Genomic DNA, 57,671 nt, shown 5'->3' with positions numbered 1-57,671 from the left:
AACACCCGATGAAAATTTCGGAGAAAACCGGAGTTGCTTACGATCCGTCTTGCGTGGATCATCAGGTTCGTGTGACACAGAATGTGGCGAAAGGTTTGGTCTTTGGAGTTTTGGATGTAGCCAAAAGAGAAATCGTTTGGTTAGAGATGACTTTCGGAGGTCAGGTTGTACAAGGTTTGGACTTTAAAGGCGTTCAGGCGTTGTTGTCAAAATTAAACAGTAAATTGAATATAGGTAGTTTGTTACAGCTTAAAGCGGAAGCCCAAGGTTTAACAATCACCGAAGATCAAAATGCTGATGAGGTTTATACTGCTCAATGGGCGATGAATCCGGCAGTGGTTACACAATTATTAATTGATTAATGTTTGTAAACCCGACAGGTTTTTGAAACCTGTCGGGTTTGATGGACAATGTTTGGAGGTATAAAGGTGCAGAGAAGCAAAGGAACAAAGGAACAAAGGTTTGTAGAGAGCAATGATTAATCACACTGTTTGTCATCCTGAGGAACGAAGGATCACATAAGAAACTCGACAAAGATTGACGATTCACTTTGAGGAATATTGGATGTGATCCTTCGTTCCTTAGGATGACATAATAAGGAGAAAAATCATTTTAATCCTCATAATCTGTGGCTTAAAAAAAAAATATATCCTTAGCGATTCTGCGACTTTGCGAGAAATAAAAAACTACGCAAAATAACTGCGCAGCAGTGCAAAACCTTTGCACCTATGAACCTCCGGGCCTATGTACCCTTAAAAAAAAGAAAAAATGAAAACACAAATAAACGGTACAGAAATATTAGAATTAGGATTTCCGGAAGGAAAAATAATCGGGATTGCCTTAAAAATAAACAGCAAAAGAAACGGATTTACAAGAGACGAAATGATCACTCATTACAAAAATGTCTTAGAAACTCCGGAGAATTATATAGACGATAAAGTGTTCAGCAAACTGGCGGTTGCTTTAATCGAAAAATCGAACGAGAAACCGGAAGATTTTATTGCTTTAAATCAAAATCCAAATACGTATTCGGCTTACGGACTGGATTATATCGAAGACGGAGCCAGAAAACAAATGGAAGTAGCCATGAAACTGCCTGTTACGGTTGCCGGAGCTTTAATGCCCGACGCGCATCAGGGTTACGGATTACCGATTGGCGGAGTTTTAGCCACAAAAAATGCCATTATTCCGTATGGCGTTGGAGTTGATATTGGGTGTAGAATGGCGTTGTCGGTTTATGATATCCCGGAAGCTTTTTACTTTGAAAACGAAGCCAAGTTCAAAAAAGAATTGATTAAGAATTCTATTTTTGGAGCGGGCCACGGATTTCACGGTCAGTACAAATCAGAGCATGCGGTTTTGGAGAACGAGACTTTTAATATGAATCCGTTTGTGAAAAACTTAAAAGATAAAGCCTGGTCACAATTAGGATCTTCGGGCGGTGGAAATCACTTTGTGGAATTCGGAATAATGGAATTTGCTCAGGACGATGCTGTTTTGAATATCCCAAAAGGAAAATATGTCGCTTTGTTAACGCATTCGGGATCAAGAGGAATGGGAGCTACAATCGCCGGACATTATACCAAAATTGCAAAAGAGGTTTGTAAACTTCCGGAAGTGGCGAAAAACTTAGCCTATTTGGATATGAATACCCAATTGGGACAGGAATATTGGCTGGCGATGAATTTGGCGGGAGATTACGCTTCGGCTTGTCACGAGATCATTCATAACAAAATGGAACGTGCTTTAGGAGCGACGATTTTAGCCAAAGTCGAAAACCATCATAATTTTGCCTGGAAAGAAATCTGGAATGGCGAAGAAGTGATCGTGCATAGAAAAGGAGCAACTCCGGCCGGGAAAGGCGTTATGGGAATCATTCCGGGAAGTATGACCGCACCGGGATTTTTGGTGAGAGGAAAAGGGGAGGAGAACGCGATCAATTCGGCTTCGCATGGAGCGGGAAGACAAATGAGCCGAACTCAGGCGATTAAAAACATTACACAATCTGAGATGAAATCAATCCTGAGCGATCATGGCGTTACGCTTATTGGAGCAGGTCTGGACGAGGCGCCAATGGCCTATAAAGACATTCATCAGGTGATGAAAGCGCAGGAGGATTTAGTAGATGTAGTGGCTAAATTTACACCTAAATTAGTGAGAATGGCGGAGGATGGGAGTAAAGAAGATTAGTTCTTCTTTTAGGTTCAGAGGTTCAGAGGTTCAAAGCGACAAAGGTTTTCTGTAGAGGCGCACTGCAGTGCTTTAATGCTTTGTGGTAATTTTAACCGCAAAGAGCGCTGAGATCTACGCAAGGTTCGCAAAGGTTTTTTCCGCATTTTATGTCATCCTGAGGAACGAAGGATCACACGCGGGATTCGACAAAGATTGGTGATATTTTGTGCGGAGTTTCAAGTGCGATTTGCTTCGCCTGTTCATGATCGCTCGAGTCTCCTCACATCGAAAGGATAAGCTTTGTGGTTATTTAATCGCAAAGTTCACAAAGTTTTTTTTTTGAGCAGATTTAGCAGATTCAGCACATTTTTTAATAATCATTCTAATCCTTTAATCTGTGGCAAAAAAAACTTAGCGACTCCGCGCCTTTGCGAGAGTAAAAACAGACCAAAGATAAAAAGCAAAACAAAATATAATAAAAAGACTCAAAGAGGAAAACCTCTGAACCTTTGCCTCTTTGAGCCTTTGTAACTTTAAAAAAAATAATTTGGTTCCAATGAGGAAGAAACCTTAGCCTCTCAGAACCTTAGCAACTTTAAAAAAAATGACATATATAGACATAGGTATCAACCTAACCAACAAACAATTCCAAAACGACACAGACGATGTCGTACAAAACGCACTTGATGCCGACGTATCGCAAATGATACTCACGGGCACCAGCATACGAAACAGTGAAGAATCCGCGAAGATGGCGAGACAGTACCCGGGCGTGCTGTATGCGACGGCGGGAATTCACCCGCATGATGCGAAGAGTTTCGATGCGCAGAGTATTTCGAAACTTCGAAATTTATTAAAGCAGAAACAAGTCGTTTCAGTTGGCGAGTGCGGACTCGATTTTGATCGTGACTTTTCGCCCAGAAATGTGCAGGAAACCTGTTATAAAGCCCAACTCGAATTAGCGATTGAAATACAGAAACCTTTGTTTTTGCACGAAAGAGCAGCTTTTACCAAGTTTATGAACATTACCAAAGACTATTTACCGCAATTGCCCAAAGCCGTGGTGCATTGTTTTACGGGAACGCTGGAGGAAGCCAAAACCTATCTTGATCACGGATTCTATCTGGGTTTTACGGGAGCGATTTCTGATACCAAACGTTTCGCTCATTTAAAAGAAGTGATTCAATACGTACCGCTCGATCGTCTGATGATCGAAACCGATGCGCCGTTTATGCTTCCTAAAAATGTGCCGAACAGCCTTTTGAAGAAATACCACGAACGCCGTTGCGAACCTGCTTTTCTGCCGTATGTGGCCGGTACCATTGCACAGTTTAAAGGAATTACTTTAGCCAAAGTGGCGGAAGAAACGACTCGAAATTCTAAAAGTTTTTTTGGGATTTAGATAAACTTACGATTTAAAAGGATAGATAAACAATAATGACGTTCCTTTTTTAACAGCTAATGTTGTGAAAGTTCCATTTATGGCTTCCATTCGCAGCGACATATTGTTGATACCATTTCCTTTTTGAATCGTATCAGAAAATCCAACTCCGTTATCATTCACCGTAATTTTAAGATCATTCTCAGTCTGTTCAAATTGAATTTGCAGAGTACTTGCCTCACTGTGTTTGTATACATTGTGAACGGCTTCTTTTACTACCAAAAAGAGGTTTCTTCGGGCTTTTACAGATAAATTGGTTTCTTTTTCAATGATATTCGAATCTAGCTGAAATGTTATAGTCGTTTTATCTAAAAAACGTTTGACATAGAGACTCACATATTCTATAAAATTACCAATAGTATCATTTTGAGAATTCAGACTCCAGAGAATTTCTCTCATGGCTAAATTCATATCTTCTGAAGTAGCTATAATGACTTCCAGATCTTCCGAAAAACTTTCTTCAGGCATTTTATATTTTAAAAATTCTGCCTGAAGTTTTATGGCCGAAATTCCGGCACCCAAATCATCATGCATATCTTGGGAAATTCGTTCTCTTTCCAGTTGAATCGCTTTCTGACGTTCTAATTCTTTCTGCAGCAACTGGTTTTGAAACTCGCTTTCTTTGATTTGGTTTTCCTGCTGCTGAATAAGCTGTTTTTTGTTGTAAACAAACACGACCATAATTATAAAACAAACAAATAACAGCATCACCATGATGGCAATGATGTAAGTAAGTTTTATTTCGTGAGGCAGCTCGCTCATTTAGCTGATGTTTTTGTGATTCGCTCATATTTTATAAGGGCATAATAAAATAGAGCATACATGATAAAATTGACTACAGAGCTAATTTTTCTTAGAATTTCTAAGAAAAAAAGATCTTCTTTTTCGAATAAATACATAGGTGTAAACCTAAAAATGATGTAAGTACTCCAGAAAAGTAAAGCGGTTGAAATCCAGAAATTCTGATCGTCGGTAATCTTACCTTCAACCGGAATTTGAAGTTTTTGATAAAACCACAAAATGGAATTAAAAATGTAGAATAAAGCGACCAATATTCCTAGTTGTGGTAAAAACTTTGTGCTTAGAATATCAATAAAAATGAAACAGTAAGATAAAAGGATGAATGAAACGAATAATCCAATTCGCTTAAAATTTCCGATATAGATTTTTGAAAAATAGATTCCAAAAAATAAAATGCAGAATAGTGCATATATATTATAATAAACGGCAAAGTCAAATTGCTTTAAGTAGGCTTTAATTTCTCCAAAGACTTCTAAACTTAAAGTCCCAATTAGATAAATACCCAAATAGTTTTGAGCCGGAAATGTATATTTCCAGCCCAAAACTATTGCTTTTAGTGTTGTTATGCTTAAACAACTTATGTAAACAATTTGTAATACTTCCATTTAGTTAAGGATAAACTCTTCCAAAGTCGTATGCTTGAGCTCTGCCTTTTGAAACACTTTGTGCACGAACAACGATACTTAATTTATTTTGATTTGTAGGCTCTTCAGCATTTTCTTCAAATTTAATCATTTCAAAAAACAATTCTGAGTAACTAGATTCAGGTTTAGCATTAATTAAAAAGTGCTTTAGAATAAAAAAATAGAGGTCTTTAAGTTTATAACTAACTGCTTCTGTATTTTTGATTTGGAGACCACCTATCCAGGTTTTTGAATTAATTGATTGAAGTAATTTATTTTTATAATTGTTACTATATTTTATAAAGACTTCTTTCTCAATTTTTTCTATTTTTTGAGTATTAATTTTGAAAAAGAAATCTTTATCTCCAATTTTTTCGGTTTCTACAGAAGATATAGAAAAACAAATTGAAAATAGATCATTATCATCTTGTATGAAGTATATTTTAAAGTAATCTAGTACCTTCTTTTCTTCTATGGAGGCATTATCATAAGAATTAAATATTTCAGAAATGAAATTTTCTGAATCGATAGAGAAATCATAAATCATATTATCGATTGCTAGTTCTCTTAAAGCTTCATTTCTTGAATCAACCTCCACATCCGGCATAATTTTAAGAACAATTGGTGCGAATGTTTCATAATTTTTTGAGATTGTTTTTTCAGTAACTTTTTCTTGTAGTTTTAGAGTGTCCATAATTTCTAGTTTTTGGTGTTAAACTTGTTAATTGCTTCAATTTTGTTACTTACCTGTAGTTTTCGGTAGATATTGCCAATGTGTTTTTTAATGGTGTCGATGGTGACATTTTTTTTATCGGCAATTTCTTTGTAGAGAAGTCCCTGCGCCAGCAAGTCAAGAACTTCTTTTTCGGTTACAGTCAGTAACGACAAGGTTTGTACTTGTACTTTTGTTTCCTGAAAATGTTGTAAAACGCGCTTTGCAATCGCAAAACTCATAGGGGCACCGCCTTTGTGAGCTTCCTGAATTGCCTGAATGATCTTGTCCAGCGGATCTCCTTTTACCAGATAACCACTTGCACCTGCACGTAATGCCGAAAATATCTTTTCGTCATTTTCAAAACTGGTGCACATAACAAAGGTTGTGCCTGGCATTACGTCTGTTAATTTAAAAACAAGATCAATACCTGATAAATCCTGCAGCTGAATATCCATTAAAACCACGTCTGGTTCCAGGGCTTCCAGTTTTTGCAAAGCATTTTTACCGTTAAAAAACTGAGCCACACATTCCATATCCTGCTGGAAATCGATGATATTTTTTAAGGCCTGATTGTAATTCTTATCATCCTCTACTATGGCTACTTGTATCTTCATGGCGTTACATTTTCTTTTACAAAGTTGTACAATAAGTTCATTGACCGCAATTACCCTTTTGGGTGATATTAGAAATTAACTCAAAAAAGACAAATGGTATTCATGGAATAAACTTACAAAAAATAAAATGAGAATTGTAAAAAATAAAATATCACCCAAAAGGGTAATTGATTGATATACTGTTATCAGGATACTTTTGAGATGTTAACTAAAAACATAGAAATCATGAAAACAATTATGGTAAAAGTTAGAATTAGTGGTGGATTAGCACCCGATTCAATTAGAGTTGAAATCAAAAACGTGGATACTCGTGAAGAAATCGAGTATGAATCTCCAACTTCTTTTAATCAAGATTTTAATATAGAAAGCGGTCGATATACCATTAAACTATTTGGAATGAACCCTATAAAAGGAAAAACAGAGATTGAGGTAGTGGGTAGTTTTACCAGAGGACCATTTCATAATGCTAAAAGAGTGACAGCGAAGCCATTCATTACTGAATTATTTTATTTCGAAATTTAAATAAACAGATCATGAAAAAATATTTTATAAGCTTGCTACTTTTAATGTCTGTTCATGTTGTGTTAGCGCAAGATGAAAAAGTGCAAAAATTCAGAGAAGCTACGGATAATTCAAAATCAGGAAATTACAAAGAAGTTTTGTCTAATTTATTTCAATTAGGAACTAGTAATTTAACGGGGCCAAACAAAAGTGTCGAATTTAATTCTACCTTATACGGTATTAAATCTATTTTTTGGGATAATATCACAACAGATACAGTTTTTTCTAAACAGAAATTTTCAAGAAATTTTGAGTTCAATACGAAGCTTAATTTCGATGAACAGTTTAATTACAAAGGATTTTCTGGCGGAATTACTTACGCTTTAATTAATCAGAGAGACAAAGACGTTGTCAATTTTGCAAAAACTGCACTTGCACTTGATTATAAATTTTGGACTAATGAATTATCTGAAATATATGATAAACTTGTTGATGAATTAGATAAAACAGGTGACAAGAAGTTTAGTGAAAAAATAGAAGCTATAAACATAGCAAGCTCTATACTGACAAATAAAGAATTTGATAAAATAGATGATTCAAATATTTATTTTAATAAAATCATTACTGAATTTGAAAACCGAAACAAATCGATAAAATTGAAAGATTATATTGCGAAAATTCATGAATTAAGAGACCAAGAATATTCCGATCTTGAAAAAAAGGCATTATGGACGGTTTCTTTAAATGGAACTACTAACGATAAGGGAAATAATAAGAAACTTACTTTCGGGACTGTTTTTTTGCAAGGTTTTAAAAACCTGGAATTAGATATTAGATCAAATTTAGTTTACTCCGACACTTTAATAGAGAAGAGTGTTCAAAGATTAGAATTGAGAAATTCTGCTGGTCTTAACTATAAAATGTTTAAAAGAAATGAACAAAGTGTATTTGAAATAAAATTATATATGGAGTATAATTCGATTTTGAAAAATCAATTGCCTGATGAAAAAAAGAATACTTTTTTAGCGAGTTCCGATTTCAGAATTCGTGTAACTAAAGATATTTGGATTCCTTTAACGATCAAGTATGATATTGAGAAATCTAATTTTCTAGGTTTTTTGAATATTACTTATAATTTTGGAAAAGAGGACAAAGATAAACTCGTCTTAAATGAATAAATTTTATAGTTTTTCATTGAGTAAAACACTGCTGCGCAAAATAATTACGCAGCAGTGTTTTTATTTTGGAACTTGAGAAAAAGCTCTTGTTTAAATCAGGTGTTTCTACTTGGTTTGAGGGCTTTTGGTTTATATATATTAGACTATTCAATTTCCCGATGCGCCGTTTATGCTTCCTAAAAATGTGCCGAACAGCCTTTTGAAGAAATACCACGAACGCCGTTGCGAACCTGCTTTTCTGCCTTTTGTGGCCGGAACAGTTGCATAGTTTAAAGGAGTTTCGGGGATTAGGGTTGCTGAGGAGACAATTAGGAATGCTAAGTTTTTTTTTCGAAATTTAAATTGACCTAATGTGTTTAAAACATATTCATATTAGGTTTTTGCTTAAATGAAGGTTCAACAAGTTTATTCACAGTTCAACGAATTTTACGTATGGTTTACGGATTACCATAATATTAAGAAAATTTTTATAATTAGATTTGAAGATATATTAAAGCAATCTCAGAATTAATCTATGACAGACAAAAAAAATAAAAAAAGTACTGAATTAGTTAAAAAAGTTATTTCAACTAATAAAAGACCTTCTATTTCTCTAAAAACTAAAATCATTTTATGGAGTAAGACAGCTGGTAGGTGTCAGTTTCAAAATTGTCTTGAAGTACTAAATATTGATAAAATTACAAAAACAGATAATAACTCAGCTTATATCGCTCACATTTACGGTTATGCAGCAGGAAGTGAAAGGTATGATAAGATATTTTCACCGAAACTAGAAACAGATATATCTAACTTAATGTTATTATGTGATGTTTGTCATCGTCGAATTGATGAAAAAGGTATAGGTGGAAAAGATTATCCTGCTTCAGTTTTGATTGAGATGAAAAGAGTACATGAAGAAAGAATAGAATTATTAGCATCCATAAAGCCAAATATGGATAGTCATATAGTTATTTATAAAGCAAATATCGGAGAGCATACTCCTGTTATGACCTATGAATCGGTTAGAGAATTTCTTTTGCCCAATAATTATCCTGCTAAGAATAGAGCAATAGATTTGAGTTTTTCAGGAAGTTACTTTAGAGATAAAAATGAAAGCTTTTGGAAGACGGAAGTAGAAAATTTACAGTGTCATTTTGATAGAGATTTATTACCATTGGTAAATGATAAATCAATCCATCATATGTCATTATTTGCTTTTGCACCAATTCCATTACTAATAAAACTTGGAACATTAATTGGGGATAAAGTTTTGACTAGTGTTAAGCAATATGATAGGAACTTGGGGTCGTGGAATTTTTTAAATATTGATACTCAAACTAATTATAAACTAATTAATCATGAGATCAGTAAAACTACAGTTGCTTTAAATATTTCTCTTAGTGGAACAATTAGCAATGATAGAATTACTTCAGTTTTAGGGACAGATTGTAGTATTTACACATTAACAATTGACAAACCTATAAACAGCTTTTTGATAAATAAAAAGCAGTTGGAAGATTTTACACTAAAAATAAGACTTGTGTTTGACTATATTAAATTTAAATATGGTTCAAAAACACCATTGCATATTTTTCCTGCAATGCCAATTTCTACTGCTGTTGAACTTGGAAGATATTGGATGCCTAAAGCTGATATGCCATTAATTATTTATGACGAAAATAAGGTAAATGATGGTTTCTTTAAAACTATAGAAATAAACTAAAAAATGATAAATATGACAGAACAACAAAAACTTGATTTTAGTGAAATACTTGAAACTTTAGGAGAAAATCTTGATATTACAGAAACGCAATATAATGCAGCAATCTCTAGTTATCAAAATGTTGGCAATTGGTTGTCAAAGGAAGATTCAGAACTGAAAACTTACAATCCTTTAATTAGACCGCAAGGCTCATTTATTCTAGGAACTATTATCCAGCCTATTTGTGAAGATGATGACTTAGATATTGATTTGGTTTGTGAATTAAGTAAGAAGAAACATTCTTGGACACAATTTAATTTAAAAGAAATAGTTGGAAATCAATTGAAAGCCCATAAAGGATTGGATGATTTATTAGATGAAGAAGGAAGAAGATGCTGGACTTTAAAATATAGAAAAGATTCAGAAAATATTAAAGAAAGATATCATATGGATATTTTGCCAGCTATTATAAGTGAAGGTTACGAAACTATCTTGAACGAATCATATAAGAGAATGTTTGATGAAAGTGATATTGGTAAACTTTGTTTAAGTATAACCGACAAGGAAAATCAAAATTATTATACGTCAACAGATCCAAAAGAATGGTTAAAAAGCAATCCGTTAGGTTATGCAAAATGGTTTTTTAGTAGAGCAACAATTCAGACTAATAAAATGTTTTCTCTTAATGAAGCTGTTCGTCCAGTACCACGTTTTCAAAAAAATAGATTCCCTTTACAAAGAGTTGTCCAAATATTGAAACGACATAGAGATATAATGTATAGAGATAGGAAAGATAAACTAGACAAGCCTATTTCGGTTATAATTACAACATTAGCATCTAAAGCATACAACAAAGAAACAAATATTATTGAAGCATTAGTTAATGTTATAAATAATATGGAATCTTTCATTAAAGATTATAATCCAATTACTGGAAAGAAAGAGAAATATATTGAAAATCCTGTTAACAAAGAAGAAAATTTTGCAGACAAATGGAATGAGTTTCCAAAAAGAGAAGAAAATTTTTATGAATGGCTAAAAAAAGTTAAGGAAGACGTTGATAATATAACCTCACAATCTGGTTACGGCTTACAAAGGATTAATGAATCAATGCAAATGCCATTTGGAGGTGAATTGGTAAAAAAAACATTCAATAACTATGGTTTAAAAATAAGAAATTTAAGCGAGACAAATAGCTTGAAAGTAGATGTTGCTTCAGGCGCTATAGGTTCTGTTGGCATAAATATGAAAAAAAATAATTTTGAAGGAATAAATGAATAATCAATATCGTAAAAGAGGGCAAACAAAAACTAGAAATGGTTTTAGTTCATCTGCTCAATTATTGAAGATAAAAGAAACGTTTCCTAATATTGAAGTTGTTAAAGAGAAAGGAAATTCTTTTGAGATTAAATTTAAATTACAACCAACTACCCTAAGTCAATTTTATGATATAAAATTGACTTATGATAAATTTATTGGTGTGAAGGTCTATGTTTTATCAGAAAATTTAATTATTGCAAAAAATAGGACTAAATTACCTCATGTATATTCTTCAAAAGATCAAAGACTTTGCCTTTATTCTCCTAGCAAGAATGAGTGGACTAAGGAAAAGCTTATTGTTTCAACAATTATTCCTTGGATAAGTAAATGGCTCTTTTTTTATGAAATATGGTTAATTGATGGAGAGTGGCTTGGCGGCGGACATAATGAGTATGAAATTAAATAGTCGTGATGTATTTATTGGTTTTTTATTTCTGCCACAAAAAGTTGTGGCAAATTTGATTTATATTTTGGTTTTGCCACAACTTCTGTGGCAAAAACATTTTTAATTTTCATTTTGCCACAGAAGTTGCAACAAAATTGATTTTATTTTTGTTTTGTTACAACTTCTGTGACAAAATTTCTGTGACAAATTTTTTATTTTTTATTTTTTTGACACAGGAGTTGTGTCAAAGTTTTTATTTTTTTAAATTTTGACACAACTTTAAAAAAGATATAGTAACAAAAAAAATGCGCAAAATCAAAAGGATGATTTGCGCATTTTGTTATCAGAAGTTCTCTTGGTGAGACTGTTATTTCAATTTCATTAATTTTTCTAAATATTCGACCTTATCTTTTTCTGCCTGAACGAGACGTTCGTACAGCTCGACCACTTTATCAAGAGGATTGAAAGTACAGTGATTATTATTGTTACTTAAATGGCCATTATTAGCACTATTATCGTAAAAATTATTAAAGAAATTAAAAACAGATTCTTCTGTAAAATTTTCGATCGCTTCTACCGTCACGCCAAGTGCTTTTGCAATTAGTACTAGTTTTTCTTTGTCTATATTTTCGCTGGCTTCAATATTCGAAACAGATTGTTGGCTTACTCCAATAGCTTCTGCAAGAATTTCTTGTTTCATTCCGCGAAGTTCTCTGATACGGCTGATATTTCGGCCAATATTTCTGGGTCTGGTTTCTGTGCTCATAATTCAAAGATATTTAATTTTTTTGATAAAAACAGCGATCGGTAAAATACAAGGCTAATTTGGTAATGTACTTTCGGGTGTTTTTTACCCGTTGTAAATATATTCTTTTTCTTACTTTTGTGAAAGCTGTATTTGTCGCATAAATCGTAAAGGAGATTATTTAAAAGTATGAATTACAAAATATCATTTAAGGAAAGAGCGGAGATAAGTATGAAGCAATTAAAAAAGCAGAAACCTGTTACCTTAGAACAGGCCAGAGCGCAAGCAAAATGGCTTAGTGAAATCAGTGTTACAAAAGAAAAAAGGAAAAGAATCTAAAAGAAACTTTACAACCTCATTAACAATCCGGGAAGAATTATATTCTTAAAAAACAAAACTCAAGGCAGATTTTTACTACAAAATCAGGTATTTCTACGGGGTCTCAAAACCGACATTAATTTTAAATTTGAATTGCATTGCTAAAGGTGTTGGCAATGAATGATTTAAGTTGAAAAATGAAAGGATGCCCCAAATCCATAGTGCTCTTTTGCTTTTTACTAAGCAATCTGTTTTTGTTTTCTCAAAACGAACATTTAGTGATCGGGAGAACAACAGGAAAACTGCTGCTTAAAAATAACGTCCCTATTCGGACTTTTGGTTTTACAAACTCTCTTTCGGGACAGGTTACTTTGCCGGGATCTGAGATAAAGGCAAAGGTTGGCGATACTGTTCGGGTTGATTTTTGGAGCATTTCGCAGGGAAATCCGGTCTCTTTATTTTGCAAAGAAATTGATTTTGTTCAATGGGACAAAAACAATAAGGTGATGAAGAAAAAAGAGGCCATTCATCATATGGAGCATGGGTTTTATTCTTTTATAGCCGAAAAACCGGGTACCTATTTGTATTACAGTCCCGAAAATTATCCGTTCAACCTTCAGGCGGGAATGTTTGGCCTCATCATTATTGAACCGAAAGAAAAGGATCTTCTGGCGGCTGAGCCCTTGCGTGAAATTCTTTGGTGCAGCAACGAACTGGATACAAAATGGCACACCGATGCCATCATGGGTACCGAATACGATTCTCGTAATAAACCTATTGTTCTTCCGCCCTACAAACCCAATTATTTTTTGATTAACGGACAAGTTGCTTCTGATAGTAAGGGCTTACAATCGTTAGATCGTAAAAACGAAACGGTGCTGCTTCGATTGGTCAATTCGGGATTGTATTTTCATGAAATTGTATTTCCGCCTAATGCAAAATTAAAGCTGAGGTTTGGGAGTGAGACCGCTCTAACAGAATCGGCTAACGGATGCACAGCGGCACTTCATGCGGGAGAAAGTCTGGAAATACTCGTTTCCCTGGAAAATGTGGGAGATACAGAACAATTGATCTACTATTTTACTGATCCTATTTCAAAAAAGAAAGTTTACGAAACGGCTATTGCTGTTTTCAATTAAAATTTAAATCGACGATTATGAAACAACAGTACTTTTATTGGATACTCCTTTTTTCGGTTTCTATTTCATTTGCGCAAAACAAACCTACATTTTCGGTAGTAGGAACTGCGGTCAATAAAGAAAGCGTGCTAAAAAACAAACGGCTTGACATTTCGAAAATCAAGGTCGAAAATATTTCAAATAAACCTATTTATCTGGTTTGGGAAACCGTATCGAATACATTTCCAAAGGAGTGGGATTGCTCGATGTGTCAGCACGGTGCCTGCCAGATTGGGATTCCAAAAGGATCTTCTTTTAATAAACTTAATCCGGATCAGCAGGGGTTTATTGCCATTCATGTAATTCCTGCCAACAAAATAGGCAACGGGACGGTGAAATTTAAAATCTACGACAAAGCAAACCCCAAGTATGCTCAGATTTTAACTTTTGAAGTCGAAGTGCTTTAATGTTAACTACCAATTTATTAATCACCCAAAAACAAAAAAATGAAAAAAATTACCATTTTAATCTGTATTATTTTGACTATGGGAATGTCCTATGGTCAAAATAGAAATAATGCGAAATACATTCGATGGAACGTTAATACGCCTCAGGGATTAGCGAATCTGGAAGCGATGAATGTGGCTTTTAAGAAAATGCGCGAAGCGGGCTGCGAAAAAGGAATTTCCTGGTACTATCAGGGAGCGATTCACAGTGTTCCGAAAGAAATTACAGGTCCCAATAAGCTCTGTCCGCAATATCAGACCATCAATGATAAGTTATGGGCATGGGCCGATTGTACGCATAACGGAACACCAAATGCGAAACTACATTTCTTATTATGGCACAGATTTTACATTTGGCATTTAGAAAAAATTATTCGCGACCTGTCCGGAAAAGCCGACTTTGCGCTTCCGTACTGGAATTATGGCAGTAAGGCAGTGTCTCAGAATGTGATGGCAGAACCTTTAAGAGTTCAGTCCGGTTCTCTTTATACTGCTGCGCGATACAGCATTTTGAACAATGGAAAACCAATTTTGCCGAGTCAGGTCAATCAGATTCAGCTGGCTTTAGAAGAATTAAAAACCAATCCTTCTTTTACAGGTGACGCGGGATTTAGCAGAAGCCTTGAGGGTGCCCCTCATGGTTATATGCACAATCTTATCGGTGGGGGATATGCCGATCCAAGTGAAACGTATTACAACGAAATCTACCAAAAAGTTACTTCGGGTTTAATGGCCAATGTAGAGTCGGCCGGATTTGATCCTGTTTTCTGGCTGCATCACAGTATGGTCGACCGAATTTGGGATTCCTGGGACGTTTCGATTTACGGACAGCGCCCTACCTTAGAGCAACTAAAAGCAGATCCGTGGCAATATCAGTTTATAAATCCCGACGGAAGTCGTGTGACTTATACGATGGAGGAAGTATACAACACAGTCTACAACTTAGATTATAAATACGATGATTTACTTTACGGATCTAAAACTCCGGTTGTAGCGGCTAATGAAGCAGCAAAAGCTAAAATTTCATTTCAGGATTCAAAAGAAGAAGTGATTTGGGAGCAAAAAGTGAGTAAAGTATTAGGCACTTCGGCTTTTACCCATAAAGTAAGCAATACCTTTGCGAAAAACACCAATAGAGTTTTTAAAACTGCCAATTCTAAAATAATTCTGAATCTTGATGTAGTGGTTTACAAAGAGCCAAAAGATTATTATACGGTTTATTTGCGTTATCCCGGGAAAAAAGATCAGTATGTAGGTACAATGACTTTCTTTGGAGTAGCTCATGATCATGGAACCGGAGACAGCCACGAAATTGGATCAGACGGTGTAAAACTTAACTACTCTTATTACATTTCGGATGACTTAATTAATTCAGATTCCAGTTATGATATTATTATCAAAAAGGTCGGAGGCGGAGATGCTAAAGTTACTCTTGAAAAAATTAGTGTGATAAAAGCAAATTAAGTTTTTTAGATTTTCTGAAAACGACATTCCAACCATAATCCAAACCCTGCAAATACTGATTTGCAGGGTATTTTTTTGAAATTTAATGCTGCTTTTTTTCGTAGGATTTTTTAACATTTAAAAGATGTTCTTTTAAGAAGATCTTGCTATAAAATTCTTATTTTACAGATTGAAAATAAAAGTCGATAAAAGGGAATAGAAGCACGCCAGTTCAGGATTTGGGCTTACAAAAGAGAGCTTCTTCAGTAAAAAAACGACGATTTTCATTACAACAACATTCAATTACTTTACCTATTTATAGTATACATTTAGAAATAACACTTGTTTTATACGATTACTAATGAAAAAAAGTCTCAAATACATTGATGGAAACTCCGATAAATTCTGGGAAATAAACGTGACAGGATTTGAATTTACGGTAACTTACGGTAAAAACGGAACTTCGGGAACTTCACAGACTAAGAGTTTTTCAACAGATGAAGAATGTTTGCGAAATGCTGAAAAATTAGTCAGCGAAAAACTGAAAAAAGGATATTCTGAAAACGGAGAAGTGAGTATAGCTTCAAAACCAAAAACGGGTAAGGCGGCAAATTCTGCTGCTGTTTTAGAGGAATACGATGCCATTATAAAAGCAAAAGATATTCATTTGATGCTTCCTTTTTTAAAAGAAAATGCAAAAGGAAATGTAGAAGCTTTAAAAAAGCACATCAAAAAAAATAAAAAGTACTGGACCCAATACATCGATTTATCCAAAGAACCGGAATTTTTGAAGAAGAATAAAACCGGTAACAATTGGGGATCATCGTGGGGAACAAGAGGAGATCAAAAACAAAAAGAAATGATCACCCTGAGCGCTATCGCATTGTTTGATAAGGCCGACATTAATTCGTGGGATGAAGTACTGCAATTGCTGGATGAAGCCGATCAGAAATCCTATGTTCTGGATACATTGTTATGGGCAAAACCCAATTGGCTGGAAACTTTTATTCTGGATAAAGTAAAAAGACAAGACTGGGTAAGTGTCAATTACCATATTCTGCGAAAGTTTGAAGAGGAAGGTCTGCTGCAATTCAATCCCGAGTTGTACGCTTTAAGTCTCGCTGCAACAAACGAGTGGCGTGCCAAGACAAAAATCAGAAAATTCATTAATACCCTTGTAAATGATACAAAAGGATATCAGAGAGATATTCCGGAATTGTTTAATTACGAAACCATACTTCACAACAGCTTTTTTCGGGATAATGACAACCAAAGTTATGACGAATTCCAGACCTGGAGCATTGTCTACAAAACCTTATTAGACGAGAAAAAAATGGACCGCAGTTTTTTTATTGAAAATGCCATCCAGATTCAAACCAAAGAATGGAACAACAATCTAAAATCTTTTTTCAGAAAAAGAATCGAAGAATTTAATGCGACAGAAGAAGAACTGATTGTTTTTCAGGAAAATATATTTTCGTTTTTGCACAACGCGTATCCGCCTATTACGAGTTACGGAATTGAATTGGTGAAGAAAATTTATGCACATCCGAAATTCAAAGCCAAATCATTTCTGGAATGGCTGGAACCTTTAATGATGCGTGGCGACTGCAAAGCTGCCATAAAAAATGCGCTTCCGATTTTAGAAAAAATAAGTAAAGCTAATCCGAAAGTAAACAATCAAATTGCCTCTATTCTGGCTGATGTTTATGTGATTTCTGATTTGACTTTACAGGAAAAAGTATCTAAAATTATTCTGAAAATCGGTTCCTCAAAAGATAAAGTGCTGAAAGAAAAACTGAGTACCTATGTTACGTTGATGCAGGGAAATATCAAATCAGGCTTAAGTCCGTTTTTAGATGAGGATGCTTTGATGCCGGACGATGTCGGATTTGAAGAATATCAATTCCAACCTCAAAAAGAACTGGTATTGACCGAAGAAGTGCAACTGCCAAAGGACTGGAACGAAATTTTATTTCAGTTTGGAAACTTCATTGCTTCTGAAGAAGTTCTGGATACCGAAATCCTGATGAATACCTATATTCAGCAAAGAGATTTGTTTCCCGCCGATTACAGCGCGCAGTTACAGCCTTATCAAAAACAATTGAACAAATTCTATTTTGAAAGTGTTCATAAGAACTATATGAAATCGTTTTTGTCTCAGAAAATTGAAAACATCAACAATAAGTTAAGTACTAGAGACAGTCATTACTTAAAAATTAATACACTGGTTTTAATCCGACCGTTATTAGAAAAAGTGCAGCAGAAGATTGAATCTAATTCAAAACTGCCATTGCTTTCTTTCCCCAGTCATAAACCGTATTGGGTCGCTCCTAAAGTTTTGTTGGAGCGTGTAATTGCCTATCAAAAAGCAAACGAAGAAATTGATTCTCTTGATTTGGCGATTGCCATTGCGCGAATGCCGAGAGAAAATACCCATGAAGCACTTCCTTTATTGAATGAAATCGAGGGCGAATTAAAAGCCTTGTTGTCCTACTGTTTGGGAGCAGAAGATAAACTGACGATTGATTCGGGGTCATTAGTTTCAAAACTTTTGGCAACATTAGGAAAAACGACTAAAGAAAGCGGAATATTATCTTTATGGGCCGTTGCAGCCAGAACATTTTATCCGGACCATACTTTTAGCGAATTTGAAAACACCTATTTAAAACAAGTTCCATTTGTGGTTTCGCCATTTCAAACCGAATTCTCCTTTAAAGAAAAATGGAACGAGTGGAACAATTATAAAACACACGAAAAAGAAAGATCGCCTTCGTGGTACGAACTTCGTTTCGAACTGCCACAATACATCAAAACGCCCAATTATCTATTGTACAGTCTTGATATTTACAAAAGATCGAACAGTTGGGATTACAATATAAACTATGGCGGAAATACATTTTACTGGCACAGTCTGACGCCACAAAACCCGGATGCTTTAGTGATGACTTTATTGAACAACTGTGTAGTTCCGGACGGTTCAAAACCGGAATTAAAAGGTTTTCTGGACGTTTTAAACCGACCGGAAATGAGGTTCTCGGATAATGTTTTATTGTTATTCGCGCTTTGTTTCTTCCAGGAAAAGAAAGATTTACGCTTACTGGCCTCCGAAACTTTAATGAACCTGATTGAGAAACAAACAATCGATATAGAGAAGTTTGCTGAGAAGGCGGCTTTTGCAGCAACAGGGAAATATGGTGCTTTTTCGAGATTAACCGATGGAATAATTGCCTTAAAAGATATTTCACCTGTACACAACAGCGCATTGCTGCAGTTCTTTAACGCCTTTTTTGCTCGTTTGGAAGTGAGCGAAAAGCTACCGACAAATTTCAAGAAAATGGTAGAAAACTATGTTGATGTTTTAATCAAAACCAATCAGAAACCGTCAGAAAGCGTCATTGCGTTTTTTGAACAGTGGAAAGATAATGCGTCGCTTAAATCCTTGATTAAGCAAATTTTAAAATAAAGAAAATGACAGATTTAGAATATAATTATAAAGGAATTTCGACCTACAGTAAAACAAAGGGAATCAATAATTTGGTTTTGGCCCATCAAACCGAAATTGAGGAAGTCAATAATATTCCGTGCTTTTTCTGGGGAAGTTTAACAGATCCTTATGTTACGGCAAAATGCTGGAGCACGATTGCCAAAGTAGTGCGTTCGAGTTTTGGACCAGTTCCGCCCAGCCTTCGTGACCCAATTGTTTCTGCAGGTTCAGAAAGACTTCGTTTTGAAGGATTTTCGTCCTGTAATGGAGTCTATGTAAGATTAGACATGAAACCCGAAGCCATCGACGGCGAATTTATTGCCAATGGAACGACTAATGTTGATTTTAACGATCCTATGCTGAATGCGCTAAATGCGATTCAGAAGAATGAAAAAGTAACCCTTGCCGTTGGTCAGCAAGACGTTCAGGTGATAACCAGCAAAACAAAAGTGGTCGAGAAAAAAGTGACTTTACCTATGCGCTGGATCAAAGGATTAACTAGTGTGCAGCTTTATTTGGCTGATATGGATCTGAAGTTCGAACTCAATAAAATACAAACGATTCAGCTTTTTCAAAGTCTGCCGAAAGGAAGCGTAAAAGGTGATTTTTTTATCACTAAAAGAGCCGGAAAGTTTATGTTTTCGACTTTGGCAACTTCAGACAGTGTGAGAATAGGGGGCGTTCAAAGACTGCGTTTATTAGAAGGGATTTTAGCTATTGTAGATAAGATTTTTATCTACGAATCAGATGATAAGCAGACTTGTGCAATTGTGTGTGAATTTGGTAAAATGCAATTATTGATGGCTTTTTCTCCGGATTCTTACCGTGGTTTTTCGGGTGAAGGAAATGTTCTGGAAACCATGACGGAAAATTTACCGATGGAATGGGTGTACGGATTAAACAGTTTGTTAAAATCGAATGAGACGTTTGACCCAACCATGCTTTCGATTGAAAATGATATTGATTTTGGCACAATGGATAATCTAACGTCCAATTTATCTTCCATGGGATTATTAGGGTATGATTTAAGCGAAAAGGCTCATTTTTATCGTCGTCTCCCCTTTAAAACAGAACGTATTTTATCTTTAAATCCGAGATTGAAAAATGCGAAAAAGCTAATTGATAAGGAAGAAGTAGAAATCACAGAACGCAGAGCCGATTATATTGAAGCCAAAGTAAAAGGTTCCGGTGTGGTGCATAAAGTAATCATTGATAATATTTCTCAAAAATGTACCTGCGACTGGTTTACGGCTTATCAGGGAAAGAGAGGAATCTGTAAACATATTTTGGCGGTGAAAATGATACTTTCTTAAGCTTGAAAATTAAATGCATGCTCTACAAATCTTAAAATAAAGTTAAATTAATTTCTAAAAATGCTATATTTGTACCTGAAATGGAAATGAAAAATATAAATATTAATCTGTCAGTAGGACTATATAGTGATCGTTTAGCAGGGTTTGCCCCTGTTAAGGGCTCAGGATGTGATCTGTATTTTTATGAAATCGAAGTGTAAATTGAAGTTACAAACTCAACATAAATATAGCAAAGCGTCCTCTTTTTAGGGCGCTTTTTTTGTTTTGGGGATAATTCAGCAGTATAAAAAAGATGGAAAATGATTACAAATTGATCGTAACAAAAAAAATTAAAAAAATCACACATTAAATGTTTAATGAATTTTAAAAACACCAAAATATAGTCTTGAAAAGTAATCTGATGAGTAACAGTCATTTGATTTGATGAAAGAGCTGCTTCGATATGCGGACAGGGATTTCTATGGCTTAACTTAAGGATTTAATAAATTGAAAATCAATAAGTTGAAGTGTTGAAGGATTTGGAAGTATGATTTTTTTGATATTATCTTTGCCGAAGAATATCGGGACACTGAATTTCAAAAAACAATAGAATTTAAAAATAAAACAATATATAAAATGGATTTCATTTTTAATACATATAACGTAAAACCAATAAACGCAAGTTCGGCCCTTGAAGGGATTTACATGCTGGTGCATCATTATAGGCAATATGATAATTATCGTATTTGTTATAAAGCACCTTTAATCGGGTGCTTTTTTTATGGTTCAAAGGATCAGAGGCGCAAAGAGGCAAAGAAACAGAGGTTATAAAAAGGCTTAGTCTCTTAGAATTTTAATAACTCTGAAGAGTTTAAAAGAAAGTTAGCAAAATAATTGCGCAGTACGATGGTAATATTGGTTTATTAAAAGATCGTCGTGAAGTAAAAAGGAGTGACTATCAACAGCAGCTGCTGATAGTTTAAGTTTAACAATAAAAAATTAAGGATGAATCAAGGAACAGGATTTGGGTCGGACCATAGTGCTGGTCAAACAGAAACAACAGAGTTTGATGAGTCGTCATTTGCCTCAATTCAAAAGAGGAATTTGAAACTCATTAAACGTGGGAATGAAAAGGTAAATTTTAGGAATCTTATATATCATTTGGAGATATTTCTCTGGTAGAGCAAGGGCGCTTTTAAACTTTTGTGATATTGGATTTCCCTGAAAACCCTTCGATTTCCTGAGATTCTCAAGAATTACAAAAAAATAAAAAACCATGCAAAACAATACATTAGAAAAATACAAAAGAGCAATTAGAAAAAAATACGAGATAGAAAGAGAAGGAGAATACTTTGATTATTTGTACAAACCTTCTCGTGCAAAACTTCGTGATTTGTGCTGGCTCATTTTCGAAAATAACCCAACAAAAGAGGACTTGAATGTTTTTAGTAATCTATTGGGCTTAGATTTCGATCATACTCAAAAGAATAAGTTTAAGGAGAAGAAAGATAAGTTCAGACCTATTGAAACCTTCTTTAAAGGAGAAACAGATCCGTCCAGTATGGATGTCATCAATATGGCTGCAATTTTGGTTGATTTTCACCCTCGTCCTCTCAAGAAGTTTTACGAAAATTCTAAAAAGGAAGATGCAAAACCAATCAGGAAGATTGAAAAGGCTAAAGAGGTTTTTGAAAAGAAGAGTGCTGCTAAAAAAGAAAAGCCTGAAAAGAAATCTAAGAAAAGAAATTTCTTTAGGGATATTAAAAGTATGTTTTTCTAGAGAGGAGAATTATGAGTTAAAGATTTAAACACCATTATTTTAAAAATTGAAAAAATAAAAATTATGAATACAATTAGTAATATCTCTTTTGAAGAAAAGCATTGGCGACATACAGTTGCTGAAGAACAGGAAAGTACAATTACTGAATATGGATTGGCTGTTTTAAAGGCAAAAAGGGGTGAAGTAACCCAAATGAATGGGTTTTTAATTCGCCCACAAGCCTAAAACGTAAGTCCGCTTTGTATAGCACTCACAACGGTTGTTGACTATTTAAAGTGATGTTTGTACCATTAAAAAACGGCTATCCTTATGAGATAGCCGTTTTTCGTTGGTTAGTATTATGTTGGTTTATTAATTTTGTCCGTATATTTTAGCGTAAAGATCTTTGTAAATTTCTTTAATGATTTTACGTTTTAATTTTAGGGTAGGAGTAAGTTGTCCTCCGTCAATCGACCAAACGTCTGGAGTAAGTTCAAAACGCTTGATTTTTTCCCAGTGTCCGAATTTCTCGTTAATGGTTTCTACTTCTTCATCAATACGTTTGATAACCTGTGCGTTAGAGCTGATGTCTTTGTCGCTGTTTCCTAAAGTTATTTTGTGAATTTTAGCCCATTCTTTTACAAATTCAAAGTTAGGCTGAATGAAGGCTGCCGGCATTTTTTCGCCTTCACCAATCACCATGATCTGCTCGATAAAACGAGATTGTTTCATGGCGTTTTCAATCAACTGAGGAGCAATGTATTTTCCTCCCGAAGTTTTGAACATTTCTTTTTTACGATCTGTAATTTTAAGGAAACCTTCGCTGTCAATTTCTCCAATATCTCCGGTGTGGAAATAACCGTCTTGTAAAGCTTCGGCCGTTTTTTCAGGATCTTTAAAGTAGCCTAACATTACGTTTGGCCCTTTGCAAAGGATTTCACCGTCTTCGGCAATTTTAACTTCTACATTGCGAATTGGTTTTCCAACAGTTCCAATTTTAAAACCTTTGTTTCTTTGGTCGTTTACGGCAATTACCGGTGATGTTTCAGACAAACCGTAACCTTCCATTACCGGAATTTCAGCAGCAGCAAAAACTCTCGCTAAACGCGGTTGTAAAGCAGCACTTCCGGAAACCATTAAATCTAAGTTTCCTCCTAAACCTTCTTTCCATTTACTGAAAATAAGTTTACGGGCAATTTTTAACTGAAATTCGTACCAGGCGCCATTAGCACCGTAAGGCTGGTAGCGTAGTCCTAAATCAATGGCCCAGAAAAATAGTTTTTTCTTAATACCGGTTAATTCTGCACCTTTTGCGTAGATTTTATCGTAAACTTTCTCTAAAAGTCTTGGAACAGCTGTAATTACATTTGGTCGTACTTCTTTTAGGTTATCACTGATTTTATCAATCGATTCACCAAAGTAAACCGAAATACCATAATATTGATAGATGTATAAAATCATTCTTTCAAAAATATGACAAATAGGAAGGAAGCTTAAAGCCGAACTTTTTCCCGGATCAAACGGGATTCTTGGCGCGCTGTCTAAAACATTAGAAACAATGTTATGGTGAGAAAGCATAACTCCTTTTGGTCTTCCTGTTGTTCCGGAAGTATAAATAATAGTAGCTAAATCTTCTGGTTTAATACTGTCTTTTCTGGCTTCAACTTCGCTTTGGTTGCTGTCGTCTTCTCCTAGTGTTAACAATTCAGACCAGTGTTTGCAACCTTCAATTTCATTAAAAGAATAGACTTCTTTTAAAGTAGGAACGTTTGCTTTGATCGCGTTAACTTTGTCAAGTACTTCTGTATCGGATACAAAACAGAAAATACTTCCACTATGATTTAATATATATTCGTAATCTTCTTCGGCAATAGTTGGGTAAATAGGCACATTTTGAGCACCGGTTTGCAGGATACCAATATCCATAATATTCCACTCCGTACGATTGTTAGAAGTGATTAATGCAATTTTATCATCTTTTTGAACACCCATGCGCAATAATGCTCTCGAAATAGCATTTGCTTTTGCAATATATTCCTGGCTAGATGTCTTTTCCCAGACTCCGTTTTTTTTAGTTGCTAAGGCAACCTGAAGGTTATAAGTTTCTTGTTGATAATAGGGAAAATCAAAAAGGCGTGTGATTGAAACCATGTTAGTATATTGAATTTTATCGCAAATTAAATAAAAATTAGGTATAATTTTTATATTTATCGAAATTTATGGGAAAAATTATAAGTACTTTAGAAAATCTACGAAAACGTTTTCTTTTTTGTAGTAAAAGGTATAAAAATCAAGAAAAATTGATTTTTACGTAGTAATTATTGTACGTTATAATCTACATATTCTTTTACTCTTTCCCCCATCAGAAACATTTTTTTCTTGGTAAAATGGATAGAAAATTGTGTGTAATTCCACTCCTCACTGTCATTGGTACGGTACCAGAAAGTATAGGAAGCACTGTTGAAACCTTCTTTAAAAACCGGAATACCTTCTTCGGTACATTCAATTCCCCAGTTGATCTTTTTTTTGCTTAGATCTTCATATTGAATAATTCCTGTTCCGTCCGGATTTAAAATGGTAGAGGGTTCTTTTTTTCCGGCTGGCAAAAAAGTTCCGGGTACCGGATACCCAATAGTGGTGGTAATAAAATGGTCACGGACTTTATAAGTGATTCGGTCTACGTGAATTTGTGAATGTAATTTTACGGCACTAAATAATAAAGTAAAAAGAAATACTTGCAGGGTTTTCATTCTATGTAGGTTTAAGGGTTCTTGGAGCTGCCAAAAAATTCGGGGCACGAATTTTTTGGCGAATATAGTTCAATTTTCACTAGAAAAATGAATCCCGATTACAAGAATGATATTTTTTACTTTAATGTAATGTTACTCTGTCGAAAACTGATTTTCCAGTAATTTTTCTTTAAAATCAGATTTGAAGGTGTAAGCAAAAGTAAGCATCAGAGCGCGTGTGTCTGATTTTGAAGTACGGTTGTTACTGAACAAAGCTGTATTGTTTTTAAAACCGCTTTCAAGTGTGTTGAACATATCAGTTACCACTAAACCTAAACGGGCATTGCCTTTACCCAGTTTTTGCTGAAATCCCATATCAACATTATAGATCGGAATTCTTTTTCCCTGTGCAGTAGCGAGAGCCGAATTGTAATTTCCGATAATTTGCAGTTTTCCACCTTTCCAGGGAACAAAATTATTGATGATCTTTCCGTACCAGCTGAATGCATTGTTGACTACATCCTGAGCCAGATTGGAGGCATTTATATTTTGCTGAAAAGCGGTAATACTGATATTGGCATCATAGAATCCAATTGGCTTCAGACTGAAAATAGTTTCAAGACCGTAAGTAATGGTGCTTCCAATATTTCTGGGCTGTTGCAAAACCACTCCGTTGTCCTGTAATTCGGCATACTGTCTGATTGTATTGGTCGCGTTTCTGTAAAAAGCATTGGTCGAAAGGGAATATTTGGACCATTCTTTAGAATAGCCTGTCTCAATAATATGAATGATTTCCGGTTTTAAGTACGGATTTCCTCCATGCGGATTCAAGGCATCGGTAATATCAATAAATGGATTTAAGTTGTCTAAGTCCGGGCGGTTGATACGTTTGCTGTAGCCCATTTTTAGAAATTCGTCTGATGCTAAATTAAGTTGTAATGAGGCAGAAGGGAAAAGTTTTACATAATGATTGGAGAAGTTATCACTGTTGTTTTGCGTTTTTCCGTTGTTTGAAACCTGCTCGGCACGTAATCCTAAATTGTACTTCCATTTGGGAGTTTCTTTAGTGCCAATATAAGAGTTTAACATTCCGTAAACCGCGTTGATTTGCTCGTTGAATTTAAAGCCGTTGCTTGCTAAAGGATTTACAACGTATTCTCCATTTTTTTGATCTGCACTTTGAAAATCGGAGTCGAAGAATCGGAAGGTTCCTTTGTAGCCCGTCTCTAAAATGGTTCTTTCAGAAACCGGAAGCGCATAATTTACAATAGCGTTCGAGATATTTTCGTGTTCGTAATTGTGTGTTCTTTGCCATGCGGCATCACCAATCAGGTTGTAGTACTGATCGAATTGATAGGTATCGATATCAGTGTTTTCTCTGTGTTTATTGAAAGATGAGGTAATACTGGCGTTTAGGCTTTTTCGGTCATCGGCAAATTTTCGGTCGTAGCTAAAAGCAAGTTCGCCTACCTTAGAACGCTCGAGTTCCAAAGAATGTCTTTTATTGCTCGAGAAAAACTGATTAGCACTGTTGTTTACCTGCGTGTATAAAGTTTCGTCATTGTCCTGACTTTCCATATTTCCCAAAGCTTCAAAAGAAAAGTTGTTGTTTTCATTTGGTGAAAAATCAATGTTGAATTTCAAATTCTGCAAACCTTCTGTACGCTGGTCGCTTCTGTTTTGATTGATATAATGTTCGTCATCGATCAGGTAATTGATTCTCTCCCCTTTGATCTTTTTAGTTCTTCCGGCAAAGCGATTGTCGTACCCCAGTCCGAAATTCCATTTATCTGTTTTCTGATTTAAGAGCACAGAGCTGTTTAGTCTGCCTTTGGCACCAAAACCGCCTCCTAAAACCACCGCGCCATTCATGCCGCTTTGGTTGTTTTTTTTAAGTCTGATATTGATAATACCGCTTTCTGCATTCGCATCGTATTTAGCTGTAGGATTACTGATAACCTCAATACTTTCAATACTGCTCGCTGCAATTTGGTCCATATTGGTAATGGCAGAGTTTTTTCCGTTAATTAGAATCATAGGTGATTTTCCTCTTAAAGTAATTCCTCCGTCTGCATCCACAGCAACGGTAGGGATGTTTTTGAGCATATCGGTAGCAGTTCCGCCTGTTTGTGTAAGATTCGAAACGGCATTAAAAATGAAGCCTTCGTTGGTTTTTTGAATTTGCTTTTTATGAGAATTTACGACAACAGTGTTTAACAGATTAGTGTCCGTTTTTAAAGTTATGGTTCCAATAGAAATTGGAGATCCTGTAAATTTTACTTTTTGCGTAACGGTTTTAAAACCGATTAATTTGAACTGAATTTTATATTCACCTGAAGTAACATGGTCTAAAGAAAAATTTCCGGAAGCATCTGTAACGGCATATCCGGCAACTTTTGTTGAATCGGCAGTGTTTTTTAAAACCACATCGACAAATTCGATGGCCAGTTTTCCGTCAGAAACAGTTCCTTTTACAGAAGAATTTTGGGCAAACGTGACTTGGCTTATAATAAGTAAGAGGAGTAAAAGCGATAATTTTAATGTCCATTTTTTCATGAAACAAAGATATCTATCACATTAAAAATGTGGGAAAAAGTAGCCTTAAGATAGAATTAAATTAGTCTTAGAGTCTTTTTAAATGGAGGTTTTTTTGAAAAGGTGAGATGTGAGATGTGAAAAGTGAATGGTGAAAATCTGTGAAGTCTTTGGCAAAAAATGCAGCCGATAAATTCGGATGTTCTTAATTGAAATATATTTTTTAGCTTTTCTCAATTCTTTTTCCGGCATTTATAAAAGCGTGAAACGTTGTTGTTTCTGTCTTTTGTATTTCTGATTCTCATCGGGAGGTGTTTTCCTATGAATTTTATTCAGAAGTTTTGTGAATAATACTGTTTGTTACAGGAATAATACCATTTGATACAAGTATAAAATGCACAAAAAACAGGTGTTATAACTTTGGTTTGAATTTAAAGAGGAAGAACACTTCTTAAGAGGTATTGTAAATCATTAAATGATGACTAAAAAATGAATTACTATTATATAATTAAAATAAATTTAATGAAACACATTTCTCAAAACAAAATTTACGTCTTATTAGTTGTTGCCTTATTGTCGTTAGGAGCATGTAGTAAAAATGTAGAGGATCCGGTAGTTGATAATACAGGAGGTACGGGTGATAAAGAAGACAGTGATGTTGGTAAGGGGCTCGAATATTCCTCTTTTGAAGTAAATCTGCCTGAAAATCTTCGGCCACTAACTAATGATGCTTATGCTATTTATGCCGTAAAGCCAAGCATCCGCTTTTCTGTTAACGAAGATGGTAATCTGGATACTTATTGGGAAGGAGAATTAGCACCAACTGCTGACGGACACCGTCATTTAAGCAGAATTTCCCTTACTAGTAAATCTATTGTTTCTGAAATTTCTTTTCCTCAAGTACTAAATTTAGGTAATACCACTTTCCTGGGTTACGAGTATTTTGGTAATAATCGTTACATGATGGGAGCATCGGAAGTAAACACAGATGACATTGCACGAAAGAGGCCTGTGTACTATTGTTTTGATGGCTCAGGTAACGTAAAGTACTCCATAGATTTGTGGCAGGCTCCTCCTGACCCCTCAGATACTCATGCGGCAGGAAGATCCGGACAGGGTATTGTCGTTTACAATAAAAAACTGGATAATTTTGGTATTTATTTAGCTCGCAGAGGAATGGGTGAGCATCAGGCAGCCTGGCTTAGCTTTCACGAGGCAGCGACAGGCAAGCAAACATTTGTGCGCCCTTGGTATATATCCCATAACTTCGACCAGAGGTTATTACCCCTAAATGATGGACGTTATCTTGCGTCTGCCCATGCAGATGCGTTGCCCTCAAGAGGTCTTTTAATAGAAGCCTGGAAATTTAATGATGACCCGTTTAATCGTACATGGTCAAATGTTTTTCCGCTTCCCAATTCTGCAACTGGAAATGATAATATTACCAATACAGCTACCGGTGATATATTAGAATTGCCCAATGGAAATATTGCCGTTCTTTATACTACACAACATGAGTTTACTGCTAATGATTTACGTCGTGATCTTCGCTTGTCTATATTTTCGGGCGTAGGTGCTGCAAAGGGAAGCGCAGTCAAAGTTAAGGATGTTTGGTTAACCAGTTATAAGGCTACAGAAACTGCCGGCTGGGGAGCGCAGATGGCTCATTATTCAGAGGGAAAAATATTTATAGCCTGGAATGTCTTTGATATGTCTAAAAATGATAAAGTTTTAAAAACCTCGCTTGCGACCGTGGATTATGATGCGAATGTGCTTACTACTAAAGATGTTTCTTTGTCTAATGGGAAGGACGATAATTCCCGACTGGTACAGCCTAGTCAAATTATTAGAAAGACAAATGACGGAAAGTATTTGGTTTTTATGTCTGAAGGCTCTGCTCCAAACAAGCTTCGCGTTAATTTGGTAGCGATTAATTAATACAGATAAAAATTGTTTTAAGAGTTTTGAAAAAGCTTGATGATCAGTTAATTTGAGTTGTACTCTTTTTTTTAAATAAAAAAAAAACGCCCGATAAATTCGGGCGTTTTTAATAAAAATATACTTTTAGTTTTTCTCAATCCATTTTCTGGCATTAACAAAAGCTTCGTGCCAAGGTGAAACCTCGTCGTTTCTGTCTTTTGGATAATGTGCCCAGTTCCATTGGAAGGTTGAACGCTCGATGTGAGGCATCATTACCAAATGTCTCCCGGTTTTGTCACATAACATTGCTGTGTTGTAATCAGATCCGTTAGGGTTGGCAGGATAACCTTCGTAAGCATATTTAGAAACAATGTTGTAATTTTCTTCGGCTAAAGGCAATTTGAATTTACCTTCTCCGTGAGAAACCCATACTCCTAAAGTACTGCCGGCCAACGTCGATAGCATTACCGAGTTGTTTTCCTGTACTTTTACAGAAGTAAAGATACTTTCGTGTTTCTGACTTTCGTTGTGAAGCATTTTTCCGTGAACTTCATGCTCCGGATTGATCACTTCTAATTCCATGAACAATTGACATCCGTTACAAATCCCGACAGATAGCGTATCTTCTCTTTTAAAGAAATTATCGAGAGCGGTTTTTGCTTTTTCGTTGTATAAGAAAGCTCCGGCCCATCCTTTGGCAGAACCTAAAACATCTGAATTAGAGAAACCTCCAACAGCTCCAATAAACTGAATGTCTTCCAGTGTTTCACGTCCTGAAATCAAATCGGTCATGTGAACGTCTTTTACATCAAAACCGGCTAAGTACATAGCATTTGCCATTTCACGCTCAGAATTACTTCCTTTTTCACGGATAATAGCCGCTTTTGGTCTCTCGACTCCGCTCGAGATGACTGGCGCCTTTCCTGTGAAATGTGCAGGGAAAGTATAGTTTAAAGCCTGATTTTTATAGTTTTCAAAACGTGCCTGTGCTCTTCCGTTTTTAGATTGTTTTTGATCTAATAAATAAGAAGTCTCGAACCAGATGTCTCTGTATTTCGCAACATCCAGATTATAAGTTCCAAATTCCAAACTTGGTGTACTTTGAACGGAACCAATTTTGAAGAATTCGATGTTGTTGGCATTTAACTTAGCTTCAACAGCAGCATCTGATTTTGCCTGAAAAACAATACCAATGTTTTCTGCAAAAAGGATTTTCAATAAGTCTTTTTCTGCGAAAGCGCTGAAGTCAATTTTTGCCCCAAGGTTTACATCTGCAAAACACAATTCTAATAAAGTTGTGATCAAACCACCGCTTCCGATATCATGTCCGGCTAAAATTTGGTTGTCACCAATTAATTCCTGAATGGTATTAAAGGCATTTTTGAAGAAAGAAGCATCTTTAATAGTAGAAGTTTCTTTTCCGATTGTATTTCTGATTTGTGCAAAAGAAGAACCTCCTAATTTGAAATCATCCTGAGACAAATTGATATAATAGATTGAATCTCCGTTTCTTTGTAAAACAGGTTCTACTACTTTTCTGATATCGGTACAATTTCCTGCTGCCGAAATAATAACCGTTCCCGGTGCAATTACTTCGTCGTTTGGATATTTTTGTTTCATCGAAAGGGAATCTTTTCCGGTTGGAATATTGATTCCTAATTCGATTGCAAATTCAGAACAGCCTTCTACAGCAGCGTACAAACGAGCGTCTTCACCTTCGTTTTTACAAGCCCACATCCAGTTGGCAGATAATGAAATACCTTTTAACTGATCTTTAATTGGTGCCCAGATAATATTTGATAACGATTCTGCAATAGCATTTCTGGATCCCGCAACCGGGTCAATCAAAGCAGCGATAGGAGCATGCCCGATCGAAGTAGCGATTCCTTCTTTACCTAAATAATCCAGAGCCATAACTCCAACATTATTCAAAGGCAATTGTAATGGTCCTGCATTTTGCTGTTTGGCTACTTTTCCACCCACACAACGGTCTACTTTATTGGTTAACCAGTCTTTTGATGCAACCGCTTCTAAACGCAAAACGTCTTGTAAATAACTTTCGAAATCTGCTGTGTTGTAAGCAACATCAGCATATTTTCTATCAATTGTTTTATCGGTCATAACCGTTTTTGGAGAACTTCCGAAGAAATCTTCCAAAGCATAATCCATCGGTTTTGAACCGTTTGTTTTAGATTCGAATGTAAAACGGTGATCGCCCGTTACGTCTCCAACCTGATACATTGGCGAACGCTCTCTGTCGGCAATTCTTTGTAAAGTATCGATATCTTTTTGACCAATAACCAATCCCATTCTTTCCTGAGATTCGTTACCGATAATTTCTTTTGCAGAAAGCGTAGGGTCTCCAACAGGTAATTTGTCTAAGTCGATTAATCCTCCGGTTTCTTCCACCAATTCAGAAAGACAGTTTAAGTGTCCTCCAGCTCCGTGATCGTGAATTGAAACAATAGGGTTATTATCGCTTTCTACTAAACCACGAATCGCATTGGCAGCACGTTTTTGCATTTCAGGATTCGAACGCTGAATCGCGTTTAACTCAATTCCTGAGCCAAAAGCTCCGGTATCTGCAGATGATACTGCAGCACCACCCATTCCGATTCTATAATTTTCTCCTCCAAGAATTACGATTTTATCACCTTCTTGTGGTTTCTTTTTGATTGATTGATCCAGTTTTCCGTAACCGATTCCACCCGCCTGCATGATTACTTTATCGTAACCAATTTTACGGTCGTTTTCTTCGTGTTCGAATGTTAAAACAGAACCTGTAATTAACGGCTGGCCAAATTTATTTCCAAAATCAGAAGCTCCGTTTGAAGCTTTGATCAAGATATCCATTGGAGTTTGGTACAACCATTTTCTTTCTTCAACAGCATTTTCCCATTTTCGGTCACCCTGAGCGGAGTCGAAGGACTTTAAACGTGAATAGGATGTCATGTAAACCGCAGTTCCTGCTAATGGCAATGAACCTTGTCCTCCGGCTAAACGGTCACGAATTTCTCCTCCTGATCCCGTTGCTGCTCCGTTGAAAGGTTCTACAGTGGTTGGGAAATTGTGTGTTTCGGCTTTTAGCGAAATAACAGAATCGAATTCTTTAATTTCGTAAAAATCTGGTTTGTCAGCTGTTTTTGGTGCAAATTGCTGCACTTTTGGTCCTTTTACAAAAGCAACGTTGTCTTTGTAAGCAGAAACAATATCGTTAGGATTTTCCTGTGATGTTTTTTTAATTAATTTGAATAAAGAAGTTTCTTTTTCTTCTCCGTCAATCACAAATGTTCCGTTGAAGATTTTGTGACGACAGTGCTCTGAGTTTGCCTGTGAGAAAGCAAAAATCTCTGAGTCAGTAAGTTTTCTTCCTAATTTAGTAGAAAGATTGTTTAAGTAATCAACTTCTTCTTCGCTTAAAGCTAATCCTTCTGTTGTATTGTAAGCGGCAATATCATCAATTTCCAGAATAGGTTCTGGTTGCACATTGATCGTGAAAATTTCCTGATCTAATTGGCTGAATTTCTGTAATAACATTGGGTCAAAATCTGAAAAATCAGCTGTTGCCGGATGAAATTCTTCAATTCTGATAATGCCTGTAATACCCATGTTTTGAGTAATTTCTACAGCATTTGTACTCCATGGAGTGATCATAGTGGCACGAGGACCAACAAAAAAATCCGTCAGTGCGGATTTTTCGATCTTATTGGAGTCGGCAAAAAGCCAGTTTAGTTTTGAAATGTCTTGAGCCGAAATTTCGTTTTGCGTCTGTACTGCAAAAACAGTTTTGCTTTGGTTTTCAAAGAAATGGATCATTGTGATGTGTAGTTTGTTGTATTGAAGTGCAAATTTAGTTTAAATATCTAGCAAGCGCAAATTTGAAAACAAACTCTTTTAAAAAATATGATACCGTTCTGAAATTGGGATATTGTCGTGCAAAGTTTTTATTTTCACGCAGATTCAGCAGATTCTAGAATGCTGGAACTATTTATAAGTAGTTCCAAAAAAAATCTGCTAAATCTGAGTGAAAAGTATTTTTAGTTAATGATTATTTTCCTGATGCTAGTTTTCGAATCTTTAACAATTTTTAAAATATAAATACCACTTGGTAAATGACTTACTGAAATGGTGTTTTCTGTAGTGTTCTGTTTTTCAAAAACTTTCTGTCCTGAGAAGGAAACGATTTCTACAGCATAAGAAGAGCCAGATTCGCTTAAATTTATATTGAAATTCCCGTTAGAAGGATTCGGATAAACGATAATTCCGTTATAATCTGCAATGTTTTCTTCTCCTCCAGCTACAGTAGACTGTACTTTTTTGCTGCCTAAATTAGCACAGGTATCTTGTGAAAATGAATCCCATTGTGCACTCAGATTAAAAGTGGTACTTGGTGAAGTTACAGTTGATTTTCTTCTTAAAGTAACGTCAGCTCCAAAATTAGCAGTTCCGCCATTGAAAGTTCCGATGATGTCGATTAAAACGCCATTTTTGAATAAACCAATAGGATCATTTCCGTTAAAGGCCATTTCAGTTGCTGTTGTCGAAATATTAGCCGCACTGGTTGAATAACAGCTTGAAGATATGGAGCTGTTTACAATGACAAATTTACTTCCCGTGGCTAAGGTTCCGCTCAAAGCCAAACCGGTACTCCAGGAACCGGAACCGTTTGTTTGTTTTTTTATCGTATACGAAGCTAAACTCACAGAACTTCCGGTGTTATTGGCAATTTCAATTGCTTTATTGTTTCCGGAACCTTCGACGTATTCAGAGAAAAGAAGATCCGTTGTAGATCCTGTTCCGCCGCTGTCGGTTGTAACTGAAATGGTATTGCTTGAAGCGGAAACATTTCCTGCGGCATCTTTTGCTTTTACATAAATAGAATAAGCTGTTGCCGCGGTTAAACCTGTTATTGTTGTAGTTACACCAGAAACAGTGGTTTTTAAAGCGCTGTTTGCATAAACATCATAAGCTGTAACGGCTACATTATCGGTAGAAGCAGTCCAGGATAGTGTAATAGAAGTTGCTGTTTTTGCAGTCGAAGCTAAGCTTGTCGGCGCAGTTGGAGCCTGAGTGTCTGAAGAAGGTGTTCCTCCCCAAATTTGATTGACATATTCCGGATGATCAATATAAGGGTTTCTATTGTTCTGACGGGCATAAATCGCATTGTTTCGGGCAATTTCCCTTGCGCTTACAGGATCTTGTGTGTGCCAGGTTATTAGAAGATTTAAGAATGCCGTAGTAAAAACTTTATTGCCGGAACCGTCAAACATAGGGAAAGAGTAACCCGCAACGGTATTTTCATAACGAGTAGCAAAATAAAAATACATTCTGGCAATATCGCCTTTGAATTCGTTTATAGGTTCGAAAACAGTTCCTGAGTATCCGGATACCGAACTGGAGCCTAATTTACCTCCGTTTTGAGAAGTGTAAGTAGCAGAACTAACAGTTCCGTGAGGATAATTGGATCGGATTCCGTTTACTTTTCCATCTGTCGGAGTGATAAAATGAGCGTCGGATACCATTGGAGATTGTTCGTTAAAAACCGATTGCGGAATGATATGCTCTCTGTTGTAGCAGTCACCTTCTGCAACGTAGTTCCCACAACGCTGTGTTGATCCTGTGGTATAATTGTATGGGTCAGTTCCGGATGGGTTTTCGGAATACATGTCTAAAACAGTTCCGTCGTTTTCAAAAAAATTATCGACATCGGAGGTTTGATAAGTGGTGTACAATCCCGCATATCCGTTATCGGTATGACCTTTAATAATGTTGTACAATTGTGTTTTTAACGTATAACCTGTTCCTGTTGCGGTGTTGTAATAGCCGGTGGGAATTTGCGCAAATGCCGTTGCGGCAAACATCAATAACAGTAAAAAGTAGTTTTTTTTCATAGTTAATAGTCTTTAAGATTTGGTTGTTTTTCTGTTTTTAAAATACTGAATTTTAGAATGTTGAAAATCAGTTTTAGCAAATCTACTATTTTTATGAATTATATAAGTTAAGTGATGTTTAATTTTGGATATATTTTCTTACGAGTGTTTTTTTGGGGTAGAAAATGTTTAACGTGTGAAGTTTTTTGCCATGAATTGAACGCAGTTTGTCATTTCGACCGAAGGGAGAAATCGCACGCGAAACTCCATCCCAATTGTCGCCAATCTTTGTCGAATTCTGCGTGCGATTTGCTTCGCCTGTTCACTGTCGCTCGAGTCTCCCTTCGGTCGAAATGACATGAAAGGAAATCTGTCGAAGTTAAATTTTAGAGGGCATAAAACTACTTAGGAAAAGCGGCGCTCTGATAAGCTCCTAAATCCGGAGGAGAAGTTCTCGTTTTTCCAATAATGTCTAAAGGAATATTGTAGGCCTGGTTTCCTTTCGCGAAAGCGGAGGAAGTATTGTTAATGTTGAATAGGTTTTTAGCAACATTAAAGAACTTGGGATTTTCATTCAGAATGATCTGGTTGTAGTGTGCCGGGTCCGTTTTGAACTGGTAATCCGGATTGGTGGAAGAACTGCTGAATTTTAGCAAACAATTATTGAGTTGGTACACAAAGGCGGCAGTGGTTTTTTTGTTTAAATTGAACTCGTTGGTTCCCGATCCGTAAATGATACAGTTGTTAAAAGTTGCCTGTGTCAGCGGATTTGTTTCCGGAACAGCATTGGCCAGACTGTTGCTGAGGCTAACTGCAAATTGAGAATTATTTGACCAGCTGTTGTTGAAGGTACAATGGGTGAATTTGTAATCTCCCCCGTATACACAAGACAAACTGGCGAGACCGGCATAATTGATAACAATGTTTTCTCCATTTATACGGGCATTTTGTGCCAGTATTCCATATTCTACACTGTTGTAAATCTGAGTGTTTTTGATTTCAATAGTCGAAGCAGGATCCGGATTCTTGAAATTTAAACCAATGACCGCATTTTTCAGGGTAAGATGATTGATAGCATGATTGGTGCTTCCGTTAGCAAAAATAACAGAGTTCCACTGCCCGGGAATATTGTCGTAAAGGGATTCTAATCGATCGCCTTCAAAAACAACTTCATTTTCTAATTTTGGAGTTGAAGAAGTGGTTCCTTTAATTTGTAAAGAAGCTTTATCGTCGACAAAAAGACCTGAATTGGCATGGAAGTATACGCGTGCACCTGCTTCAAAAGTCACCGTTTTGTTTTTAGGAACACCGGCAAATCCGTAGATAACATAAGGTTTTTGTTTGGTGAAAAGCAATTCGTTTCCGTTGACAGGATCGTTATCATTCAGGTAAAAACCATCTACATCTTTGCCATCAATTTTAATTTTCTCTTTGGTTCCATCAGGATTTTGTTGTGGATAAAGAAAAACAGCATCCTGAATCAGTGTGACCAAAGCGACTTGTTGTAGATTAGCGCCGCTGTCAAACTGAATCTGATCGGTATATAAAAAATCGGTTGGATTTGCATCTGTAATATCTGCGGTGGTTTCTACAAAAATGTACAAACTGTCTTTAGCTAAAAGTGTGACGTCTTTGAAAATTTTACCATTGTTTCCACTCATGCCGTCAACCGTCATTCTGTATTTTGAATTTAAACCGTTTTTGAGCTGAATAATAGGAATGGAGATGTCGTTTTTACTTCGGTTGTATACTTTAAGTTGGTAAGTAGCAGAGCCAATATTCTTGAAAACAGTGTCCAAATAAACGGTGTCTTTTGAAAACTTTAAATCTCCGGAACTGGCAACGGTATCAAAATCAGTTCGACAAGAACTAAAAGCTAGAATTATTCCGAAAATGAAGAGTACAAAGTATTGACGCATTTGAATGATTTTTTTGCCACGGATTAAAAGGATTAGAATGATTTTGCACGCAGCAAAAATATAATCTGTAATAATCTGTGCAATCTGTGGCATAAAAAAAAGTCTCAGCAACAGATTAACAATTAATGTTTTTGTAAAAATAACAAAAAACTTACACGTTTGAAGTGGATTTTTAATTTTAGAATGGGATTTTCAAATTTGTATCTCATCTTTTCTTTAATTTTACGTTTTTAAAGACTATTTTAATGAATTATACAAAAGAGCAGATTTTAGCGCGCTGTAATGAGTTCTCAAAAAACACATTGATGGAAACGCTAAAAATAGAATATATCGATGCAGGGCCTGATTTTTTAACTGCAAAAATGCCTGTAAATCCTTCTGTTCATCAGCCAATGGGCTTGTTACACGGTGGAGCTTCAGTAGCTCTGGCAGAAAGTGTTGGTAGTGCAGCATCCTTCTTTTTTATCGATATGAAAGAACAGGAAGTACGTGGCATAGAAATTTCGGCAAATCATTTGAAAAGTATTCGGGAAGGCTGGGTTTTTGGAACGGCAAGAATCATTCACAAAGGAAGAAGTATTCACTTGTGGGAAATCAAGATTACGGATGAAGAAGGAAATCTGATTTCGCTTTGCAAACTGACCAATATGGTTTTGGAAAAAAAGAAAACAGTATAGGAAGTATGAATGATTTTTTTTCTAAAATTAAAGTACAGTACGAAAAGTGTTTACCTTTTGTAATGTACTCTAAACCGAATTCTACTACCATTTTTGCGCTTTTGCAGCAAAATGACACGTTACATAAAATCTCCGATTACAAGGAAAAAGGTTTTGTTTTTGCTTCTTTTGGTGAAAAACAACTGATATTGATTCCGGAGAATGAATCCGAAATTTTAACAGCAGAACAGCTGGAAATTGCTTTTGAGGCTGCTGAAATTGAAGATTCAGGGATTGATAACGAGGCCAGGTTACACTATGAAGTATTGGTTTCAAAAGGAATTCAGGCGATTCAAAACGATGAGTTCAAAAAAGTAGTGCTGTCCAGAAGCGAAAAAGTAACTTTAAGCGAGTTCGATTTTGTGTCTACTTTTCAGCACCTGATTCAATTGTATCCCACGACTTTTTCATATGTTTTTTTTCATCCAAAAATTGGTTTGTGGATGGGAGCCACACCGGAACGATTGCTGAAAGCCAATGGAAATGTTTTTGAAACAGTGGCTTTGGCCGGAACACAAAAAGCAACCCTGGAAACGGATATTTTATGGCAGCAAAAGGAGAAAGACGAGCAGCAATATGTTACGGATTTTATTGTAAAAAGATTACGTGAAGTAGCTTCTTCTGTAGATGTGTCTGAACCTTACAGTGTAAAAGCTGGATCGATCTGGCATATCAAAACAGATATTTCGGGAGTTTTAAATGATAATTCGACGCTTGAGGAAGTAATCGATACATTACATCCAACACCAGCAGTTTGCGGTCTGCCAAAGAAAAAGGCGAAGGCATTTATTATTGAGAATGAAAATTACGACAGGACTTTTTACACGGGATTTCTAGGGGAGTTGAACAGCAGTTTTGCTCATGATGAGATCAGTTCTGATTTCTACGTAAATTTACGAAGCATGCAAATTCAGGAGAATAAGGCGATTCTTTACATGGGTTGCGGTATTACAAAAGAAAGCGTTCCGGAAAAGGAATGGGAGGAAAGCGTGAACAAGTCGATGACAATGAAAAGAGTTTTGAAGATAAAATAAGTTGGAAAAAAGTTTCAAGTTTTGTTGTTAACCTGAAACCTGAAACAAAGAAAACCTGAAACCTGAAACAAAAAAAAGAAAAAGAGTAAAGAGAATAGACAAAACATCAATTTTGATTTTTGACATTGATATTAAAAATTATGAAACTAGACATATTAGCATTTGGTGCACATCCTGATGATGTAGAATTGGGTTGCGCAGGAACAATTTTAAAAGAAGTATCACTGGGTAAAAAAGTGGGTATTGTCGATTTGACACGTGGAGAGTTAGGAACGCGTGGTACGGCGGAAATCAGAGATGAAGAAGCAAAAGAGGCAGCGAAGATATTAGGAGTTTTGGTTCGTGAAAATCTGGGCATGCGTGATGGCTTTTTTACGAATGATGAAAAACACCAGCTGGAGGTTATTAAAATGATTCGAAAGTACAAACCAGAGATTGTATTGTGTAATGCAATTGATGACCGCCATATCGATCACGGGAAAGGGAGTAAATTAGTTTCGGATGCCTGTTTTTTGTCTGGATTGGCAAAAATCGAAACCTCGATCGATGGAGAGCGTCAGGAAGCCTGGCGACCAAAGGTGGTGTACCATTATATACAGTGGAAAAACATAGTGCCTGACTTTGTAGTGGACATCACAGGTTTTGAAAAGAAAAAGGTTGAAGCAGTTTCGGCATATAAAACTCAGTTTTATGATCCGAATTCGAAAGAACCTGCTACGCCAATTACGAGTAAAAACTTCTTTGAGAGTTTAGATTATCGTGCGAAGGATCTAGGAAGGCTTGTTGGGAAAGATTTTGCTGAAGGTTTTACTGTTGAAAGGTGTTTGGCTGTCAATAGTTTAGAAAATTTACTGTAAATTTTTCATTTTTTTCTTTGTAGAACTCAACATTAGTTATATATTTGCACTCGCTAAGCAGAAATGCACAAGCAGAAAAATGGTGGTTGTAGCTCAGTTGGTTAGAGTAGCGGTTTGTGGTGCCGCGGGTCGCCGGTTCGAACCCGGTCAGCCACCCAGAAATTTAAAGCCTTGAAGAAATTCAAGGCTTTTTTTGTTTTTATACAAAAACGAATCTTGAGAGTTTTAAAATTTCAGGTTTCAGGTTTCAGGTTTCAAGTTCCAAGTTCCAAGTTTCAGGCTTCCGTTTCGAGCTTTGTGGGTAATATAGTAAGCTGTTGCTCTAAAAGAGTCTTAGCGACAGCATAGTGCAAAGCACTATGATCTGAGTTAGGTAGTGTCGTCCAGAAAAGGAAAGAGCAGATCAGCTACAGAATTTCATTATCAAATAAAAAAAATAATTTTCTATGATTTTAATCATGTAATGGGTTGAAGTTCAGTACTACCTTTACAATGTAAAAGATAAGTTCTTAACCTATAAGATATGGTCTAATAAATTAAAAATGGTAGCACTGTAAGGTAGATCCTAGCATTTCTCCTGAATCGAATTTAAAATTTGGAATCTGAATAATTTGTAATAAACCCCAATAATTACAAAAAAATCTAAAGGACAATTTCGATTCAGGAGTTTTTAATTAAAAAGGGGTGGTTGTGAAATAATAAGTAATGAAACTTACAGCGTTTATGAAGATTCTTAAAGCTTTTTTAGTGGATTTGGTGAGCTGGTGAGAGAAATAAATAAAAAAGCATGATTCTAAAAAAAATCATGCTTTTTTGTTTATTGTAATTTAGTTTGTGAACTATCTTATTTCATCAAAGGTATTCCCTTGTTTAATGTCTCCGGTTTGGAAACCTTTTTTGAACCAGAACATTCTTTGTGCGGATGTACCATGAGTAAAGGAATCCGGAACCACTTGTCCCTGCATTTTGCTCTGAATGGCGTCGTCTCCAACAGCGTTGGCTGCACTTAAGGCTTCTTCAATATCGCCGGCTTCTATATATTGTTGGTTGTCATGAGCCCATACTCCGGCATAAAAGTCGGCTTGTAATTCCAGTGCTACAGACAGTTTATTGGCTTCGGCCTCACTTTTTCCTTCCTGTGCTTCTCGCATTTTTGCCGAGGTCCCCAGTAGTGTTTGTATGTGGTGGCCAATTTCGTGCGCTATAACGTACGCAATAGCAAAATCGCCACCTTGGGCACCAAATTTAGTTTTTAGTTCTTCAAAGAAGCCTAAATCCATATATACCTTTTGGTCTCCCGGGCAATAAAATGGCCCGGATGCAGATGATGCACCTCCACAGGCTGTGTTTACGGATCCTCTGAAAAGTACCAATTTAGGTTTTTTATAAGTAAGTCCTTCTGCTGCGAATTTTTTCTCCCAGGTGTCTTCGGTTTTAGCTAAAACAGATCTTACGAAATGTCCCATTTCTTCATCTTCTTTACTCAATGGGGCAGCAGTCTCAGTGGCTTGTTGTCCGCCTTGCATTTGCTCCAATACATTACCTACCGTTTGGCCGGTTTCACCACCAAAAACATTTAATAATAGAATAATAATTCCGATAACGCCACCGCCAATGGCAACTTTTCCACCAGAAATTGATCTTCGGTCTTCAACATTATCGCTTTCTCGCGTTCCTTTCCATTTCATAGTAATTTGGATTTTAGTTCGTAAAGGTTTGTGTTGTACGAATTTATATTTTTTTTAGGAATAATGACGTAATAGCCGAATTTAGTTTTGCATTATTTTAGCCATTTTACTAAAGCTTCTTCGACACTGCCTTTCATTATGGGCTTAGAGATGTAGTCATTCATTCCGGCAGAAAGGCATTTGTTGCGTTCCTCTTTTTCGGCGCCGGCTGTTACGGCAATGATTGGAATGTCTTTTCCTATAATGGTATTTCTGATGGCTCTTGTGGTTTCATAACCGTTCATAATAGGCATCTGAATGTCCATAAAAACCAAATCAGGATTGATGTTTTCAAACTGACTTACGGCCTCGTAACCATTTTCGCATTCGTGTATGTAGGCACCGCTATATAAATTTTTGATGATGGTTTTTAAAAGCAGCATGTTGACCTTATTGTCTTCGACAATCAAAAAGGTAATGCTTTTTTGATCTGAAACCGGGTCGTCGGAATTTAGTTCGAGACTGGTATTTTGAAGTTCGGTATTGTATTTCTCGCTAATGCTTTGATTGCTTGTTTTTAAGTTCAGGTCAAAATAAAAATTACTTCCTCTGTCGATTTTACTTTCCAGCTGTAAGCGGCTTTCCATTAAAGCAAGCAATTGATTTGAAATTGTCAGTCCTAATCCTGTACCTCCAAATTTTCTCGTCGTAGAGCTATCCTCCTGAGAAAAGGCTTTGAAGATTTTCTTCTGATTTTTTTCGAGAATTCCAATTCCGGTATCCACCACCGAAAATCGGATAATGCAATCGTTGTTGCTGCTTTTTTCTAAAACGGAAACATTAAGCTTGATAGAGCCTTTGTTGGTAAACTTAACAGCATTTGAAAGCAGATTGATTAAGATTTGTTTGATACGCACAATATCTGTCCAGATGTATTTGGGAACATCGGGTGCGACATTTAATTCTAACTGCAGATTTTTTTGATTGGATTCGTATACAATTAAATCAAAAACTTGTCCGAGTACTTTTTTGATGTCGTATAAATCGATAAAAAGTTCCAGTTTGCCCGCTTCGATTTTAGAAAAATCAAGAATGTCATTGATGATATCCAGTAGCGAATGCGCTGACTGGTTAATCGTAGTCATGTATTTTTCCTGAATTTCTTCAAGGCCGGTATTCATCAGTAAATGTGTGAAACCAATAATGCCATTCAAAGGAGTTCTGATTTCATGCGACATATTGGCCAGGAAATCAGATTTAGATTTATTGGCTGCCTCAGCAAGCTGTTTGGCTTTTATGGCATCTTCACTTTCTTTTTTGTTGGTGATGTCGAAATAAATTCCACCCACAAATTCAATTTCATCCCCTTTTTTAATCACGTCTCCAAATTCTTCTACCCAGATAAACTCGCCGGTTTTCCGCCGGATGCGATAGATATTGTGCAGCGGCATTCCACTTTGTAAATTATCGATTTGGTTGTTGATCACTTCGTCTTTGTCATCAGGATGAATAAGAGATAAAAAGGATAAATTATTTTCAATAAACTCTGATTTGGAATAACCGGTAAGATTTAAAATTTCATCGTTGAGAAATATCTTAGTAGAGAAAGCATCAAATTTTGACAAGTATACCGTGCCGGGAATGTTGTTGGCGATTAATTTGAATTTTTCCTCACTTTCGAGAATTTTGGTTTCGTTTCGGTTTCTTTCCAGTGCCGATGAGATGTTATTTGCCAGAACCTGAAAGATGTAAATTTCTTCTTCAGACCATTTTCGCTCTTTGGTGCAATCGTCGAAGCCTATGAATCCGGTAAAGATATCGTTGATGTACAGCGGTAATATCAGAATCGATTTGATTTCATTGGCAATCAGTAGTTGTTTGAAAAAAGTATTGTCTAGTTTGCGGGTAAGTGTATTGACGATTTTTTTGTTCTGAGCAGCGTCGTAGATTTCTTGTAATTGATCTTTTGTTAATCGCTGTAATTTTGTGATCTGATGCTCAATACCCTGTCTGGACCATTTGTATTTCTGACTTACGGTATTTGTTGTAAAATCTTTTTCGTAGTAGTACATATGGTCTACTTTAGCTGCTTTTCCAATTAAATTGTAGGTCTCCTGAAACATTTCCTGAGTAGATTTACTCATTAGAAATTTTTCGGTACACAGCGAAAGTGCAGACAATAGCTGACTTTTGAATTCTAATTTTTTTTCGGCCTCCAAACGCATTTGTGAGGAGATTGCCAATGAGATTACATCCGAAATGGTGCGGGCGTAATTGATATCCTCGTTGTCCCAGTTTCTTTTTTCTTCGGTACTTTCAAAGCAAACAACTCCAACAAGCTGTCCGTTTAAAAATATAGGGACATCCAACATCGATTTGATGTGGTTTTTAGTAAAGTATAATTTTTGAAATTCGGATGTTTCGAGCTTATTGAAAACGTCCGGAGCATTTATGATTGCTTTGCTTTTAAGCGTTTCAAAGTAAATTGGATAGGATTGTTTGTCCAGTATATTTTTGTCATTAAGATGCTGTTTGTCAATGCTGAAAAGATTCTTGCAGCTGATTAAGTCTTTATGACATTTCCAAAAGCTCACCCGATTGGTTTTGGTTACTATTGCGGCTTCTTTTATGATAAAATCAATAACCGTATTTAAATTGTCGTATTGGCTAAAATCTGTAGTCGAGAGTTTATTAATCGAATTGTTATACGATTCGATTTTCTTCAGACGTTTTCTTTTGTCGTTCTCAATATTTCTAATTTCAGTAATGTCACGGGCTATTCCGGCAAAGCCAATTGTTTGTCCGAGGTCATTTTTTCGAACAATAATCTTTTGCGAAATCCAAAGCTTTTTCCCGTTTTTCTTCAGAATAGGAATCTCTATAGTGGGGAAATTATTTTCATTCATTTCCAGGTTTTCGTAGAAATCTACGGCATTACGCTGGTAGTTTTCATGGATGAAATTAGAATAATGCTGAGAGATAATTTCGTTCTCAGAATACCCCAATATCGAAAATCCAAAGTCATTGATAAAGGTAAAATAACCATCAGAATCAATTTCAAAAATGATATCCGTAGCGGTTTGAATCAGGTTTTTGTATTGATCGCGAACGGTAATTTGTTCTGTAACATCCTGACCGATACTGATAATTAAACCCTGAGAAAATCTTTTATCTTTCCACTGTATGTATTTGTATTCCCCGTTTTTGCTTCTTAATTTCCGGATATAAAGTTTGTCTTCTTCATGGTTTATATTGCTGAGGTTTTCAGGATAGTCTGTTTCATTTGTTAATTTCCAAAATTTAGCCCCCATAACTTCGTCCGGTAAATATCCCAGAATAGAAGTGATAGTTTCACTGCAAAATAAGACTTCGTTTTTTTCGTTTGTGGCAATAGTCAGGGAATTCCCTTTGTGTACAATTTCATTGGTGAATCTGAAATTATCACTGTTGTTTAGTAAAACGGCATATTTAACCTGATTAAGAATGAAAATCAGAACACAGTAGTTGATTAAGATAATGGATGATTTTACGGGAATTAATTGGTAAACAACCGTTGTAATCAGAAAGGTAAAAACTAATCCAACAAAGAACCAGTATAGTTTTATGGGTTTTAAGATGCTGTAGGAGAAGTAGAAGAAAATTAAAAAAGCAATTATAGGAATAATATCGTTGGTGCGATAGATGATGTTGTATCCGATATAAAAGAGATAAACAAAGAAGGATAAAATAAATATCGACTGAACCCGCTCTTTTAAAAATTTAATTTTACCAATGATGAAATAAAATAAAAGCATCGAGAAGCCTATGCTTACATTTACTAAAAGTAAACTCTTTGGCCTGATTTTAAAAATTTCGTTGATGATTTCGATTACAATCAATGCAATACCAAAGAACAAAATATAGAGATGATACTCTCTGTTTACTGTTTCTGTTTCCGGTTTTCTTTCGATGAAGTAGCCAATTCTGGTCTTGATCCGGAAGAATTGATATACGAGAAGGGTCAGAAAGGCAATCATCGACAATCCTAACATAATGAGTTTAGGATTGTTGTAAAATATGATATCTGAATTGATAACATACCACTTCGTAATAATTGATTTCAGGGCATTACCAAGTATGGCAACTCCTGGGATCAACGAATTGAAAAGACTATAGTTTGCTACCATAGAATTCGGGGGTATGTTTGGTTTAGTAAATCTTTTATTTTGAAAATTTCAACAGAGCAGGTTAGACTCTTTTTTAGCTGAAATTTTATATTTTTTAAAAATCAGACTGACCGATAGAGTCAATAGGATCTTCTTTATCTGTTTTTACAATAGCACAATATATGGCATAAGTCATGGAATAGCTAAAAGGGATCGTAAAAAGTACTCCAATACAAAACGCACAAAGACCAACTAGTATAGCGCCAACTATAGTAATTATAAGTCCTAATAATATCAAAGGCTGTTTGCTTATCAAGATGAGACTTGATTTAATGGCATCAACGGCTTTTAAGTTTCCAAATACGATAAGTGGAATGGTTAAGAAGGTAAAAAAAGATAATGTCAGTGAGAAAACTAATCCTACGGCATTTAATTTTTGAACTTCTAAAAAGGTCGTAACGATAACGCTAAACAATGAAATCAAAAAGGTCGCCGCAAAAATTTGTGCGAAATGGCGGCTTTTGTAATAGGAAAATATTGTAGAGACATTAAATTCCTGATCTTTTTCTGCACAATCGGCCATTTTTAAAAACCCTGCCGTAAAAGGACTCATAATTGCCGATACGAAGGCTGTTCCAATAATATAAAGGACTAGATAAATTTGAGACAGATTTTGAGGCTGTATGTTCAGGAAGTTTGCATTCGTTAATTTGTCGATGCCAAAAAATGCAACTAGTATGAGATAAACAATAGCACCAAAGAATACCGAAAAAACCAATAGCATTAATCCGGCATAGACGGCTATTTTCTTGTAATTTTCAAAAGCATGATTGAAAACAGTTGAAAAATCTAAGGTATATCCATGATTTTTAATGTCTTTGATCTGATCGAATGTAGATTTCATTTTTATTGGAGTAGAATTATTTTATATCGACGAAATTTTAAATAATTAATGCGCCGTAAATATAATATTTTTAATCAATTTGATATGAAAATCTGGAAAACATTGCGAAATTGTTTTTTTACAGATTACAACCAGTTCAGTAAACGTTTCAGGGATATCAGTTTGTCTTTGTAAGGAGCATAACGCATAGGTAAATCAAGCCAGTTTCCTTTTTTTACCACAGCTTTGTGGTGTGAGAAAATATCAAAGCTCAATTGACCGTGATAAGCGCCAATACCGCTATGACCAACTCCTCCGAATGGTAATCTTTTGTTTGAGAAATGAACGACAGTATCATTAATACAACCTCCTCCAAAAGAATGGGAAGTAATTAGTTTTTTAGCAAAATTTTTATTTTCACTGAAAACATAAAAGGCAAGAGGTTTTTCATAACGACTGATCACGTTGTGTATGTCAGCCTCTGTTTCGTAAGTCAGAATAGGAAGGATAGGACCAAATATTTCTTCCTTCATGACCGGACTGTCCAAAGCAGGTTCTTCAATTAAAGTAGGAGAGATGTAGTTTTTTTCAGCATCCGTTTCTCCTCCAAAAATAACCTTTTCGCGTTCGATCATACTGTCTAGTCGGACCCAGTTTTTGGTGTTGATGATGCGGGCAAAATCAGGAGATTTGTCTATTTTTTTGCCGTAAGCTTTTAGAATTTCTTCTATCAGAAAAGAAATAAAATTGACTTTCATGTTTTTCTGAACCAGGATATAGTCCGGTGCAATACAGGTTTGTCCGGCATTGATGAATTTTCCCCATACGATTCGTTTTGCCGCCAGCTTTAAATTCGCGGTTTCGTCAATGATACATGGGTTTTTTCCGCCTAGTTCTAAAGTTACGGGAGTTAAATTTTCGGCAGCAGCTTTGGCTACAATTTTTCCAACAGCAACACTTCCGGTAAAGAAAATATAATCCCAGCGCTGTGCCAGTAATTGGTTCGAAACTTCAACACCTCCTTCAATAACTTCAACATGTTTGATGTGAAAGGTCTTCTCAATAATTTTAGCAATCACTGCTGAGGTGTGAGGTGTTAGTTCTGAAGGTTTTAAAACCACTCTGTTTCCGGCAGCTACAGCTGAAATTAAAGGACATAAAGCCAATTGAAACGGATAATTCCAGGGAGCAATTACCAAAACATTTCCGTAAGGTTCTTTAAAAATGTAATCGGTAGAAGGGAAATTGAGCAGAGAAGGCAAAACGCGTTTTGGTTTCGCCCATTTATTAATGTTTCGAATAGTATCCTTTAGATCCGAAATTACATAGTTGGTTTCGGTTAAAACAGCTTCAAATTCAGGCTTTTTAAAATCATCGTACAAAGCTTTTACAATCAAATCCTCGCTTTTCTGAATGTTGTACAACAATTTCTTTAACGTTTCTTTCCTGTAGGCAATGTTGTTTTTATAGTCCATAGTGTATAATCCGATTGATTTTTTGCTTCTGCAAGTTAATCGATAAAACTTGATATTTTAACAATTAAATCATAAAATCATAGCGCATTCCAAATAGTCTCGTCGGGAGTAGGAGCGATTATCGTGATGTTTTCTTTAGAAACCGGATGTACAAAAACTAATTTTCGGGCATGAAGATGTATTCCGCCATCAGGATTACTTCGGTCAAAACCATATTTTAAATCTCCTTTTATAGGAGAGCCAATCGCTGCCAGCTGAGCACGAATCTGATGATGACGACCGGTATGTAAATTGATTTCGAGTGCCACATAATTTTGAAGCTCTTTGAAAACAGTATAATCCAGACTGGCCAGTTTACTGTCTGGAACTTCCTTTAAATGTGCTTTTGAAGTATTGTTTTTCTCGTTTCTTTTGAGGTAATGAACGAGCTTCGCAGTGTTTTGTTGCGGTTTATTTTTAACAACAGCCCAATACGTCTTTTGAGTTTCACGATTACTGAACATTTCGTTCATACGTGACAATGCTTTACTGGTTCTGGCAAAAACAACAATTCCTGTCGTAGGTCTGTCCAGACGATGAATAACGCCCAGAAAAACATCTCCGGGTTTATTGAATTTGTCTTTGATATATTCTTTTACAATATCAGATAAAGGTTTATCACCGGTTTTATCTCCTTGTACAATATCACCCACACGCTTGTTGACCACAATGATGTGATTGTCTTCGTGAAGAATTTGGAGGTTGTTTTTGTTGGAAAGTACTTTCAAAATCGATTTTTAGATTTTTAGATTGTTTGATTGTTCGAATTTTTTAGATTGAGATTGTCTAAATTAAAAGAGATCAATTGTTGTGTTTTAATAGTTTTAAATCTTGTAATCTGTTTGTTACCAGCGTTACTTAATTTAATTTCAGTTGAACAATTCAATAATCTTAAGATCGAAAGATCCAAGTTAGTGTCGTTCAACTGAAATTATATTAGAGTAGATTTAAACTTTGAGGTCATTTTTACAATTCTATCGAGATTAAAGCACAACTCATCCAGTTTTTCCTGATCGAGATAGCCTAAATCAAAAGAGATTAATAATTGAGTTTCAATTTCGAAAATAGAACCGATTGCAATTTCGAGAAATCTTGAAAAATCTTTGCTGCTGCTTCGTGAGCATCCTTCAGCAATATTTGAAGGCACAGACACAGAGGCACGACGAAGTTGATTTGTTAAACCAAATTTTTCTGATTCAGGGAAATTAGATGTAATGACGTAAATTTCGGAGCAGAATTTTCTGCTTGATTTCCAAATTTCTAAATCTTTAAATCTATGCATTACAGGTTTTTCTTAAATTGAGTTAATTGCGATCTAACAATCCAATAATCGAACTATCGAAAAATCTAAATTAATACTGTTCCCCCGAATTCGGGAAATCTGCAGATTTAACGTCGGCAGCATATTGGCTGATAGCCTGAGTCATTTCTTCGTATAAATTTAAGTAACGGCGTAAGAAACGAGGACTGAATTCGTTGTTCATTCCCAACATATCATGAATTACAAGAACTTGTCCGTCTACACCGCCGCCGGCTCCGATTCCGATTACCGGAATTGAAATGCTTTTAGCAACCTGCTCGGCTAAATGAGCCGGGATTTTTTCTAAAACAATACCAAAACAGCCAATTTTTTCGAGAAGTTTAGCATCTTCAATTAATTTTTCGGCTTCTTCATCTTCTTTTGCACGAACGCTGTAGGTTCCGAATTTATAGATGGATTGAGGTGTTAAGCCCAAATGTCCCATAACCGGAATTCCTGCGTTTAATATTTTTTTGATAGATTCTTTAATTTCTTTTCCTCCTTCAAGTTTTACCGCATGTCCGCCGCTTTCTTTCATGATTCTGATCGCAGAGCGCAAAGCTTCTTTTGGATCTGACTGGTAACTTCCGAAAGGTAAATCTACCACTACTAAAGCTCTGTCTACAGCGCGAACTACAGACGAGGCATGGTAAATCATTTGATCTAAAGTAATAGGCAATGTCGTTTCATGACCTGCCATAACGTTTGATGCAGAGTCGCCTACCAGAATAACATCGATTCCTGCGGTATCAACAATTTTTGCCATTGTAAAATCGTAAGCGGTAAGCATTGAGATTTTTTCTCCATTGCTTTTCATTTCGATTAATGACTTTGTGGTGATCTTTTTATAATCTTTTTTTGCTACTGACATTTTTGAGTTTTTTTGAATGTGTAAAAGTATTGAATAATTATAGATTGAAATCAGCAATAGAAGATTATTTCAATCGTAAATAATTTTCCCTCTCTGAATTCTATTCTAAATTCGCTGTCTTCCAGTTGAATAGCATACAGATGCGGATTTTTCATGGAAGCACCGATATAAGTCCCGTATTTTTCAATAAATGCTTTTTCGGTCAGATTGTGATCGAGAGAAGCCGTTGGACTGAAAACAAGTTTGTTGTTTTCGTTGATAAAAACCTTCGTTATTTCAGCCTGATTTTGTTTTTCATCTACTGAAACTTCAAAATCCGGATAGTAGTAAAAAAGCTCACTGAGGTAAATACCGCATTCGTCGCTTACGGTTCCTTTTTTAGTAGGTTTTCCAAAGTTTTTGACTAAATCTTTTTGCGAAAAAAAGAGTGATTTTGTTTTTACACCTTTTAAAAGAAATTCGGCTTTTTTACTGAAAGCGGTAATTTCTTCCGGTTTTTTGGTTTTCGCTAATCCTTTGGCAATAGCGATATTCAGTTCAGTATCGGCCAGAAGTTTTGGATCGTTTAATTGTTTTACAACTTCATAATATCTTTGATAAGCGGGTGCCAGTTTTGCATTTTCACTGTTCCAGGCCAATTCTACAATTCGTTCGCCAATCGTTTTGCGTTCTGCAACCGCATTGACATTCAGCTTATCAAAATCTTTGAGTAACGAATTAAAATCGGGTCTTTTTCCAAGGAATTTTCCAAGTGTAAATTGTGCATACTCAGGATCACTATGACCTTGTATGTTTACCCATTCGTCCGGGTTTTTTGGAAGATAATTAACCGCTACAGGATCACCGGTGAACAGAATGGCTCTTATTTTTGAGTTTTTATCCGGTAGTGCTCTTGCTTTTAAACCGGCGACTAAAACAAAAAGATGGCTGCTGCCATAGTAATTGTCGTTACCTTCAATAATTGGATTTTCGGGATCTTTTGTTTGAACATCTTTTGCGTTTAACCTTTTTGCAATAAATTGCTCAGGAACATAACCTTCTGAGAAATTATCGGATCTTACTTTATACCAGCCATTTTTACTTTCCGAAAGAAGCTGAACTTCTGCTCCATATTTAAAATAGCCAAGAAAGTCGCCTGCAGTAGTAGTTGAAGTATAGAGACGAGTATCAGAATTAAGAAAGTAACGTTCTTGCGAATGAATCAGAGCAGAGCAAAACAGTATCGCTATAAGTAAGAAGTGCTTTTTCATGAAGTAGTTTTTTCGCCACAGATTAAAAGGATTGAAAAAGAGCTGTAATAAACTTAATTCAAACGTATTTAATCTGTGGCAAATGTTCTTTAGCAATCCGCCATGTTTACGGCAATGGCCAATCCGCCTTCAGAGGTTTCTTTGTATTTGGAATTCATGTCTTTGGCAGTTTGCCACATGGTATTGATCACTTTGTCTAAAGGCACTTTTGCATTTTTAGAATCGGTTTCAAGCGCCAGTTCAGCCGCATTGATAGCTTTTATGGCTCCCATTGTATTTCTTTCGATACACGGAATCTGAACCAAACCGCCAATTGGGTCACAGGTAAGACCTAAGTGATGTTCCATGGCAATTTCGGCAGCCATTAAAACCTGAGCAGGAGATCCGCCCATTAATTCGCAAAGTGCTGCTGCAGCCATTGATGATGATACACCAATTTCGGCCTGACAGCCTCCCATTGCGGCAGAAATGGTTGATCCTTTCTTGAAGATACTACCAATCTCTCCGGCAACCATTAGGAATTGTTTGATTTCTTTTTCGCCTGCATTATGGTTTTCAATTACCAGATAATACATTAAAACAGCCGGGATTACACCTGCACTTCCGTTTGTAGGAGCAGTAACTACACGACCTAAAGAAGCATTTACCTCATTCACGGCAAGTGCAAAACAGCTTACCCATTTCAGGATTTGACGAAATTTAACCTCTGTTTTTCTGATTTCTTCCAGCCAGCTTTGTGGATCTGAATAGTTAGATAAACCGATTAAATTCTGATGCATGTCAAAAGCACGTCTGCGAACATTCAGACCGCCCGGCAGAATTCCTTCTGAATGGCAGCCAATGTACATGCATTCTAACATGGTATGCCAAACGCGCATTAATTCGGAGTGAATTTCAGCTTCCGGACGCATCGATTTTTCGTTTTCATAAACAATTTCAGAAATCGATTTGTTTTCGGTCACTGTATAATTTAAAAGCTCAACAGCATTTTGAATCGGGAAAGGGAAGGCACATTTGATCTCTTCTTTGATTTTAGCATTGGTGCGTTCTTCTTTAACGACAAATCCTCCTCCAATCGAATAAAAAGTAGATTCATATTCAGAATCGTCAGCTTTATAGGCTGTAAATTTTAATCCATTAGCATGAAAAGGAAGGAAATCTTTATTGAAAACAATGTCCTGAAGAAAGTAAAACGGAATTTTATATTCGTTAGCCAGAATAATTTCGTGCTGTTCTTCAATGTTTTTAATAATTCCGGCAATGTTTTCAACCGGAATATACTCGGGATCTTGCCCGCTTAAACCCAGCATTACCGACAAATCGGTAGCATGACCTTTTCCGGTTAAGGAAAGAGATCCGTATAAATCGACTTTTACACGTTTAGTCTGGTCTAAAATTGATTCGTCTTTCAGCTCCTCCAAAAAACGTTCAGCGGCTCTCCATGGCCCTAAAGTATGTGAACTTGAGGGACCAACGCCAATTTTAAGCATATCAAAAACAGAGATACATTCTTCCATTGTGCAATTTTTATTAAGACAAAGATAATTGAATAATGCAATCCCGCTCAATTTTCTATTGTTAATGTTGCAGTTTTGTTAAAATAAATATTAAATATTAATAATTTGGCAACGAAACAAAATTAATTGCTTAATATGCCATTTTCGTAGAAAGTTCGCAATTTTTTTAGGTATTTTTGTAATGAAACAATCACTAAAGAAGCCGTTTTTTCTGCTTTTCGAAGAAACGACAAATAATAACTTCTGAGATTTTATTTTGCTTTTGGCGCTTTTTTCTGCGGAAAACTAAAATATTGTTAAGAAGATAAAATTACATTATGATAGAATTTTTCAGGCATTTTTTACAAGAATTCGAATTACCACTCAGTAATCCGGTATTGATTTTTTCTTTGATCCTTTTCATCATCCTCTTGTCACCGATTTTACTAAAAAAAATTAATATCCCGGGAATTATCGGGCTTATAATTTCAGGAGTCATCATTGGGCCTCACGGATTGAATATTCTGGCCAAGAACTCTGCTGTTGATTTGTTTTCGACAATCGGACTTTTGTATATCATGTTTATTGCGGGTCTGGAATTGGATATGAATGAGTTTAAAGCCAATAGGAATAAGAGTTTATTGTTCGGTTTTTTTACCTTTATTTTTCCGTTAACGATTGGTTTTCCGGTTTGTTTTTATCTGCTGAAATATGATTTTAATGCTAGTTTTTTAACAGCCAGTATGTTTGCCACCCACACATTGGTCGCGTACCCGATTGTGAGTAAACTCGGAATCGCAAAAAATCAGGCAGTGGCTATTACAGTTGGAGGAACTATATTAACGGATACTGCCGTTTTGATTATTTTGGCGGTGATTATGGGAAGCAGTCAGGGAAGTTTGAATCAGGCTTTCTGGATTAAATTGACGGTTTCACTGGCCATTTTTTCGGCCATCATGTTTTTGGTTATTCCAAGGATAGCGAAGTGGTTCTTTAAAAAATTGGAAAGCGAGAAACACGCCCACTATATATTTGTACTTTCAGTGGTATTTTTTGCTGCGTTTTTAGCAGAGGTAGCGGGAGTAGAGCCTATTATCGGTGCATTCGTTGCCGGTTTAGCATTAAACCCTTTAATTCCGCATTCATCGGCTTTGATGAACAGAATTGAGTTTATCGGGAATTCACTATTCATTCCTTTTTTCCTGATTTCGGTGGGAATGCTGGTAGACATCAGCGTGATCCTGAGCGGACCAACCGCTTTAATTGTAGCAGGAACTTTGAGTGTGGTGGCTATTTTTGGAAAATGGATCGCGGCCTTTTTTACGCAGATTGTATTTAGATATACCAAAACCGAAAGACAGCTTATTTTTGGATTGAGCAGTGCACATGCAGCTGCGACTTTAGCCGTTATTTTGGTAGGATTTAAAGCAAAAATTTTAGACGAAAATATCCTGAACGGAACAATTATTTTAATTCTGATTACTTGTATTGTGGCTTCTTTCGCGACAGAAAAAGCAGCTAAAAAGATTGCGATTTGCGAAGAAGAAGTTTCAAATGAAGATGCCAATGGTGATCAGATTCTGGACGAACATATCCTGATTCCGTTAGCCAAAACGTCGGCTACGGAAAGTTTGCTGGATTTTGCACTTTTGATAAAAGATAAAAAATCATCTAATCCGGTGACACTATTAACGATTGTACCGAATAACGATCAGGCGGAAATTAATATCTTAAAATACCGAAAAGCTGTTGATAAATTTGTTATTCAGGGGTCAGCTTCAGAAGTAAAAATCAATACGATTGCCAGAATCGACCATAATCCGGCAAGTGGAATTGCGAGAACGTCCAAAGAGATCATGTCCGATATTGTGATCGTGGGATGGCCCAGAAAAACTGGTTTTTTGGATAAAATTTTCGGTGAAAATGTAGACTCGATCATCAATAATGTAGACAAATGTTTGTTCATCTGCAGGTTTCAAAAAACATTTATTGAGGAAAAAAGACTGGTTTTTATCTGTCCGCCTTTCTCTGAAAGAGGTGTTGGATTTCACCTGCTGCTGCAAAAGATCTCTCGATTATCTCAGGAATTAAGTATTCCGATCGTCGTTTATGCCGAATACAAAACACATGAGGCAATTGTGCAGATTGCCACTAAATTGAAATTAAATGCCAAACTAGCTTTTAAAAGTATTTTGAACTGGGATGATTTTGAATCGATCTCAGATGAAATTAAAGCTACAGATCTGATTGTTTTTAACTTCTCCAGAAAAGGATCCGTTTCGTACCAATCGATTTTTGACAGATTGCCACAGAAATTTGAAAAATCATTTAGTGATAACAATCTGATTTTGGTTTATGGACAGGAAGACCGTAAAGAGACTGCAATGGATGCCTACGATGATTTCACTGCAACACCATTGACAAAAGGTCTGGAAGCAATAGAACAAATTGGTCGAGGTTTGGGTAATATTTTGAAAAAAGGCTAGAATAAATAATTTGTAATTTTCTAAGATGGTACTAAAATTTCCTTTAATTGTATTGACCTTTTTAACTCTTACAGCAACTGCGCAAAATAAAATGAAAAAAGCCGAAGAACTTATAGACAAAGCCGACCCAGGATGGACTCAGGTCGAAGAATGGATTAAGACAGCAAAAAATAAAGTAGAAATTTTGCCAGTTGACGCCTTAAAAGCAAAAGAGGTTTTGTACAAAATTCAGGTTACCACCCGCTCGCCAATGGGAGCTATTGTGTACCATACAGGAGGTCTTTTGATCGACGATGGCTGGATTAGAATTCTGGGTTCAGGAAATGCAAAATTCAATCGTACGCTTCCGGATTGGAACAAAGGGAAATCGTTTAATGATTTTGGCGAAACAGCGCCTTTTTTATTAGTTGCCGACGATGCTATTGGAGGTTTCTACCTTCTAAATGGAGGAGGATTGGGAAGTGATGTTGGAAAAATGTATTATTTCTCTCCTGATAATCTGGAGTACGAACAGCTGGATATTACGTATTCTGAATTTTTAGGATTCTGTTTTGATAATGATCTGGATAAGTTCTATCAAGGCAACAGATGGAATGGATGGAGAGCCGAAGTATCAAAATTGAAAGGCGATGAAGTCTTTAACTTTTATCCTTTTTTATGGACGGCGGAAGGAAACGATATTAATAAAAATTCACGAAAAATAATTTCGGTCCAGGAACAATACGGACTGAATTTAGATTTGCGAAAACAACTGGGTTTTGATAAATAGAAATTTGACTTTTTAACTTCTAAAACGAGCAATTATGAAGCATAAAGCAATATCGATCCGACCTTTTATAGGAGCCAAAGATTTTGAGATTTCCAGAAGTTTCTATCAGGATTTAGGTTTTGAAGAAGGAGTTTTAGATCCAAAATTTTCTGTTTTTGAAGCGGGAGATTTGTCCTTTTATCTTCAGGATTATTACGATAAAAGCTGGAATGAAAACACCATGATTTTTTTAGAAGTAGAAGATGTCGATTACTATTACAAGCAGCTTTTGGCGCTTAACTTAACGGAAAAATACGGAGTAAAATTAACACCTATCGTTCATCAGGATTGGGGAAGTGAATGTTTTTTACACGATCCTTCGGGTGTTTTGTGGCATTTTGGGAAGTTTAATAAGTAGTATATAAGTTGTCAGATTTGTGCCTCCTTATTTCTTTTTTATTTTCTCCAGATTTTCTTTTACTCTGAATTTTACAATTTCGGTAATTAAATCATAGGGCATAGGCTGATTTAAAGGAAATTGTACAGAGCCTTTTCCTGATTTGTATTTTGACAGTTCTTCTTTAAAAGCATTATGCCCACTAGGTAAAGCATAAAGCCCAATATGATTTTTGAAAGCTGCAAAATACACTACGATTCCGTTTTGCTCAAAAGCTGGCATAGAATAACTGATTTTTTCTTTAGCATCAGGAGCTGCATTTTGAATGGTCATTCGAATCCTCTCTAAAATTTCCTGAACATCATTTGGAAAACTACCAATATATTCATCAATGTTTTCCGGTTTCTTTGTTTCCATACAATGGTCTTAAATTGCTTAAAGTTTCAGGTTTCAGGTTCTAGGTTGTTTATTCCAATCCTTTAGGGAATCGATCCAAAACTAAATTGAGTTGAATGTTGTGTTCTAAATAAGCTTTGGCTCCGGCCAGTACCAAAGTAAAACCTTCGGTAGAATTTCGAACCTGATCGATGATTTTATCGGGATCTCCTTTTAAACCTGAATTGGTGATGCTCACAAAGGTGTCATTTTCGTTTAACGGACTAAAGATCCATTCGACTATGGTGGTTTCATTAGGATGTCCCCATTCGATTACAATTTTTTTATTTTCCTCTAAATTATGAGTAGTCACCGTTAACGAGAACCCATACATTTCCCAGGTCCATTCGGTTGTTGTTCCGGCGATTAGTTTTCCTGAACTTTTTGTAAACCAAAATTTACTGGTGATTTCCGGATCTGTAAACGCCTGAAAAACTTCTGAGACAGGTTTTCTGATCAGCATTTCGGCTTTTGCGAAGTGGTTGTTTTCTGTTTTCATTTTTTTTGTGAAATGTTAGATGTAAAATGTAAAATGAATTTTGTGAAAGCTGAAATTTAGAACTTTCAATTTCATTTTTCCCCGACTTCTAATTTATAAAATTTATGGTTTCGTTTTTAGTAAACAGCTAATGATCAAAAGTAAAAAAGAAATTATAGAAGCCACGATTCGGAAAAGGTGGAGATTGTTCCATTTTGCTTCAAACTTACTTCGTAAAAGGGCAGCCTCCTGAATTGAGGTATGAACCAGATCTGTTTTATCAAGCATTTCGTTAAGCGGAATGTTTCCCAAAATAGTAACC

Annotated in this window: 46 protein-coding genes and 1 tRNA gene (2 of these 47 cut by a window edge); 24 read left to right on the top strand and 23 right to left on the bottom strand. The window is 35.9% G+C overall.

From position 1 onward, the window contains the following. The 3 genes from C245_RS0108150 to C245_RS0108140 all read left to right on the top strand — a co-directional run. Nucleotides 1-362: the end of a prokaryotic RING finger family 4 gene (locus C245_RS0108150; protein WP_017496098.1), read on the top strand. The gene continues 1,879 nt to the left of window position 1, outside the view; 362 of the gene's 2,241 nt are visible here — the last part of the coding sequence; its start codon lies beyond the left edge, outside the window; the stop codon is at nucleotides 360-362. Nucleotides 363-768: 406 nt separating this feature from the next. Continuing rightward, a complete protein-coding gene (locus C245_RS0108145; protein WP_017496097.1) occupies nucleotides 769-2,190 on the top strand; it encodes an RtcB family protein in 1,422 nt (473 codons plus the stop codon). A gap of 586 nt (nucleotides 2,191-2,776) precedes the next feature. Next, nucleotides 2,777-3,574 carry a TatD family hydrolase gene (locus tag C245_RS0108140; protein ID WP_017496096.1) on the top strand — a complete coding sequence of 266 codons (798 nt, stop codon included), beginning with the start codon at nucleotides 2,777-2,779 and terminating at the stop codon, nucleotides 3,572-3,574. A 6-nt stretch (nucleotides 3,575-3,580) separates the two neighbouring features. Here the strand turns inward: C245_RS0108140 and C245_RS0108135 are convergent, their stop codons facing one another. From C245_RS0108135 to C245_RS0108120, 4 genes are read right to left on the bottom strand one after another with little or no spacing between them, the layout of a single operon-like run. Continuing rightward, nucleotides 3,581-4,375 (bottom strand): sensor histidine kinase, encoded by a 795-nt coding sequence (locus C245_RS0108135; RefSeq protein ID WP_017496095.1) that lies wholly within the window; start codon nucleotides 4,373-4,375, stop codon nucleotides 3,581-3,583. Continuing rightward, nucleotides 4,372-5,019, bottom strand: a complete 648-nt coding sequence (locus C245_RS0108130) for a hypothetical protein (protein ID WP_017496094.1) — start codon at nucleotides 5,017-5,019, stop codon at nucleotides 4,372-4,374. Before C245_RS0108130 ends, C245_RS0108135 begins: the two co-directional genes overlap by 4 nt. A gap of 4 nt (nucleotides 5,020-5,023) precedes the next feature. Next, nucleotides 5,024-5,731, bottom strand: coding sequence for a hypothetical protein (locus tag C245_RS0108125; RefSeq protein WP_017496093.1), 708 nt, complete (start codon nucleotides 5,729-5,731; stop codon nucleotides 5,024-5,026). 5 nt (nucleotides 5,732-5,736) lie between these two features. Next, nucleotides 5,737-6,366: a response regulator transcription factor gene (locus tag C245_RS0108120; RefSeq protein ID WP_017496092.1), complete on the bottom strand. Its 630-nt coding sequence runs from the start codon at nucleotides 6,364-6,366 to the stop codon at nucleotides 5,737-5,739. Between the two features lie 225 nt (nucleotides 6,367-6,591). Here C245_RS0108120 and C245_RS0108115 point away from each other — a divergent pair, with 225 nt between their 5' ends. From C245_RS0108115 to C245_RS0108095, 5 genes are all read left to right on the top strand, one after another. Next, nucleotides 6,592-6,888 carry a hypothetical protein gene (locus tag C245_RS0108115; RefSeq protein WP_157495799.1) on the top strand — a complete coding sequence of 99 codons (297 nt, stop codon included), beginning with the start codon at nucleotides 6,592-6,594 and terminating at the stop codon, nucleotides 6,886-6,888. Nucleotides 6,889-6,899: 11 nt separating this feature from the next. After that, nucleotides 6,900-8,045, top strand: coding sequence for a hypothetical protein (locus C245_RS0108110; protein ID WP_157495798.1), 1,146 nt, complete (start codon nucleotides 6,900-6,902; stop codon nucleotides 8,043-8,045). Nucleotides 8,046-8,559: 514 nt separating this feature from the next. Next, a complete protein-coding gene (locus tag C245_RS0108105) occupies nucleotides 8,560-9,747 on the top strand; it encodes an SAVED domain-containing protein (RefSeq protein ID WP_017496089.1) in 1,188 nt (395 codons plus the stop codon). A 12-nt stretch (nucleotides 9,748-9,759) separates the two neighbouring features. Beyond that, a complete protein-coding gene (locus C245_RS0108100) occupies nucleotides 9,760-11,007 on the top strand; it encodes a nucleotidyltransferase (protein ID WP_017496088.1) in 1,248 nt (415 codons plus the stop codon). Then, complete coding sequence (locus tag C245_RS0108095) at nucleotides 11,000-11,452, top strand: hypothetical protein (RefSeq protein ID WP_017496087.1); 453 nt, start codon at nucleotides 11,000-11,002, stop codon at nucleotides 11,450-11,452. The genes C245_RS0108100 and C245_RS0108095 overlap by 8 nt, the downstream gene beginning before the upstream one ends. Nucleotides 11,453-11,798: 346 nt before the next feature. On the opposite strand, the gene C245_RS0108085 is transcribed toward C245_RS0108095, so the two are convergent. Next, nucleotides 11,799-12,197 carry a helix-turn-helix domain-containing protein gene (locus tag C245_RS0108085; protein ID WP_017496085.1) on the bottom strand — a complete coding sequence of 133 codons (399 nt, stop codon included), beginning with the start codon at nucleotides 12,195-12,197 and terminating at the stop codon, nucleotides 11,799-11,801. Between the two features lie 168 nt (nucleotides 12,198-12,365). On the opposite strand from C245_RS0108085, the gene C245_RS24365 reads away from it, so the two are divergent. The 8 genes from C245_RS24365 (at nucleotide 12,366) to C245_RS24230 (ending at nucleotide 22,345) form a co-directional block, all read left to right on the top strand. Further along, complete coding sequence (locus C245_RS24365; protein WP_017496084.1) at nucleotides 12,366-12,515, top strand: hypothetical protein; 150 nt, start codon at nucleotides 12,366-12,368, stop codon at nucleotides 12,513-12,515. 257 nt (nucleotides 12,516-12,772) lie between these two features. Next, complete coding sequence (locus C245_RS0108075) at nucleotides 12,773-13,633, top strand: multicopper oxidase domain-containing protein (RefSeq protein ID WP_232424342.1); 861 nt, start codon at nucleotides 12,773-12,775, stop codon at nucleotides 13,631-13,633. Between the two features lie 17 nt (nucleotides 13,634-13,650). Next, nucleotides 13,651-14,079 carry a hypothetical protein gene (locus C245_RS0108070; protein ID WP_017496082.1) on the top strand — a complete coding sequence of 143 codons (429 nt, stop codon included), beginning with the start codon at nucleotides 13,651-13,653 and terminating at the stop codon, nucleotides 14,077-14,079. A 39-nt stretch (nucleotides 14,080-14,118) separates the two neighbouring features. Beyond that, nucleotides 14,119-15,582, top strand: a complete 1,464-nt coding sequence (locus tag C245_RS0108065) for a tyrosinase family protein (protein ID WP_017496081.1) — start codon at nucleotides 14,119-14,121, stop codon at nucleotides 15,580-15,582. A gap of 340 nt (nucleotides 15,583-15,922) precedes the next feature. After that, on the top strand, nucleotides 15,923-19,027 hold the full coding sequence (locus tag C245_RS0108060; RefSeq protein ID WP_017496080.1) for a DUF6493 family protein: 3,105 nt from the start codon (nucleotides 15,923-15,925) through the stop codon (nucleotides 19,025-19,027). 5 nt (nucleotides 19,028-19,032) lie between these two features. Further along, nucleotides 19,033-20,361, top strand: a complete 1,329-nt coding sequence (locus tag C245_RS0108055; protein WP_017496079.1) for an SWIM zinc finger family protein — start codon at nucleotides 19,033-19,035, stop codon at nucleotides 20,359-20,361. A gap of 1,255 nt (nucleotides 20,362-21,616) precedes the next feature. After that, the gene (locus C245_RS0108040; RefSeq protein WP_017496076.1) at nucleotides 21,617-22,120 is read left to right on the top strand and encodes a hypothetical protein; all 504 of its coding nucleotides are present in this window, start codon (nucleotides 21,617-21,619) and stop codon (nucleotides 22,118-22,120) included. Nucleotides 22,121-22,183: 63 nt separating this feature from the next. Then, on the top strand, nucleotides 22,184-22,345 hold the full coding sequence (locus C245_RS24230) for a hypothetical protein (protein WP_017496075.1): 162 nt from the start codon (nucleotides 22,184-22,186) through the stop codon (nucleotides 22,343-22,345). Nucleotides 22,346-22,471: 126 nt separating this feature from the next. On the opposite strand, the gene C245_RS0108030 is transcribed toward C245_RS24230, so the two are convergent. From C245_RS0108030 to C245_RS0108020, 3 genes are all read right to left on the bottom strand, one after another. After that, on the bottom strand, nucleotides 22,472-24,250 hold the full coding sequence (locus C245_RS0108030) for a long-chain fatty acid--CoA ligase (protein WP_017496074.1): 1,779 nt from the start codon (nucleotides 24,248-24,250) through the stop codon (nucleotides 22,472-22,474). A gap of 167 nt (nucleotides 24,251-24,417) precedes the next feature. Continuing rightward, on the bottom strand, nucleotides 24,418-24,849 hold the full coding sequence (locus C245_RS0108025; RefSeq protein WP_017496073.1) for a hypothetical protein: 432 nt from the start codon (nucleotides 24,847-24,849) through the stop codon (nucleotides 24,418-24,420). A gap of 132 nt (nucleotides 24,850-24,981) precedes the next feature. Further along, nucleotides 24,982-27,384, bottom strand: coding sequence for a TonB-dependent receptor domain-containing protein (locus tag C245_RS0108020; RefSeq protein WP_017496072.1), 2,403 nt, complete (start codon nucleotides 27,382-27,384; stop codon nucleotides 24,982-24,984). Between the two features lie 501 nt (nucleotides 27,385-27,885). Between C245_RS0108020 and C245_RS0108015 the strand changes: the two genes are divergently transcribed. Continuing rightward, nucleotides 27,886-29,301: a hypothetical protein gene (locus C245_RS0108015; protein WP_157495796.1), complete on the top strand. Its 1,416-nt coding sequence runs from the start codon at nucleotides 27,886-27,888 to the stop codon at nucleotides 29,299-29,301. Between the two features lie 126 nt (nucleotides 29,302-29,427). Here the strand turns inward: C245_RS0108015 and purL are convergent, their stop codons facing one another. The 3 genes from purL to C245_RS0108000 form a co-directional block, all read right to left on the bottom strand. Further along, nucleotides 29,428-33,099 (bottom strand): phosphoribosylformylglycinamidine synthase, encoded by a 3,672-nt coding sequence (gene purL, locus C245_RS0108010; protein ID WP_017496070.1) that lies wholly within the window; start codon nucleotides 33,097-33,099, stop codon nucleotides 29,428-29,430. Nucleotides 33,100-33,320: 221 nt separating this feature from the next. Continuing rightward, nucleotides 33,321-35,174 carry an endonuclease gene (locus C245_RS0108005; protein ID WP_017496069.1) on the bottom strand — a complete coding sequence of 618 codons (1,854 nt, stop codon included), beginning with the start codon at nucleotides 35,172-35,174 and terminating at the stop codon, nucleotides 33,321-33,323. Between the two features lie 380 nt (nucleotides 35,175-35,554). Further along, nucleotides 35,555-37,072, bottom strand: a complete 1,518-nt coding sequence (locus tag C245_RS0108000; RefSeq protein ID WP_026109944.1) for a hypothetical protein — start codon at nucleotides 37,070-37,072, stop codon at nucleotides 35,555-35,557. Nucleotides 37,073-37,317: 245 nt separating this feature from the next. Here C245_RS0108000 and C245_RS0107995 point away from each other — a divergent pair, with 245 nt between their 5' ends. The 4 genes from C245_RS0107995 to C245_RS0107980 all read left to right on the top strand — a co-directional run bounded on the left by C245_RS0107995 (nucleotide 37,318) and on the right by C245_RS0107980 (nucleotide 39,835). Beyond that, nucleotides 37,318-37,749, top strand: a complete 432-nt coding sequence (locus C245_RS0107995; protein WP_017496067.1) for a PaaI family thioesterase — start codon at nucleotides 37,318-37,320, stop codon at nucleotides 37,747-37,749. A gap of 5 nt (nucleotides 37,750-37,754) precedes the next feature. Beyond that, a complete protein-coding gene (locus C245_RS0107990; protein WP_017496066.1) occupies nucleotides 37,755-38,822 on the top strand; it encodes a chorismate-binding protein in 1,068 nt (355 codons plus the stop codon). 140 nt (nucleotides 38,823-38,962) lie between these two features. After that, a complete protein-coding gene (bshB1, locus tag C245_RS0107985; RefSeq protein WP_017496065.1) occupies nucleotides 38,963-39,679 on the top strand; it encodes a bacillithiol biosynthesis deacetylase BshB1 in 717 nt (238 codons plus the stop codon). An 82-nt stretch (nucleotides 39,680-39,761) separates the two neighbouring features. Beyond that, nucleotides 39,762-39,835 (top strand) — tRNA-His (locus C245_RS0107980). A 683-nt stretch (nucleotides 39,836-40,518) separates the two neighbouring features. Here C245_RS0107980 and C245_RS0107975 read toward each other — a convergent pair. The 9 genes from C245_RS0107975 to C245_RS0107935 all read right to left on the bottom strand — a co-directional run bounded on the left by C245_RS0107975 (nucleotide 40,519) and on the right by C245_RS0107935 (nucleotide 52,826). Next, nucleotides 40,519-41,367 carry a neutral zinc metallopeptidase gene (locus C245_RS0107975; RefSeq protein WP_017496064.1) on the bottom strand — a complete coding sequence of 283 codons (849 nt, stop codon included), beginning with the start codon at nucleotides 41,365-41,367 and terminating at the stop codon, nucleotides 40,519-40,521. Nucleotides 41,368-41,459: 92 nt separating this feature from the next. Then, nucleotides 41,460-45,512, bottom strand: a complete 4,053-nt coding sequence (locus tag C245_RS0107970; protein WP_017496063.1) for a PAS domain S-box protein — start codon at nucleotides 45,510-45,512, stop codon at nucleotides 41,460-41,462. Nucleotides 45,513-45,606: 94 nt separating this feature from the next. After that, nucleotides 45,607-46,395, bottom strand: a complete 789-nt coding sequence (locus tag C245_RS0107965) for a hypothetical protein (RefSeq protein WP_017496062.1) — start codon at nucleotides 46,393-46,395, stop codon at nucleotides 45,607-45,609. Nucleotides 46,396-46,520: 125 nt separating this feature from the next. Then, the gene (locus C245_RS0107960) at nucleotides 46,521-47,849 is read right to left on the bottom strand and encodes an aldehyde dehydrogenase (protein ID WP_017496061.1); all 1,329 of its coding nucleotides are present in this window, start codon (nucleotides 47,847-47,849) and stop codon (nucleotides 46,521-46,523) included. Between the two features lie 77 nt (nucleotides 47,850-47,926). After that, nucleotides 47,927-48,616 carry an RluA family pseudouridine synthase gene (locus C245_RS0107955; RefSeq protein ID WP_017496060.1) on the bottom strand — a complete coding sequence of 230 codons (690 nt, stop codon included), beginning with the start codon at nucleotides 48,614-48,616 and terminating at the stop codon, nucleotides 47,927-47,929. Nucleotides 48,617-48,819: 203 nt separating this feature from the next. Further along, nucleotides 48,820-49,170 (bottom strand): four helix bundle protein, encoded by a 351-nt coding sequence (locus C245_RS0107950; RefSeq protein ID WP_017496059.1) that lies wholly within the window; start codon nucleotides 49,168-49,170, stop codon nucleotides 48,820-48,822. 70 nt (nucleotides 49,171-49,240) lie between these two features. Continuing rightward, complete coding sequence (gene panB / locus C245_RS0107945; protein ID WP_017496058.1) at nucleotides 49,241-50,059, bottom strand: 3-methyl-2-oxobutanoate hydroxymethyltransferase; 819 nt, start codon at nucleotides 50,057-50,059, stop codon at nucleotides 49,241-49,243. Between the two features lie 50 nt (nucleotides 50,060-50,109). Then, nucleotides 50,110-51,309, bottom strand: a complete 1,200-nt coding sequence (locus C245_RS0107940) for an SH3 domain-containing protein (protein WP_017496057.1) — start codon at nucleotides 51,307-51,309, stop codon at nucleotides 50,110-50,112. Nucleotides 51,310-51,398: 89 nt separating this feature from the next. Continuing rightward, complete coding sequence (locus tag C245_RS0107935) at nucleotides 51,399-52,826, bottom strand: L-serine ammonia-lyase (protein ID WP_017496056.1); 1,428 nt, start codon at nucleotides 52,824-52,826, stop codon at nucleotides 51,399-51,401. A gap of 317 nt (nucleotides 52,827-53,143) precedes the next feature. Between C245_RS0107935 and C245_RS0107930 the strand changes: the two genes are divergently transcribed. The 3 genes from C245_RS0107930 to C245_RS0107920 are packed head-to-tail and all read left to right on the top strand — an operon-like array spanning nucleotide 53,144 to nucleotide 56,457. After that, entirely contained in the window at nucleotides 53,144-55,291 is a 2,148-nt protein-coding gene (locus tag C245_RS0107930; RefSeq protein WP_017496055.1) for a cation:proton antiporter, read from the top strand. A gap of 25 nt (nucleotides 55,292-55,316) precedes the next feature. Continuing rightward, a complete protein-coding gene (locus C245_RS0107925; protein ID WP_017496054.1) occupies nucleotides 55,317-56,060 on the top strand; it encodes a DUF2625 family protein in 744 nt (247 codons plus the stop codon). A 34-nt stretch (nucleotides 56,061-56,094) separates the two neighbouring features. After that, entirely contained in the window at nucleotides 56,095-56,457 is a 363-nt protein-coding gene (locus C245_RS0107920; protein ID WP_017496053.1) for a glyoxalase, read from the top strand. Between the two features lie 27 nt (nucleotides 56,458-56,484). On the opposite strand, the gene C245_RS0107915 is transcribed toward C245_RS0107920, so the two are convergent. The 3 genes from C245_RS0107915 to C245_RS0107905 form a co-directional block, all read right to left on the bottom strand. Beyond that, nucleotides 56,485-56,853: an iron chaperone gene (locus C245_RS0107915; protein WP_017496052.1), complete on the bottom strand. Its 369-nt coding sequence runs from the start codon at nucleotides 56,851-56,853 to the stop codon at nucleotides 56,485-56,487. 49 nt (nucleotides 56,854-56,902) lie between these two features. Then, nucleotides 56,903-57,370, bottom strand: a complete 468-nt coding sequence (locus C245_RS0107910) for an SRPBCC family protein (protein WP_017496051.1) — start codon at nucleotides 57,368-57,370, stop codon at nucleotides 56,903-56,905. Nucleotides 57,371-57,472: 102 nt separating this feature from the next. After that, nucleotides 57,473-57,671 carry the 3' end of a DUF1772 domain-containing protein gene (locus C245_RS0107905; protein ID WP_017496050.1) on the bottom strand. Its footprint extends 308 nt past the window's final position, so 199 of the gene's 507 nt are visible here — the last part of the coding sequence; its start codon lies beyond the right edge, outside the window; the stop codon is at nucleotides 57,473-57,475.

Source organism: Flavobacterium sp. WG21 (assembly GCF_000335775.1).
In the GTDB taxonomy this organism is placed as follows: domain Bacteria; phylum Bacteroidota; class Bacteroidia; order Flavobacteriales; family Flavobacteriaceae; genus Flavobacterium; species Flavobacterium tructae.
This window is presented reverse-complemented; position numbering and strand designations above follow the sequence as displayed.

Bases quoted from the DNA above. Each gene is read 5' to 3' on its own strand.
- C245_RS0108145 (WP_017496097.1), top strand. From the start codon at position 769: ATGAAAACACAAATAAACGGTACAGAAATATTAGAATTAGGATTTCCG.
- C245_RS0108140 (WP_017496096.1), top strand. From the start codon at position 2,777: ATGACATATATAGACATAGGTATCAACCTAACCAACAAACAATTCCAA.
- C245_RS0108135 (WP_017496095.1), bottom strand. From the start codon at position 4,375: ATGAGCGAGCTGCCTCACGAAATAAAACTTACTTACATCATTGCCATC.
- C245_RS0108130 (WP_017496094.1), bottom strand. From the start codon at position 5,019: ATGGAAGTATTACAAATTGTTTACATAAGTTGTTTAAGCATAACAACA.
- C245_RS0108125 (WP_017496093.1), bottom strand. From the start codon at position 5,731: ATGGACACTCTAAAACTACAAGAAAAAGTTACTGAAAAAACAATCTCA.
- C245_RS0108120 (WP_017496092.1), bottom strand. From the start codon at position 6,366: ATGAAGATACAAGTAGCCATAGTAGAGGATGATAAGAATTACAATCAG.
- C245_RS0108115 (WP_157495799.1), top strand. From the start codon at position 6,592: ATGAAAACAATTATGGTAAAAGTTAGAATTAGTGGTGGATTAGCACCC.
- C245_RS0108110 (WP_157495798.1), top strand. From the start codon at position 6,900: ATGAAAAAATATTTTATAAGCTTGCTACTTTTAATGTCTGTTCATGTT.
- C245_RS0108105 (WP_017496089.1), top strand. From the start codon at position 8,560: ATGACAGACAAAAAAAATAAAAAAAGTACTGAATTAGTTAAAAAAGTT.
- C245_RS0108100 (WP_017496088.1), top strand. From the start codon at position 9,760: ATGACAGAACAACAAAAACTTGATTTTAGTGAAATACTTGAAACTTTA.
- C245_RS0108095 (WP_017496087.1), top strand. From the start codon at position 11,000: ATGAATAATCAATATCGTAAAAGAGGGCAAACAAAAACTAGAAATGGT.
- C245_RS0108085 (WP_017496085.1), bottom strand. From the start codon at position 12,197: ATGAGCACAGAAACCAGACCCAGAAATATTGGCCGAAATATCAGCCGT.
- C245_RS24365 (WP_017496084.1), top strand. From the start codon at position 12,366: ATGAATTACAAAATATCATTTAAGGAAAGAGCGGAGATAAGTATGAAG.
- C245_RS0108070 (WP_017496082.1), top strand. From the start codon at position 13,651: ATGAAACAACAGTACTTTTATTGGATACTCCTTTTTTCGGTTTCTATT.
- C245_RS0108065 (WP_017496081.1), top strand. From the start codon at position 14,119: ATGAAAAAAATTACCATTTTAATCTGTATTATTTTGACTATGGGAATG.
- C245_RS0108060 (WP_017496080.1), top strand. From the start codon at position 15,923: ATGAAAAAAAGTCTCAAATACATTGATGGAAACTCCGATAAATTCTGG.
- C245_RS0108055 (WP_017496079.1), top strand. From the start codon at position 19,033: ATGACAGATTTAGAATATAATTATAAAGGAATTTCGACCTACAGTAAA.
- C245_RS0108040 (WP_017496076.1), top strand. From the start codon at position 21,617: ATGCAAAACAATACATTAGAAAAATACAAAAGAGCAATTAGAAAAAAA.
- C245_RS24230 (WP_017496075.1), top strand. From the start codon at position 22,184: ATGAATACAATTAGTAATATCTCTTTTGAAGAAAAGCATTGGCGACAT.
- C245_RS0108030 (WP_017496074.1), bottom strand. From the start codon at position 24,250: ATGGTTTCAATCACACGCCTTTTTGATTTTCCCTATTATCAACAAGAA.
- C245_RS0108025 (WP_017496073.1), bottom strand. From the start codon at position 24,849: ATGAAAACCCTGCAAGTATTTCTTTTTACTTTATTATTTAGTGCCGTA.
- C245_RS0108020 (WP_017496072.1), bottom strand. From the start codon at position 27,384: ATGAAAAAATGGACATTAAAATTATCGCTTTTACTCCTCTTACTTATT.
- C245_RS0108015 (WP_157495796.1), top strand. From the start codon at position 27,886: ATGAAACACATTTCTCAAAACAAAATTTACGTCTTATTAGTTGTTGCC.
- purL (WP_017496070.1), bottom strand. From the start codon at position 33,099: ATGATCCATTTCTTTGAAAACCAAAGCAAAACTGTTTTTGCAGTACAG.
- C245_RS0108005 (WP_017496069.1), bottom strand. From the start codon at position 35,174: ATGAAAAAAAACTACTTTTTACTGTTATTGATGTTTGCCGCAACGGCA.
- C245_RS0108000 (WP_026109944.1), bottom strand. From the start codon at position 37,072: ATGCGTCAATACTTTGTACTCTTCATTTTCGGAATAATTCTAGCTTTT.
- C245_RS0107995 (WP_017496067.1), top strand. From the start codon at position 37,318: ATGAATTATACAAAAGAGCAGATTTTAGCGCGCTGTAATGAGTTCTCA.
- C245_RS0107990 (WP_017496066.1), top strand. From the start codon at position 37,755: ATGAATGATTTTTTTTCTAAAATTAAAGTACAGTACGAAAAGTGTTTA.
- bshB1 (WP_017496065.1), top strand. From the start codon at position 38,963: ATGAAACTAGACATATTAGCATTTGGTGCACATCCTGATGATGTAGAA.
- C245_RS0107975 (WP_017496064.1), bottom strand. From the start codon at position 41,367: ATGAAATGGAAAGGAACGCGAGAAAGCGATAATGTTGAAGACCGAAGA.
- C245_RS0107970 (WP_017496063.1), bottom strand. From the start codon at position 45,512: ATGGTAGCAAACTATAGTCTTTTCAATTCGTTGATCCCAGGAGTTGCC.
- C245_RS0107965 (WP_017496062.1), bottom strand. From the start codon at position 46,395: ATGAAATCTACATTCGATCAGATCAAAGACATTAAAAATCATGGATAT.
- C245_RS0107960 (WP_017496061.1), bottom strand. From the start codon at position 47,849: ATGGACTATAAAAACAACATTGCCTACAGGAAAGAAACGTTAAAGAAA.
- C245_RS0107950 (WP_017496059.1), bottom strand. From the start codon at position 49,170: ATGCATAGATTTAAAGATTTAGAAATTTGGAAATCAAGCAGAAAATTC.
- panB (WP_017496058.1), bottom strand. From the start codon at position 50,059: ATGTCAGTAGCAAAAAAAGATTATAAAAAGATCACCACAAAGTCATTA.
- C245_RS0107940 (WP_017496057.1), bottom strand. From the start codon at position 51,309: ATGAAAAAGCACTTCTTACTTATAGCGATACTGTTTTGCTCTGCTCTG.
- C245_RS0107935 (WP_017496056.1), bottom strand. From the start codon at position 52,826: ATGGAAGAATGTATCTCTGTTTTTGATATGCTTAAAATTGGCGTTGGT.
- C245_RS0107930 (WP_017496055.1), top strand. From the start codon at position 53,144: ATGATAGAATTTTTCAGGCATTTTTTACAAGAATTCGAATTACCACTC.
- C245_RS0107925 (WP_017496054.1), top strand. From the start codon at position 55,317: ATGGTACTAAAATTTCCTTTAATTGTATTGACCTTTTTAACTCTTACA.
- C245_RS0107920 (WP_017496053.1), top strand. From the start codon at position 56,095: ATGAAGCATAAAGCAATATCGATCCGACCTTTTATAGGAGCCAAAGAT.
- C245_RS0107915 (WP_017496052.1), bottom strand. From the start codon at position 56,853: ATGGAAACAAAGAAACCGGAAAACATTGATGAATATATTGGTAGTTTT.
- C245_RS0107910 (WP_017496051.1), bottom strand. From the start codon at position 57,370: ATGAAAACAGAAAACAACCACTTCGCAAAAGCCGAAATGCTGATCAGA.